Raw genomic sequence first — 57,671 nt, forward strand, 5'->3', positions numbered from 1 at the left:
TTTCCGTGATTATTTTTTTGAATTTGTGGCTATATTAACAGAACGTAGCTTTTTCAGTTTGGATATTATCGTAGGTTGGCGCTGAAAGACGACCAAAAGAAGGGCCATTAAGGCAGCCCAATAAGTTTTTCCGGTTTTGGATTGCGCAGACCTATGCCAACTTACTTTGCTTCAATAATCTCGCCTTATTTAACTTCAGCTACACTTTATAGCATATTAGTATAAACAACAGGTTGATTAAACAAATGATACATCATAATATTCGTTTATTCTAAATTATCTAAAACTAATATAATGGATTTCATAATGAATAAGACTGTATTAAACTTATTGATCAAAAACAAAAAAAAATTAGGATTAATAGCAATTGCTATATCAATTTTGACGTGGTTTTTAGAATTTTATGGCGTGGTTTATGTCTGTCCATATTGTCGAACACAAAGAACAATAATAGGTCTACTAGGCTTATCTCTTTTACTGCCCAACACCAGAAACTGGCTAAACTTGTATGTAGCAACGACTTTAGCAATATTTGGTTTTTTCGTGGCTTCATACCAGCATTTTGAAGGTTGGAAAAAGATAATGTCTGGTAAATTTATATGGGGTGAACAATGGTACCTAAATTCTTGGTTACTTTCTGGTTTTGCCCTTTTTATCATATCCGGCCTACTGTTACTTATTTGGACATCAGTCAAAACAATAGATACAAACAGTAAGTTGAGTCAATAAATTAAATAACCATAACCCAAAGGCCATGTCTTATCGCTTCATGGTGTTTGGGGCTGTATTAATCAAAACCACAGGAGGTGAATGCAAACTTGTTGAGCAATATTGAGTTTATTCTTTTGCCTTTAAGTTTTCCTGCTTCATTTACAAATGATTCGCGCTTCTTTTGGTACAATGCCCTTCCCTTGTGATTTTTCAGATTTATGTTGTTTTCAAAACTCAATATTCAGTCAAGTTCTAACGGCCAATCTGGTCAAAATATGGCATGGCAGCATGTGGCGGGTTTGGCCTTGCCGTTGGCTTTGGCTGAATTACACCAGCAGTATGAGGGTTTGTTGTTGGTTTTGACCGATTCAGTGCACCACAGTCGGGTTTTAGAAGAAGAAATTGCTTTGTGTAGTCCCAAAGACAAGCAAAGCAAAGGTGCACATGTGTTGCACTTTCCAAGTTGGGATACTTTGCCTTACGATGTTTTTTCACCTAATCCTGAAATCGTTTCAGAGCGGATGCAGTTTTTGCATCAGTTGAGCACCATGAAACAGAAAGCGGTTTTGGTGATGCCAGTGCAGAATCTGATGCAGCGTTTGCCTAACAAGGATTTCATCAATGGCCGCAGTTTGAGCATCAAGTTGAATGACCAGTTTGACTTACATCGCTGGCGTGGATTATTTGAAAAAAACGGTTATGTGCATGTCAATGAAGTGCGCGAGGCCGGTGAGTTTGTCGTTCGTGGTGGTGTGCTGGATTTATACCCGATGGGTGCGCATGAAGCGTATCGCATTGAGTTATTCGACGATGAGATTGAAAGCATTCGAGTGTTTGATACCGACACCCAATTGACCATCAAGACGGTTAAAGCCGTCGAAGTCCTGCCGGCCAATGAGTTTCCTTTCGATGACAACGCCCGAGAATTGTTTTTGAGTCGTTTTCGTGAGCAATTCGAAGTAGATACGCGCAAATCAACGATATACCAAGATGTTCGTAAGCAGATTAAGTTTTCTGGCATCGAACAGTACTTGCCGTTTTTCCACAAAGAGTTGAGCGATTTGTTCGATTACTTGCCTGAACAGACGCACTTTGTCCACTGCCATGCCACCGAAGCGATTTTGCACACTTGGGAAAAGCAGATTGAAGCGCGGTATGAAGACCGAAAGCATGATGTGCAACGACCGATTCTCAAACCAACACAGATTTACCAAACAGCTGACCACATATTCAATGCGCTTTCGGCTTTTGAAAGTACTTCCATAAATCAAGCCAAAGCCGATCAAGCCAAAGATAAAATCAATGCCCTAGACTTTCACAGTCAGTTACCTAAACAGTTCAATCCCGAATTAAAACAAAAGTTAAGTGAGTTCTGTGATGACTTCAAAGACCGATTGCTTATTTGCGCTGATTCATTGGGGCGACAAGATTACATTTTAGAAAAACTGAAGTCTGCCGATAAAAAATTCGAAATTTTCAAAAGCATCGCTGATTTTATAAAAAGTGACGCCCAGCGCGGCATCACCATCGCGCCCATTGAAGTCGGCGTTCACTTAAAAGAACAACAAATTTCGATTCTTGATGAAGGCTGTTTGTTCGGCAAGCGCGTTAATCGCAGACAGAAAGTCAAAAAGTACAATGCCAGCCCAGGCGATGTGATTTCAAACTTGACTGACCTGCATTTGGACTCGCCTATTGTCCATATTGACCATGGTGTCGGCCGTTACCGAGGCTTGAAACTGATGGATTACGACGGTGAAGCCGAATACCTGGAAGTCGAATACATGGGCGGTGACAAATTATTCGTGCCCGTTTCATCTTTGCACTTGGTGACCCGATATTCAGGGGCCAATGAAGAAAATGCGCCGTGGCACAAACTCGGCTCAGAAGCGTGGTCAAAAGCCAAAGAAAAAGCGGCCAAGAAAGTCAAAGACGTGGCCGCTGAGCTGCTGTCTTTATATGCCATGCGCGAAGCCGCGGGTGGTCATGGTCTGAAATTGAACCAAGACGACTATTTACAGTTCTGCCAAGGATTTCCATTTGAAGAAACCGAAGACCAGTTGAATGCCATTGATGCCGTTATCAAAGACATGAAAGCGCCGACCCACATGGACCGCGTGGTGTGTGGCGACGTGGGCTTTGGTAAAACAGAAATTGCTTTGCGGGCGGCATTTGCAGCGGCCAATGACGGCTTACAGGTGGTGCTTTTGGTTCCAACCACACTTTTGGCTCAACAGCATTACGACAATTTTGTCGATAGATTCGCACCGTTTCCGATTAAGGTCGCTTTGTTGTCGCGCTTTGTATCTGGTGCTGACACTAAAGAAACCCTGCGCCAATGTGAATCAGGTGGTGTAGACATCGTCATAGGCACCCATAAATTGATTCAAAAGGGCATCAAATTCAAATCATTGGGTTTGGTTATCATTGATGAAGAACACCGTTTTGGCGTCAAGCAAAAAGACAAGCTGAAACAACTCAAAGCCGATGTCGATTTCTTGACATTAACAGCAACCCCCATTCCAAGAACGCTGAATGGCGCATTATCAGGTTTGCGTGATTTATCTATCATTGCGACACCGCCGAAAGCCCGTTTAACGGTCAAAACTCAGGTGGTCGAGTGGAACAACAGCGTTATCAATGAAGCCTGTACACGCGAGATTCAACGCGGTGGCCAAGTGTATTTCCTACACAACGAAGTGCAAACCATTGAGCAGATGGCCGAAAGCATTCAAAAGATCAACCCATCAGCACGCGTGCGGGTGGCACATGGTCAGATGCATGAGAAAGAACTGCAAGATGTGATGGTAGATTTCCACAAACAACGCTTTAATATCTTGGTCTGCACGACCATCATTGAGTCAGGCATCGACATCCCTTCGGCCAACACCATCATCATCAATCGCGCCGACAAACTGGGTTTGGCACAATTACATCAATTGCGAGGTCGGGTCGGTCGATCTCATCACAAAGCCTTTGCTTACATGATCATTCCAAGCTGGAAAGCAGTCAGCAAAGACGCCAAAAAACGACTGGAAGCCATTGAATCTCTTGAAGATTTAGGCTCTGGATTCACCCTCGCCACGCATGACATGGAAATCCGCGGTTCAGGTGAATTATTGGGTGAAGAACAAAGCGGGCAAATTCAAAGCGTCGGCTTCAGTCTCTATTGTGAAATGTTAGAACGCGCTGTGGACGCCTTGAAAAATGGCGAAGAAATTGATATTTTGAGTGAAGATGCCACACACATAGACATTGAACTGAATATCCCTGCCCTGTTACCAGAATCGTATATTTTCGATGTGTACACACGTTTGACCTTATATAAGCGCATGAACAATGCCAAAACACGTGAAGCCTTGGATGAAATTAAAGTCGAATTGATTGACCGTTTTGGGCAATTGCCAGAGGCGGCACAAAACTTACTACATGTATTAAATATCAAATTAAAAGCCAAACAACTCAACATCGCATCATTGGTTATGAATGAAGAGTTTGCCGACCTCAAGTTCAAAACGTTCAGCCCAACTTTTTATGCGCAGTTAATTAAACTGATTCAGTCTAACCCCGGCACATACAAACCCTTGCCAAATGATGGTTTAAGGTTGCTGGGTGAATTCGATTTAGCCGAACAAAGGATTGATGCCATCCACCAATTATTTGATATACTGCAATCATGAAAAAAATGATGTATTTATTACTGGCCATTCAAACAGGTCATGCAGCCAATTACTTACCCTTGTCTTCTGGCATCCAACTATATGATGTTGAAGTGCTGGTGTTCGCACGCTTACTGTCACAACCTGAAAGCAATCAAGTGAGCAACAGAGCTGAAGTTGACTTAACCTCACTCAATGCCATGGAAGCGGCAGATGATGACATGGCATGGTTGATTGAATCAGAAAAACCTGATCAAGAAGGAGACCAATGGCAAGTACCCATTGAGGGTGAAAAGACCAGTGATGCGAAAGCCCTCGCCTGGTTTTCCTTCAATGATTTACCTTCGGACAATGCCGTTTTCAATAAAATTGACAAACACCCCAGTATGCGCGCCTTGTTTTACCAAAAATGGCGTCAACCTGCCACGCCTTATAGAAACCCAGGTTTTGTCAAAATATCAAATTGGTCAGAAGACATTCCAGTAGATCAACCCTTGGATGCACCAGAAGAAGAATCTATAAGAAACAACACATTAGCAGGATTCGCAAACGAAAATGAACCCGAAGATACTTTTTTAGTACCGATAAAACCTGATTATACGATCAGGGGTAAGGTGGCTTTTTCTAAACAAAGGTTTCAACACGGACATGTAGATATTAACCTTTACAGAGAAAGTCTGGATGGTGAAACCATCATTTACCGAACAGAGCAAAGTACCCAAATTGAATTGGGATCATGGCAATATTTTGACCACCCTCAATTTGGCGTTATGATGAAAGTCACTTTAGTTACTGATTTTAGCAACAAACCCTAAAAACCAAAGATGGATAAACAACCAATTAAAATCATTGCTGTTTTTTTATGCTTTTATTTAATCAGCGCATGCCAGATAAAAAATAAAACCACACATCAATCAAAACCGAATCAAATTTGGCAACTCGAAACAACACAAAGTCAACTCAGTTTCATCAGCACCAAAAATAACAACATTGCTGAGTCTCACACCATTAAATTTCTTAATGGACAGATTAACAGCGAACTGAAAATGAAATTGAATTTAGACTTGAATCAGCTGGAAACACAAATTCCTATTCGCAATCAAAGGATGAAAGACCTGCTTTTTGAAACAGCTCGATTTCCAACTGCTCAAATACTAGCCCAAATTCCAAAAACGGTTCCATTCGGCACACCTGTAACCATAGATTTTGAGCTTAATTTACACGGTGTGGTGAACCAGCTTCAGGCAAGAGTTCTGGTGCAAATTAACGCCAAAGACCACTCAATGTCAGTGATAAGCTATAACCCCATCCAAATCAATGCCAAAGCATTTAACTTGGATGAAGGTATTAACCAACTGACACAAGTCGCCAAACTAAAGGCCATCAGTTATGAGGTTCCTGTTGACTTCAAACTGGTATTCAATAAAATCGAACCAACCAATCAATAACTGACCACCGGCACCACAGTACATCAGGCGGCGGTCAAATCAGGAGAATAAAATGGGGATATTATCAGGCAAAAAAGCCTTAATCGTTGGCGTTGCAAGCAACCGTTCCATTGCTTGGAGTATTGCTGAGTTTATGCACCAACAAGGGGCTGAATTGGCCTTTACTTACTTGGATGACAAACTCAAAAAACGCGTTGATAAAATTGCAGCACAAACGGGCTCTGAAATTGTTTTGCCATTGGATGTTGCCTCAGACCAACAAATTGAAGACGTTTTCAAAGAATTAGGCAAAGAATGGGACGGCTTAGATACCATCGTTCATTCAGTCGGCTTTGCTCCGCGTGAATTATTGCAAGGCAATTACTTAGAAAACTTAACCCGAGGCGGTTATCAAACGGCCATGGATGTCAGTTCATATAGTTTTGCTGCATTGGGTAAAGCTGGCCGTGACATGATGCAAGGGCGCGACGCCTCTTTATTGACCTTGTCATACCTTGGAGCTGTGCGTGCCATGAATAATTATAACGTCATGGGTGTTGCCAAAGCTGCACTGGAAGCCAATGTGCGATACATGGCGCATGCTTTAGGTTCTGATGGCATCAGGGTCAACGGCATTTCAGCAGGCCCAATCAAAACATTGGCTGCCTCAGGTATTGGAAACTTTAAATCCATGCTTGATCACGTCGAAAAAGCCGCTCCTTTAAAACGCAGTGTCACACAGATGGATGTCGCCAAAGCAGCTGCGTTCTTATGTTCAGACTGGGCATCTGGCATTACGGGTGAAATCACTTATGTTGATGCAGGATACAACATCATGGCCATGACTGAAATTGGCGATTAATCAAAAGCAAAAAATGTCACTTTTTATAAGCCATTGAATCTTCAATGGCTTTTTTATGTCTTATTACTGACAAATTCCACTCTAAACTTGAAGTTTAGCTTCAAATCACTAAAACTGTGGTCAACAATAACAAAGCAATTTCATCAAATTAGGGTAGAGATTGTTTAAAAATAGCTTTGACTTTTTGTCAAAGGGGGAAAGAAAATTGAAGGTCCAATTGTCAGCCTTGTTGTGCAGTGTCTTTATGTTTTTATTGAACATAAATGTTTATGCCAATTCTGAGACTGAAAAAACAAATCTGATTTATTGCGTTGACCCTGATTGGTTCCCATTTGAATCAATCAAAGATGGTAAACACATTGGCATATCTTCTGACTACGTCAAATTTGTCGCCATGGATGCAGGACTTGAGCTCACATTCCTTCCTACTGAAACCTGGCAATCCACATTAGATCACCTGATGGCAGGAACATGTCACATCACGCCGATGCTGAATAAAAATGAAGCACGGAGTGAATTTTTGGACTTTTCTGACACCTACTTTAATTCTCCTAATGTTTTGGTTTCGCAAAAGAACCAACCTTTTTTAAAAGATTTTGATCAAATCGATGACCAAGTGGTTGCTTTGAGCGAGGGCTTCAGAATCAATGATTATATCAAGCAAAAGTATCCAGAAGTGAAAACCAGAATATATGCTTCTGTTTTGGAAGGCTTGATGTCTGTTGCAGATGGTGAAACTGATATTTTTGTTGGCTCAATGCTTTCAACCAATAACTATATACAACAGCATGGTTTGCATCAATTGCGCATTGCTGGATGGGGTGGACCAGAAGACAACCTGAGGTTTGGTGTAATCAAAAGCCAATCTGATTTACTGCCCCTGATTAACTTTTCTCTTTCTCAAATTGATGATGCACATAAACTGGCCATTTATCACAAGTGGAATAACATCACAGTGATAGACAACACCAATTATGGTCTGATAAAAAAAATGGTGATGTATGGTGCCATTGCTGCTGTTTTTTTGCTCAGCTACCTGTGGATGATGAAACGTTATAACCGACAGTTGCAACAACAAAACGTCGAACTCAATCGCTTAAAAAGCGAACTGACAAAGTCTAATCAAAAGTTCAAAAAACTCTCTACACACGACTTATTGACTGGACTTTACAACCGCTACTATTTCGATATGGCATTGGCAGAAGAGTCCTCACGATATGATAATGACAACCCCATTGCACTGACTGTCATTGACATTGATTACTTTAAAAGAATCAATGACCAATACGGCCACTCAACAGGTGATGTGGTACTGAAACTGTTTGCTCAACTGTTAAAAGATTTAGTCAATGATATGGACGTATTGGCTCGATGGGGCGGAGAAGAGTTTGTTATTTTCAGCAACAACACCTCTTTGCAACAAGCGCATGACAAATGTTTTGAAATACAAAAACAACTTAAATTGACCACCTTCCCAGGTATAGAACACATCACAGCCAGTTATGGCATCGCTTCACTAAAACAAAATGAAACCATGTCTGCCTGTTTTCAAAGGGCTGACCAAGCATTGTACAAAGCCAAAGATGAAGGCCGAGACAGAATATGTATTGCTGATGCGGCTGAAATTGTCAGCTCTTCAGCCTAGCAACATCATTTACTGATGCTGTGCCAACTGGCTTCAATCACTTCTTTAATATTTTCTTCAGTTAAATTGATTTGTTGCATTAATTGCAACCGAGCCAAAACTGATGATGTTTCAAGACTTAAGACACTCAGCACTTCATTATCTAAATCCTTAAAAACTTTTTGCGACTTCCCTGCTTCAAAAAAACGCGTCAAAGGCTCGAATAATTGCATGATTTTTTCACTTTGGACGGCTTTTTGTTTTGGTGGCAAATGATCAAATTGGTCTTTACACAATACGGCCGTTGGATGATCTAAGCAGTAATTCCAAAACTGCAGCCAAAAATGTTGGTATTGAGCAAACAACGTGGCTTTGTCATCGTATGATGCAAAAGTATAACTCGCAATGTCAGTTAATATTTGCAAATGCAATTGTAAAATCAAATCTTCTTTATTTTCAAAATGATTGTAAATTGAACCCGCAGCAACACCCGCCGTATCGGCTAATTGCTTCATTGAAAAACCATGAAAACCGTGCTTAGAGAGCAACTCTTGAGTGGCCGCTAAAATGAGATCCCTTTTACTTGACATATTTTTGTTTTAATTAAAAGCGGCTACATTATCTAAATTATTGGAAAACTTCAATGATTGCATCAAAAACGATGCAAATATGATAAAATACTGCCTCCATTTTCCAACCAAACTACATCCTCAAAAGCCGTGTATCCATTCATGGATTCGGTAATCAGCGGGAGTTAAATACTTTGGGTAAATCAGGATCCATAAAGCTTTAGGTAAATGGCTTTTAACTACACAGTGAATTATACAGACTACGAGGCAACTATTACATGTCAGATTTCTTAACAAATTACCACCAGCATGTCGCAGAACGTGCAGAACAAGGCATTGTGCCTTTGGCTTTGGACGCCGAACAGACAGCACAATTAATTGAACTATTAAAAAACCCAGCTGATAACAACACTGAAGAATTGATGTCGTTGTTTACCACTCGTATCCCTGCTGGCGTAGATGATGCCACTTATGTCAAAGCATCTTTTCTTTCGGCCATCGTAGCTGGAGATGAATCTTCGCCTTTGATTTCTCAAATTGAAGCCATCAAAATCTTGGGCACCATGCAAGGCGGCTACAATATTGAGCCCTTGGTTAAAGCACTAGAAAATGATGAATTGGCAGCCACAGCTGTTGAAGCTTTATCTCACACTTTATTGATGTTTGACAGTTTTTACGATATTGAAGAAATGGCCAAAGCCGGAAACAACCACGCACAAAAAGTCATGCAATCATGGGCTGATGCAGAATGGTTTACAAGCAAAGATACGTTGGCAGAAAAAATCACTTTAACCGTTTTTAAAGTTACTGGCGAAACCAACACCGATGATTTATCACCTGCACAAGATGCTTGGTCACGCCCTGACATCCCTTTGCATGCCAAAGCGATGTTGAAAAATGCCCGTGAAGGTATCGTACCTGATGAAGAAGGTGTGATTGGCCCAATGAAATTAATAGACGAATTAGAATCTCGTGGCTTTCCTTTGGCCTATGTGGGCGACGTGGTCGGTACTGGGTCTTCACGTAAGTCAGCCATCAACTCTGTGTTATGGCACATGGGTGATGACATTCCTTTCATTCCAAACAAACGCGCTGGCGGTTTTGTTTTGGGTGGTAAAATTGCTCCAATTTTCTTCAACACAGCTGAAGATTCGGGCGCATTACCAATCGAGGTTGATGTTAACAACCTGAACATGGGTGATGTGATCGACGTATATCCATATGAAGGCAAAATCACCAAGCATGACAGTGATGAAATTTTGGCTGAATTTGAGTTAAAAACTGATGTATTGTTAGATGAAGTTCGTGCCGGTGGCCGCATTCCATTGATCATTGGTCGTGGTTTAACACAACGTGCCAGACAGTCTTTGGGCTTACCGCAAAGCGACATATTCCGCACACCACAAGATGTGGCCAGCAGTGACAAAGGCTATACTTTGGCCCAAAAAATGGTCGGCAAAGCCTGTGGCGTAGAAGGTGTTCGTCCAGATCAATACTGCGAACCAAAAATGACCACAGTAGGTTCACAAGACACCACTGGCCCAATGACACGTGATGAACTGAAAGATTTGGCTTGTTTAGGGTTTTCAGCAGACCTGGTGATGCAGTCATTCTGTCACACTGCAGCCTACCCTAAGCCTGTGGATGTTAAAACACATCACACCCTGCCTGACTTTATTCAAAACCGAGCTGGCGTTTCATTGCGCCCTGGTGACGGCATCATTCACTCTTGGTTGAACAGAATGTTGTTGCCTGATACGGTTGGAACCGGTGGTGATTCTCACACCCGTTTCCCATTAGGAATTTCATTCCCAGCCGGTTCTGGCTTGGTGGCCTTTGGTGCGGCAACTGGCGTCATGCCTTTAGATATGCCTGAATCTGTTTTGGTTCGATTTAAAGGCGAAATGAAACCAGGCATCACTTTACGTGATTTGGTTCATGCCATTCCTTACTATGCCATTCAAGAAGGCTTGTTAACCGTAGAGAAAAAAGGCAAGAAAAACATATTTTCTGGTCGTATTTTAGAAATTGAAGGCTTGGGTGACTTGAAAGTTGAACAAGCTTTTGAACTGTCTGATGCATCAGCTGAACGTTCTGCAGCCGCTTGTACTATCAAGCTGAATGAAGAACCTATCATTGAATACTTGAATTCAAACATCGTGCTACTGAAGTGGATGATTGCTGAAGGTTACGGCGACAGACGCACCATAGAGCGACGCATTGTAGCAATGGAAGAATGGTTAGAGAACCCTCAATTGATGGAAGCTGATAAAGACGCAGAATATGCAGCTGTCATAGAAATTGATTTGGCTGACATCAATGAGCCGATTTTGTGTGCACCAAATGATCCAGACGATGCCAGATTATTGTCTGAAGTACAAGGCGACAAAATTGATGAAGTGTTCATTGGCTCTTGTATGACCAACATTGGTCACTTCCGTGCCGCTGGTAAATTGTTAGATAAATTCACCGACACCCTACCAACACGATTGTGGATAGCACCACCGACCAAGATGGACGAAGCCTTGCTAACCGAAGAAGGCTATTACAGCATCTTTGGAAAGAGCGGTGCGCGTACTGAAATGCCGGGTTGTTCTTTGTGTATGGGTAACCAAGCACGTGTGGCACCGGGCTGTACCGTGGTTTCTACATCAACACGCAACTTCCCTAACCGCCTGGGTCAAGGTGCCAACGTTTACTTGGCATCAGCTGAACTCGCTGCGATTGCTTCATTGATGGGTAAATTACCAACCGTTGAAGAATACATGTCCTATGCATCTGTTTTAGAAGAAGGCGAAGCAGACACCTACCGTTACATGAATTTCGATCAATTAGACCGTTATTTAAAAGACGCGAAAACAGTGACCTTGGAATTAAAACAAGTGAGCTAATAGGGTGACAATCCTTAAAAGGCCGCACAACTGATGTTGTGCGGCCTTTTTTTATTAATAACTGGCTGAACTCCGCTTTTAAATCAAAGCATCAAATACACCTCCTGCTACCCTATAAATTTGTGTCTAAAAATGGCATAATATTAGGTCGTATTTTTACTAACTGTTCCTGACAGTGTTCAGACTTTTAGGAGCAAAAACAGAGGATGGTTCATGAGTAACACGTTAAACACTGCCATGAAATTGGCTTGCAATAACAAATCATACACGTATTTCAGCTTAAAAAAAATTGAAGAGCTATACGACATCAGTCGCCTGCCCTTCAGTTTAAAAATTCTTTTAGAAAACCTGTTACGAAATGAAAATGGTATAGATGTGACAGTTGAAGACATCGAAGCCTTGTGTAAATGGGACCCCAAAGCCAAACCAGCCACTGAAATCGCTTTCACCCCTTCTCGAGTGGTATTACAAGATTTTACCGGCGTACCTGCTGTTGTTGATTTGGCTGCCATGCGTGATGCGATGAAAGCGCTGGGCGGTGATGTTCAAAAAATCAATCCACTGTCACCAGCAGAACTGGTGATAGACCATTCCATTCAAGTAGATAAATACGGTACAGCAGATGCGGCTGTAATGAACACTCAAATAGAATTTCAACGCAACATGGAGCGTTACGGTTTTTTAAAATGGGGCCAAACGGCATTTGATTCCTTCAGTGTGGTGCCACCAGGCAATGGTATTGTCCATCAAGTCAATTTAGAGTATTTGGCTAGGGTGATATTTGGGGCTGAACAAAATGGAGAATTGATGGCCTATCCTGACACCGTGGTGGGTACGGATTCACACACCACCATGATCAATGGCATTGGCGTTTTGGGCTGGGGTGTTGGTGGTATTGAAGCAGAAGCTGCCATGCTTGGACAAGCCATTTCCATGTTGATACCTCAGGTGGTTGGCTTTAAATTGACAGGCAACTTACAAGAAGGTGTCACCGCTACAGATTTGGTATTAACCGTTGTAGACATGCTGCGTGAACACGGCGTGGTAGGTAAATTTGTAGAATTTTTTGGTTCTGGTTTACAACACTTACCTTTGGCAGATCGAGCCACCATTGCCAATATGGCACCTGAATACGGGGCCACTTGTGGCATATTCCCTGTTGACAAAGAGTCACTGCGTTACCTTTCTTTGACTGGCCGCTCTGATGAACAAGTCAACTTGGTTGAGCAATATGCCAAAGCACAAGGCATGTTCCATGACGAAAACAGCATTGAAGCAGAATACACCGCTGTCTTAGAGTTAGACATGAGTACAGTGGTACCTAGCATATCAGGGCCTAAACGCCCACAAGATCGCATTGTATTGACTGAATCTAAAGAAAAATTTCAGTCGCTGTTCAAAGAATTTGAAAACGGTCGTGCGAAAAAATCTATACCTGTTGCGGCTGAACGTGGCAATTATGAATTCACAGATGGTGACATTGCCGTTGCGGCCATCACATCTTGCACCAACACATCCAATCCCGCAGTCATGTTAGGCGCTGGCTTGCTGGCCAGGAATGCCGCAGCCAAAGGTTTAAAAGTCAAACCCTGGGTTAAGACCTCTTTAGCCCCTGGCTCTCGTGTGGTTTCACATTATTTAAATGGCGCTGGTGTGATGGATGATTTGGAGTCTCTTGGCTTTAATGTGGTTGGCTTTGGTTGTACCACCTGTATTGGAAACTCAGGCCCGTTAGATCCCGCTTTATCCTCTGCAATCAATGACAATGACTTGATTGCCACTTCAGTATTATCAGGTAACAGAAACTTTGAAGGTCGCATTCATGCTGACATTCAAATGAATTTCCTGGCCTCACCACCTTTGGTTGTGGCATATGCCATTGCAGGCACCATGGATTTTGATTTACAAAATGATTCACTGGGTGATGACCAAAACGGCAATCCTATTTATTTGAAAGACATCTGGCCCAGCAACCACGAAATAGCTGACACCATACAAAAACACGTGTCAAAAAGCAGTTTTTCTGAAGGCTATGAAGGCATCTTTGAAGGAGATGAAAACTGGGAAAAAGTAAAAACCACACAATCGGAGCTGTTTGATTGGCAAGCTGACTCCACATATATCAAAAACCCGCCATACTTTGAAGGCATGACCTTAGATGTGGGAACCATTGATAACATTTCAGGCGCTCGCGTTTTGGCCAAATTAGGTGATTCGGTGACGACTGACCACATTTCTCCAGCAGGTGCCATCGCAGAAGATTCGCCAGCCGGGCATTACCTGAAAGCGAATGGTGTTGAGAAAGTGAATTTCAACTCATATGGCTCAAGACGCGGAAACCACGAAGTCATGATGCGTGGCACCTTTGCCAACATCAGATTACGAAACCAACTGGCTCCAGGCACCGAAGGTGGTTGGACCCGTCATCAACCTTCTGATGAAGAAATGAGTATCTTCGATGCCTCAATGAAGTACCAAGCTGAAGGCACGCCTTTGGTTATCATAGGCGGCACTGAATATGGTACCGGCTCATCACGTGACTGGGCAGCTAAAGGCACTAATTTATTGGGTGTTAAAGCAGTCATCGTACAAAGCTACGAGCGCATACACAGGTCTAACTTGGTTGGCATGGGTGTCATCCCGTTGCAATTCAAACCAGGCGAAAGTGCCGATACATTTGAACTGACAGGTCATGAAGTCTATGACATCAGCGGCTTGAAAAATGGCGAAAGTAAAGTGGCTCAAGTTAATGCTACCAGACCAGATGGCAGCGTTGTGACTTTTGAAGTCGATGTTAGAATCGACACGCCTAAAGAAGTTGAATACTGTCGTCATGGTGGTATTTTGCACTATGTACTGAGAAACCTGGCTTCATAATACAGTACTGATCAATGCTTAGAAAAGCAGGCTTCGGCCTGCTTTTCTAATTTTAATCCGTCAATAATTCAAACCCATCTTCAAATATCAAATCATTACCCAATTGAGGGAAAGCAGATGTACAATCTGATTGAGACTGCGGCGGATTGGCAGCAAATCGTATGAACTCAAAATCTCCTCTGCTGCCACTCCCCACGCCATTGTTATCCCAAGTATGAGACATTATTCCTAGCTGAATGGTTTCAGACATACCATCATGATTGAAATACATGGGATTGGCCTGACCATCACCAGGGGCAATGATTTCAGGCGTTACATTGTTGTTATTACGCCAAGTGGTGGTACTGACACCATCGACATCATGATTGTTATAAAACGTTTCTTGCCGCCAGTCTTGAATCGCATCAGCCCAATAATAAAAGTAAAAATCACCTCCAATTCGACAAGCCAATAAATATTCTTCCATATGGACTTGCTCTGTCAGAAACAAATTAGAAACTGAATTCACCGTCTTTTTCATCTCTCGAGCAAAAGTGACTCCATTTTGTCCTTGTCCTCCCATGTTGTACATCACCCAGTTTTCATCTTGATTGTGGGTTCCAGAAGCATTTCTGATCACAAAACCAGCCGCGTTAAAACCAACATCCGGCGGCAGGTCTACGTCATCACCCGCAGAAACCCTTAAATTAAGCACCACTGAAAAATTCCCTGTCACTTCTTGATAAATGAGTGGTCCATAGTCATCTTGAAACCAACCATTGTGATGTATCACGTCTGGAACGACAGTCAACAACCCACCACCGATTTGCATCTCACTTGCGCGTTCATCCATTTGACCTGCACCCAATACTTGCCATGCACTGGTGTTGTTGTTCAACAAATCTATTGATTGATTGAACTCATCATCAAACGGAATGGCGCTTCCAAGTTGAAGCATTTGCCCCTTAGCAAAAACTTGACCACTGCTTATTAAACTCAAAAAACATACTGCCAATTTAATACACATAATTTCACCTCACCCACTATCCTACAGATAAATTTGATTAACACATGTTCAGACTACTGTCTTTGGCCTCAACCGTGAAGGACTTGGCAGTTTTTATTTGGTATTTATAATTATCATCATTATGAAAAACACAATCCGTCTATTTTTGTCATTTCATAGCCATACACAGTAAACTTCAATGATGACATTTCATCTTTTTTGGTACAATTCAGTGCATCAACAATAAAGACAAAAATATATCTTACCCATGAACATTCGATTGATAATAATTTTTACCTTCAGTAGTTGCTTAACCCCTGCTTATGCCATTAAAGAACAGCCACTGATTGATCAAATAACCACATGCTCAGCCATAAAAGAGGAACAAAGTAGGTTGGCATGCTATGACGCCATAGCAACAACCAAAACAACCAAGCCTCTGGCCTCAAAAGAACAAACCCCCACCAGCACTCACACCATCACCAAACAGTCATTCCCACATTTAATCGCTGACTTGAATGAAACCAATTTACAGTTCAGTTATGGCCAGTTGGATTTCTTAGGCCATGATTTCAACTCGGTATTGCTGGGTGTTGGAAAAAACCAGTCGGTTAAAACTTGGCAATTCAAGTCCAGCAATCCCATAACATTCAGTGTGTTCGGCCAGATTCGGTCTCAATTTGATGTCAGCCAAATAGACACCAGGAATAACAGGGGCGGTGCCTTAATTAACACAGATTTTTCGGTCGGTGGAGCACTGGTTCAAAACTTAGCAGATTGGTCATGGCGTTTTTCATACACCCACAGGAGCACACATTTAGGAGATGAATTCCTCATAGACAACCCAGAGTATATCGAAGACAGATTGAACTTATCCTATGAAACCGTCAAATGGACCGCATCACGTTCAATCAACAGCTGGGACGTATATGCCGGCTTAGGTTTGATAACCCGTTCAGAACCCGGTAATTTAGGCAAACACATGTGGCAAGCAGGGGCTCAATACCTTGGCCAAACCCCATGGTTGAACGCTCCATACTTACGACCCGTGGTAGGCTTGGATTTAAAGTCATGGGAAGCAGCTGACTGGGTAATTAATGCCACATTCAGAGCAGGTATAGAAATCCAAGAGTTAACTGACTTACCTTTTCAAATTTTGTTTGAATACCAAGATGGGCACTCGCCCTACGGACAGTTTTACACCGAAGATTTGAGTTTTATGGGACTGACCTTTTTACAGAACTGGTAAAAAGGTCAATAATTTTAAATTGATCAACCCATGATGACGTGGTTGAGGTCATAAAAACCCTTGCTTTTGCCTTTAATCCACAGAGCTGCTTGCAAGGCACCTTGGGCAAACACGTCAGGGTCATGCGCAGAATGTTCTAATGTGATGGTTTCACTGTTCAATTCACAGGTGACTTCGTGTATACCAGGAATTTCACCTTTACGTACGGCCTCAATTTTAACGTCACCTAATTGAAACTGAGACTCAGAAAATTTTTGCATTTTTCCAGAAGAGTCAACCGCTTGAGCCAAGCTGATGGCCGTACCAGAAGGCGCGTCCTTCTTATGTATATGATGCGTTTCTTTGATGGAAAAATCAGCATCTGGATTAAATTGCTTGATGATTTGGAGCATGTTTTTCAATACTTGGACGTTGATTGAAAAGTTACTCGTCCACATCACAGGAATGAATTTAGATGCATGGGCCAATCGGTCATATTGCGCTTGTACCAATCCAGTGGTTCCACTGACCAAAGCCGTTTCACTCATCACACAAAAATCAACCAGCTCGTCGAAGCCTGCTGATTGACTGAAATCAATCATCACATCTGCTGCTGTGCCATCGGTGTTGTAACTGGCCAAAACATTCATCGCTGGCAAGCCAGCCAATTCACCCAAATCTTTACCCAGTGATGGACTGTTTTCAGAAACCAATCCCGCCAACAGCTCACAATCATCTGACGCAGCAATCAATCGAATCAAACATTTTCCCAAACGGCCAGAGGCACCAGCCACAATGATTTTCAATTTATCCGTCATGCCATCAACCGGTCATTTTATCTAAAAATGATTTCACATTATCAAACCAACCTTTTTTGCGTGGGTTGTTTTTGTCACCCGACGCTTTGATGGTTTTGTCTAATTGCTCTATTAAATCTTTTTGCTCACCAGACAAACTCACTGGCGTCTCAACATTGACTTTACAGTGCAAGTCTCCAGTACTGTGCGAACGAATTGATTTCACACCCTTGCCTCGTAAACGGAACTGTTTACCAGACTGTGTTTCTGCCGGCACTTTTAACTTAACTTCACCTGTCAAAGTCGGCACGATGATTTCACCACCTAGACAGGCTGTAGCAAAGTCTATCGGCATCTCACAGAATAAATGATCACCTTCTCTGACAAAAATCTTATGTGGAATCACATGGATATCCACATACAAGTCACCGGCTGGACCGCCTTGTGGACCTGCTTCACCTTTTCCAGACAATCTGATGCGATCGCCTTGATCTACACCTGCTGGAATTTTAACGTTCAACTTAGTTTTTTCTTGCTTGCGACCTTGCCCGTGACAAGAACCACAAGGGTTTGAAATGGTTTGGCCTTGACCCTTACAATCAGGACATGCCTGTTGAACAGAAAACATGCCTTGCTGCATGCGAACCTGACCCACACCACCACAAGTAGAGCACGTCGAAGTCTTTCCGTCTTTTGATCCCGTACCATGACATGGATCACAAGAAACCATTGTCGGGATATTGATTTCTTTAGAAACGCCATTGATGGCTTCTTCTAATTCAACGGTCATTTCAATTTGAACGTCGCGACCACGTTGTGGACCTTGACGCCCACGACCCCGACCGCCGCCGCCAAAAATATCACTGAAGATGTCACCAAACATGTCACCGACGTCACCGTGGAAACCGCCGCCGCCAAAACCACCGGGACCTTGTCCACCGCCTTGACCAGATACCGCATCAAAGCCATATTGATCGTATGCTTGGCGTTTTTGTTCGTCCTTTAAGATTTCATAAGCCATTTGGGCTTCTTTGAATTTATCTTGCGCACTCGGATCATCGGCATTCCTGTCAGGATGAAGTTTCATCGCTGTGCGTTTGAATGCTTTTTTGATTTCTGCCGCTGTGGCTGATTTTTCAATGCCCAGAATCTTGTATAAATCTTTTTGTGCCATGATTTTTAATCGAGTCTTTATATTCTAAAAAACCGCCTGAAACTTATTTGCTCCAGGCGGTGTATTACATAACCAGTAATTAAGGTGAGTCACTCACCCACTGATTTATTTTTTGTCGTCGTTTACTTCTTCAAATTCAGCATCAACAACATCATCATTACCACCAGCCGCTTCTTCACCCGCTGCGGCATCACCTGCTGCTTGTTCTGCTTGAGCCGCTTGAGCCACTTTTTGCATCACAGGTTGAATCGCTTCTTGTAACTTGTTACTGGCGGCTTCAATGGCTGCTTTGTCATTACCTTTAGTGGCTTCATTTACAGCTTCCACACCTGCTTCAATCGCTGCTTTCTCACCGTCTTCGATGATTTCTTTGTGCTCTTCCAACATTTGCTTCGCAGAGTGTGTCATCGCATCGGCACCGTTACGTGCTTGTGCCAACTCTTGGAACTCTTTGTCTTTTTCAGCGTTCAACTCAGCATCTTTAATCATGTTTTCAATTTCTTCGTCTGATAATCCAGAACCCGACTTGATTTCAATGCGTTGCTCTTTGCCGGTCGCTTTGTCTTTCGCTGATACATGAATGATACCATTGGCATCTATATCAAAAGACACTTCAATCTGTGGCATGCCACGAGGTGCTGCTGTAATGCCTTCCAAGTTGAATTGACCCAAAGATTTGTTCGCTTGTGCCACTTCACGCTCACCTTGTAATACATGAACCGTTACAGCAGATTGATTGTCTTCAGCCGTTGAGAACACTTGAGATGCCTTGGTAGGGATCGTTGTGTTTTTCTCAATCAACTTAGTCATCACGCCACCCAAGGTTTCAATACCTAATGACAATGGTGTCACGTCTAACAACAGAACGTCTTTCACATCACCAGACAATACACCACCTTGAACCGCTGCACCCATGGCAACTGCTTCATCAGGGTTCACATCTTTACGCGGTTTTTTACCAAAAGTCGCTTCTACAATGGTTTGTACCGCTGGCATACGTGTTTGACCACCAACCAAAATAACGTCAGAAATTTCATTCAATGAAACACCTGCGTCTTTAATCGCTGTCTCACATGGTGCCACAGTGCGTTTAACCAAATCTTCTACCAAAGACTCTAATTTAGAACGTGTGATTTTCACATTCATGTGTTTAGGGCCTGATGCATCAGCCGTGATGTACGGCAAGTTAACTTCCGTTTGATCCAAAGATGACAATTCGATTTTTGCTTTTTCAGCCGCTTCTTTCAAACGCTGCAAAGCCAATGGATCATTTTTCAAATCAACGCCTTGGTCTTTTTTGAATTCAGAAACCAAGTAATCCATCACGCGGTTATCGAAATCTTCACCACCCAAGAATGTGTCACCATTGGTCGCCAACACTTCGAATTGTTGCTCACCATCGATGTCAGCAATCTCAATGATTGAGATATCGAATGTACCACCACCTAAGTCATAAACAGCGATGGTTCTGTCACCACCTTTTTTGTCCATGCCGTAAGCCAAAGCCGCAGCTGTAGGCTCATTGATGATGCGTTTCACTTCTAAACCGGCAATTTTACCTGCATCTTTGGTCGCTTGACGTTGAGAGTCATTGAAGTAAGCAGGGACTGTAATGACCGCTTGTGTCACTTCAGTACCCAAATAATCTTCAGCCGTTGCTTTCATTTTTTCTAAAATTCGTGCTGACACTTCTTGTGGCGCCATTTTCTTACCGCGAACTTCAACCCAAGCATCACCGTTGTCTGCACCTACAATTTTGTAAGGCACGATGTCTTTGTCTTTTTTCACCACGTCTTCGGTCACTTTACGACCGATCAAACGTTTGATCGCGAATAATGTATTTTCTGGGTTGGTCACTGCTTGTCTTTTTGCAGATTGACCGACCATGGTTTTACCGTCTTCGGTAAATGCCACAATTGAAGGTGTTGTGCGATCGCCTTCAGCGTTCTCAATCACCTTGATGTCGTTACCTTCCATGATGGCAACACATGAATTGGTTGTTCCTAAATCGATACCTATAACTTTTGACATTATAAAATCCTCTTAAATAATAAATTTTTTGATTGACTGGTATTTATGGTCGCTTGCTTATTTTTTCAAGCCAGAAACCTGCGCTCATTGATATTATTGAGCCACAACTACCATCGCTGCGCGAATCACTCGATCGTTCAGCAAATAACCTTTTTGAAATACATTAACCACCGTATTTTTTTCATGATCTGGCGAGGCTATCATGCTCATCGCTTCATGTTTTTCAGGGTCAAAGGCTTCGCCCACTGGATTGATGATGCTGATGCCGTTGTCCTCTAATACTTTAGAAAAAATCTTGTGTGTGTTTTCTGTACCTTGAACCATGGCTTCTGTCGTCACTTCGCAGCTGTCGTCTTCAATCACTTCCAAGGCTTTATCAAAACTGTCCATCACCGGAATCAAAGCTTTGATGATTTTATCGTTTGAAAACTTGCGCGTGTTATCAATGTCACGTTGCATGCGACGCTGTAAATTTTGCGCTTCAGCAGCAATCAGTAATTTTTCTTCTTCTTTGGCTGCTAACTGGGCTTTTAAGTCATCAATGGTTTGTTGCATTTGTTCCAATGCGTCAACCGATGTCTCACTCAGCTCTTCAACCACTTCATCAGATTCAACTTCTGTGCCTTCATCTGTGCTTTCAGCGGCATTGATATTTACCACTTCTTCTATGTTTTCATCGTTGATTTTATTTTCTTCACTCATGATTACATGTACAACAAATTAATAATGGCTCAGATATGGTGATAGCCAGTGACATTTCAAGTTAGCAAAGCTAAAATTAAACGCGTTTTTTACAATTGAAACCACAAACGGATGCTTGAAAGCCTGTACATCAAAAATTTTGTCCTCATTGACCAACTCGAATTGGATTTTCATCAACAAATGTCTGTCTTCACTGGTGAAACCGGTGCGGGGAAGTCAATACTCTTAGGTGCACTGTCTTTGTCACTGGGTTCACGTGGTGATGCTCAAGTGGTTGGCCCTTTTGCTGGTGATTGTGAAATCATTGCCACATTCAATACAAGTAACAATCAAGCCGCGCAAAATTGGCTCAATCAAAATGATTGGCACAATGAAGACAACGAATTAATATTACGCCGACAAATCAACGGACAAGGGCGCAGTAAACTATGGATCAATGGCCGCCCTACGCCCGCCAGTCAAGTGCGAGAACTGGGGCAAACCTTGGTTCAAATTCATGGGCAACACGATCAAATAAAGTTACTCAACAGCAACAACCAAAAACGCATTGTTGATATTCATGGTCAGCACAATGCGTTGTTATCAGCCACCGCCACTGTCGCCAACGAAGTCAAGTCGATTGAACAACAGCGAAAAGAACTGGTAGCAGCAGGCTCAATGAGCCAAGAGCAATTGCAATTGATCCAATACCAATTCGATGAATTAGAGCAATTGGCGCTCAATCAAGGTGAATATGAATCATTACACCAGCAACTGAGTGTCGCCACACACGCACAAGACTTGATTGGCACCACAGAACAGGCTTTATTGGACTTACAAGATGGCGAACACAATGCGCAGCAACTGTTGAGTCACACGCAGCTTCAATTGAACCAAGCCCAAGGCATGGACTTTAAAGACATTGAACAAATGTTAGAAGAAGCCGCCATTAACATTACTGAAGCATACAATGAACTCAAAGTCCGCCAAGAAAGCATAGAAAACGATCCCGAACAACTAAATCAAATCGAAAGCAGACTGGATGCCATCGCACAGGTTTCTCGCAAACAAAAAATCATGCCAGAACTGTTGTTTGATCACCACCAACAGTTAAAAGAAACCTTAGAACGACACGCACACCTGTCTGAAAATCAGGTGAAGTTGGATCAAGCCTTTGAAAAAGCTTTGGCCAATTACCGATCTCAGGCTAAAAAACTGTCACAAGCCCGCCAAAAAACAGCTCAAGTTTTGGCCAAACAAATCAGCCAAGTGATTCAAGACCTCGGTTTACCTGACGCCCAATTACGCATCGACATCGAACATGACATTGATAAACTGCCACAAAAAGACGGCAATGACCAAGTGACGTTCATGATTGCCACCAATAAAGGCCAAAGTTATCAACCACTGAACAAAACGGCATCAGGTGGTGAGTTGTCTAGAATATCACTGGCTATAGAAGTATGTAGCCAGAAGAAAGACAACGCCCAATCCTTTGTTTTCGATGAAGTCGATACCGGCATCGGCGGTGCCACTGCAGAAAAAGTCGGTGCCATCATGCAGCAACTGAGCCAAAACAACCAAGTATTCGCGGTCACACATTTGGCCCAAGTCGCCGGTCACGCCCACGACCATTTGCTCATCAGCAAATCATCAAAAGGCGAACACACCACATCAAAGGTTGAACACCTTAACCAACAACAACGCATTGAAGAGTTGGCCCGAATGTCTGGCGGAGAAACCATTACCGAAACCACATTGGCTCAAGCGCGTGAGTTTTTGAAAGTTTGAATGGTTTCTTTATTTCTTGGATTCAAGTAATAAGTTTTAATAAAAGTTAATCTAATCTCAATGTTAGAAACTTCCAAGCCAACAGCACCATCAAAAAGGCAATAACAATCAGTTGCCATAATTGATTAAAAAACGGCACCGGAGTTGCGGGGCTCGACCCTTGGTATAAATTTGCACCTATAAAACGACCATTTGCCACACTGCCTAAAGTATATCCAGACTGATAAATTAATTCACTTTCATTATTTTCAACATGAATTCTTTGAATTGTTAACTCAGAACTTAAACTGCAAAGGCCAGTTAAGCAGACAATTTCAGGGCCACTGACTGTTAAAAAGTCATCTTGACTAATTCTACCTACTGAACCAGATAACCGTACAGGGTCTTCATTAACTGCAGTTGGAATAGCTTCCCCAATACCTGAATTTTTATTTATGATGTAATTGCTATTTAAACCCATCACTAGCAAGTCAGTATCTTGTTCAACGGGTGAATGATAAACCGATTCATTGGGATAAGAAAACACCCAGTTTTGACTGGCATCTGAAAGTTTTCTCGAAACAAAATCACCCTGATCGTAATCACGGTAATAAAAGTTTTCACCCTCGTTATCAATCAGCCAAACTGACATTGGATTTTGAATCGTGGTTTCGTATTTTAGTGACAAATCAGCTGTCTTAAAAGTAGATATTTTTCTGTGATTAGTGGTGTAATTGAAAGCGTTCAATGTCATATATTCTGAATTTTTACTGACAACCACAGCTTGTATTGAGTATCCTGGAAGGCGAATGACTTCAGTCATTTGATTGTTCGTCAAATCTAATTGGTTAATGGCATTGATACCAGTCCCAACACCTAAAATCATATAAAACAGTTTGCTGTTATCGGAGCTTAAAAATATTTTATCTATGGATGATAGGATACTAGGGTCCTGCCATTCCTGTACCACTGTTAACGTTTCCGTGTCTATACGAATAATTTTATTACCTTCAATTGAAGTATAAAGATTTTTTTCAGAGTTATCTAAAAAAATAGGAGCACTGTAATAATCAATTTGACCTATTTGAATGGTTTTAATGATTTGACCTGAGTCTAAATCCAACACACTGATTGAATTACTGCTGGGGTATGGAAAATCTGCCTCTATGATTGGTAAATAAGCCACTTTTGCATTCAAATTACATTGAATTAAAACTAACAGCAACCCTAAAATAAATTTTTTCATCATTTCATCCTACAGCAAAATTGATTCGGTTAAAAGTGTACTATTGTTTGTAAACCACACCTTTTTTCATCACAAAACCCACAGATTCAAGTGCTTTGATGTTTTTCAATGCATCTTCACTTGCAGCAATGATGTCTGCACGCATGCCCACTTTAATTTGACCTCGGTCTTTAAGACCTAATAAGTCAGCGGTATTGATGGTCGCTGATCGAATGGCTTCTGCCGCACTCATGCCGCGATTCATCATGGCCGATAATTCCAATGCATTTTGACCATGTGGTATCAATGGAGCATCGGTTCCAAGGGCGATGGGCACACCTTGGTCTATGGCTTTGGAAAGGTTCTCTTGTGCCAAGGGCAAAACATACTTCGCTTTGGCTGCCATTTTAGGGTCAATTTTGTCCATGCTGCCGGACATGCTGTCTATTAAGCCAGTCGTCGGCACCAGATAAACGCCATGCTTTTTCATCAGTCTCATGCCTTCTTTGTCTAACAATGATCCGTGTTCAATGGATGCCACACCGGCATGAATAGCCGCTATAATACCTGCTGTACCATGGGCATGTGCCGCGACTTTGATGTGATGACGAGCCGCTTCATCAACAATCGCCTTCATTTCTTCGTTGCTTAACTGTTGCGCGCCGACTGAGTCTTCTAAGGACAAAACACCCGCCGTGGCGTGAATTTTAATCACTTTGGCACCATTCTTAATTTGATACCGCACGGCTTTAATGGCTTCATCGACACCACTGACAATGCCATTGATTGGGCTTTGTACTATTAGGTTTTCAGATAAGCCCAAAGTCAAATCACCATGACCGCCGAGTATGGTTATCATGTGCCCTGCCGGAATCACATCAGGACCTACCACCCAACCTTTATCAATCGCTTCAGCCAATGCCACATCTATCAATTCATCGGTGATGTGGACTGTGCCAATGTTACGAACAGTGGTAAAACCGGCCATCAATGTTTTTTCTGCATTCTTGGCCGCACGCAAAGCACCACCAGCGGCACCTTCTTTGGTAATGATGTCATCAAAACCACCATTGAAGTCCAAGTCCAAATGGGTGTGCATGTCCATCAAACCAGGAACCAAATACTGTCCAGATAAATCAATGACCTCAACACCTTCGGGCATCACATCAGGATTAATGGCTTCAATCATGCCATCTTTAATTACAATATGAGCAGGTGACTGCCATTGACCAGATTCAACATCAAGGTAAGCTTTGGCCTTGATTAATGACCCTGTGGCATGGACATTTAATGCAAGTGACAATACCCAAATTATAAATACAATTTTTTTATTCATACGATTTCCCCTTTTTTAAAGACATTTTTATTTATTCGAATCAAAAGATGTAAACAAATATTTTGTCAAATAAATGATATAAACCATTAAGTAAAGTATTGGCATTTTTAAATACTTCAAATATCGCAGCTGTCGCCAATTTCTTTACGCATAGTTTTTAAATAATCATTGAGTGCTTTTTTACTTTTGTTCTTTTCCTCAATCATTTTCTCAGCTGAAACCAGATCATCTGTTGAATTGACTAAACAGTCACAATCTACAGTAACTTTTTTCTCTCTTGTTTTACACCTTTTTTCAAGCTTTGATAAAAATTTATTTTTGTATTTTGATGCTTCATTCACACTGGAGTTTACATTGCATGAAGATAAAAACAGCAACACAGCAGAAATAAAAAATCCAATTATTATTCGATTGTTCATATTCATACGATTTTTTAAAGCACTTATATTAAATGAATTTCCTTAGCTGAATCAATTTAATTATTTTTGCTACAATACCAACAATTAAAATTGACCAGGGACAACAATGAAAAAAACCACTTTAATTTTGGCCATGAGTTTGGCTTTGAGTGCTTGTCAACAAGATGACAAAACAACCGAGGAAACAACTGAAGTCCAGACAAACCAAACCACTTCAGTACCCGTTCAAGAGCAAGCAGTCAAAGTTGATTTTGATGCTTTGTACCAAAAAAGTACCGCCACATTATTTTCGGCACGACCAGTTTCTGCCAGCATGTATGGTTTAAATGAAGCAGAAGCCGGTGGTGCTTATAGCCACCGTTTGGATGATTATTCGCCTGAGGCAGAGGCCAAATTGCGCCAAGGCATGCGCGAATTGAAAAGCAAAATGACAGCCAGTGACGAACAATCTGGTCAAGCCGAAGAAAATCGCCAAGTGATGATGGACATCAACCAATATTTCGCCGGTGACGAGGCTTTTGATATTGGCTACATTGATGTTTGGATGGGCTTGTCGGCCTTTGTTATCAACCAAATCAATGGCCCTTTGATTGACGTACCGAATACACTCGCCAACAACCACGTCATCAATTCATCTGAGGATGCCGCTGACTACCTCAAACGCTTAACGGCTATGGGGACATTTGTAGACCACGTGATTGCCAAATCGCAACATGACATAGCACAAGGTTGGTTAGCACCCAAAGTCATCATTGAAAAAACCATTGCAGGCTTAGAAAGCTTTATTGCCCCCAAACCTGTTGACCATCCTTTGATGAAACATTTAACCGATTCAATCAAAGACATTGAAGGCATGACTCAAGCTGAAACCGACAAAATCACACAAGCGACTTTGAATGCTGTTTCAAATGTGGTTTATCCTGCTTACCAAAAAGTCATTACCCAACAAACCGCCCTACTCGATCAAGCACCTACCACAGCGGGTATTTGGGCACAGCCCAACGGGGAAGCGTTTTATCGCAGTGCTGTAAAAGTGTTGGGAGACACCGACTTATCACCACAAGAAGTTCATGATGTGGGCTTGTCTGAAGTGGAACGCATTTTGGCTGAGATGGACGCCATTTTTCAAAGTGAAGGCATGACCGAAGGTACTGTTGGTGAACGCATGACGGCATTGAATGACGACCCTCGCTTTTTATACGAAGATTCAGATGCCGGTCGGGCGCAATTATTGGCCGATTTGAATGGGCACATTGCTGAAATCAATCAGCGAATGCCTGAACAATTTGGCACAGCCCCTCCTTACGAAGTAGAGGTGCGCAAATTTCCTAAATCTCGCGAAGCCAGTGCACCTGGTGGCATGTATAACTCACCGAGCCTTGACGGCTCTCAACCCGGCATTTACTGGATTAACTTGCGCGACATCAAGGCCAATCCTAAATTTGACCTAAAAACCTTAACTTACCATGAAGCCAATCCCGGACATCACTGGCAAGTGGCTTTGAACTTGGCTCAGGACTCTTTACCCATGTTGCGTCGCATCGCACCATACAATGCCTTTGTTGAAGGCTGGGCTTTATACTCTGAGTTGGTCGCTTTTGAAATGGGCATGTATGAAAATGACCCATTTGGTAATTTAGGCCGTTTGAAAGCCGAACTGTTCCGTGCCGTGCGTTTGGTAGTGGACACAGGGTTACATTATAAAAAATGGACACGTGAAGAAGCCATTAAGTACATGGCCGAAACAACAGGAACTGTTGAATCAGATGTGGTCGCTGAAATCGAGCGCTACATGATTTGGCCGGGGCAAGCTTTGGGCTATAAAATGGGCATGATCAACATGGTTAAGTTACGCCAAAAAGCCAAAGATGCCTTGGGCGAACAATTCGACATCAAAGCATTCCATGACTTGATCTTACTCGGCGGTGCAGTACCCATGTCTGTATTAGATAAAAAAGTAGATGCTTGGATACAGTCTCAACAAAGCAAGTAAACCCACAATAAGCCCCATGAAAACAGATTTCTTGGGGCTTTTTTATAAATAAGGCGAAAACAGCCAGAAAAAACCATCCCTCAACTTTTGCCACAAGGGGCGTTTTAGGATGTCACCTATGGTGACTAATTCAGATTGATGCTTTAATTCATGGGTCAATCGGCTCATCTCTTCACAAAAGGGTTGATCAAACACTTCGACCATCAGTTCAAAGTTCAGTCGCAAAGACCTGGGGTCAATGTTGGCAGACCCCACCATCACATAGCAATCATCAACAACCACCAGTTTACTGTGTTCAAAAGGTGCAGGTTTTCGATAGATTTTCACACCCCAATTAATCAATTCACCCATCATGTGTTGCGTTGCCCAATCTACATACCACAGGTTGCTCTTTGCAGGTAACAACACTTCCACAGTGACGCCTTTTTGTACAGCAGAAAGCATCACCGCTATCATGCCTTTTGATGGTATGAAATAGGGAGTCATCAAAATAACATGTTCTTTTGCTGCCGATATCACCGCATTTAAGGTTAAACTCAGCTTATCTAAATCACCATCAGGGCCATCGGCAATTAAACGACAGTAGCCTTGTGCCTCAATTTCTGCAGGACTGCGTTCTAACATTTTACTGAATTCACCTGTGGCCAATTGCCAATCACGCCAAAACAATTCACTTAACTGTTCAACCACACCACCTGTAAAACTGAAATGTAAATCTGCGGCACCATTTTTAACAGCCGATACACAGTGCTTGTGAGTGATATTGATTCCCCCAGTAAAAGCTACACGCTGATCTACCACCAAAATTTTGCGGTGGTTTCTTAAATTGATACTGATTTGCGGAGGAAACCACCGAGGTGGCAAAAACGCAGCACAACGGATTCCACTTCTTTTCAATGTTTTGAGCATACTTGGAACAGAATATCGTGCGCCAATGCCATCTATCAGCACATACAGTGACACGCCACGCTCATGAGCAGCTTTTAAAGCGCCATTAAAAGCTTGACCAGTGGCATCATTACCAAAAATATAAGTCGATAACAGCACTTGGTGCTTGGCTTCATTGATGGCTTTTAACATCGCCGGAAATGCTTGCTCCCCATTTCTTAAGCATTGCCATTGGTTGTTATTTGTTAACAATCCCGGTGTAATGGTCTCTGCAATGGTCATCAGATACTTTGCTTTATGTTTTTTCTTTAATGCAACACTTGATAAGTCCACCTGTGCTTCTTTTAGCAACATCTCTTTTGATAATTGCTTGGCCTTGCTTTTAATTCGGTTGATGCCAAATAACAAATAAGCCACCGAACCAGCAATAGGGAGGACCAAGCATGCCACCACCCAACCCAAAGCCGAGCGTGAATCACGTTTGTGCAACAAAGCATGACCCGCACTGAATAATCCCAATACAACATAAGCAATGAAAAACACCAGCCAAAAAGTGCTGCTCTGTGCAGCTAAATAAAAATTGTATTTAAAATCATTCATGTGTAAACACGTTCAGTTAGCAGATAAACCAGCAGCACCCCCAAAACAATAAAGCTTACGATATTGACTTTCATCAAGGGATTATAACTTATTAAACGATAAACTGAATGAACAGTCACACAATACAGGTACACACATGAAAACAATGAAGGCGGCTATATTTACCCAACCAGGTACAATCATTTTAGATGAAAAGCCTATTCCCAAGGTTGGCCCTGGAGATGCTTTAATTAAAGTCACCATGACCACGATTTGCGGCACTGATGTTCATATTTTAAAAGGTGAATACCCAGTAAAACCCGGGTTAACCATTGGACATGAACCTGTTGGTAAAATTGTGGAATTGGGCGAGGCCGTTTCTGGCTATGAAGTCGGTCAACGTGTGATTGCGGGTGCCATCACACCTTGTGGCCAGTGTTTTAGCTGCCTTGACGGGCACCACTCACAATGTGGTGGCGAAGCCATGGGTGGTTGGCGTTTTGGCAACACCATTGATGGCTGTCAAGCTGAATACCTGCTGGTACCTAATGCACAAGCCAATTTGTCGCTGATTCCAGATGACCTTTCAGATGAACAAGTTTTGATGTGTCCGGACATCATGAGCACGGGATTCGGTGGTGCTGAATCGGCTAATATCAAGATTGGTGACACCGTAGCTGTCTTTGCACAAGGCCCCATAGGCCTGTGCGCTACAGCAGGTGCCAGCTTACGTGGCGCCACCAAAATCATTGTTGTCGATGGCATCAATGAACGTTTGGCTGTTTCTAAAAAATTAGGCGCACACCATACCATCAACTTCAATGACGAAGACCCAGTCAAAGCCATCATGAGATTGACTCAAGGACGTGGTGTCGATGTGGCAATAGAAGCGTTAGGAACACAACTAACCTTTGAAAGCTGTTTAAATGTTTTAAAACCTGCAGGCACCCTATCCAGCCTTGGGGTGTATTCTGGGAAATTAACCATGCCGCTGGAGTCGATTGCTGCAGGTTTAGGTGACCACAAAATCATCACCACATTGTGCCCAGGTGGTAAAGAGCGCATGAGGCGATTGATGTCCGTCATCGCTTCTGGGCGTATAGATCTCAAACCTATGGTTACTCACAGGTTCAAATTAGATGACATCGAAGCCGCTTATGACCTTTTTGCCAACCAACGTGATGGTGTGATGAAAATTGCCATAACACCTTAAATTCCACTCAATTTAAACCCAGTCTGATTGTTCGATTTATTTTTCCGAATATGGCAACAAGGACAATGAATTGGACGGTCAGGCCAATCTACTGGATAATATACACATATTTTAATTCACAGGAAATCATCATGAGTATTAATACAGGTATTGATAAAAATTCACTTTCAAAAACAGTACAGGGCTTGAGCGAACTGCTTGCAGATAGTTACACATTATATTTAAAAACACACAATTATCATTGGAATGTAACCGGCCCTCAGTTTACTTCTTTGCATCAAATGTTCGAAGAACATTACACCGAATTAGCCACTGCAGTAGACGTGATTGCTGAACGAATCCGTGCCTTAGGTGCATTTGCTCCAGGTTCATATTCGGCCTTTGCAAATCTGACAGCCATCGAAGAAGCTGGTGAGCAATTGGATGCCACCGGCATGGTAAAAGATTTGTTGGATGGCCATGAAACCCTTGTGCGTCGTGCACGCACAGTGCTTCAAAGTGAAGCCTTGGAAGCCGACGATGTCAGTGGCGATTTACTAACCCAGCGCTTGGACGTGCATGAAAAAACAGCGTGGATGTTGCGCGCTTTATTGGGCTGATAGTAACCCAATATGACCCACTGCCACACCTTGTCTATTCACAAGGTGTGGTCATAAAATATCGCTTTGCTTTGACTGGCTAAAATAACTCCTGATTAAGCCAAAAAACGTCACAAACCACACTACCAAAGCCACCCATAACATACCATGTGAAAAATAAGACAGTGGCTTAAATTCAGCAGTTAATGCCAAATTATGAGTCGCTACCGTGTACATACCTAAAGGGAACACGATACTCCATTGCATCGGATCATAGACCATCGGCAATTTATGATAAACGTGCTTCCACAAACCAAAAATAACCAGCAAGGGTATCCACCAAGTGGCCCATGTCCATAACATGATGGACATCATTTTAACCACCGGACGCAAATCTATTAAAGACGGAAATATGGGATCATTTAACAGCAGATTTGTCCCTGCATTGGCACTGATGGCTGCCGCTCCCATAATCACCCACATCAACGGCGAGTAATCGCTCAGCTGCATGTCCATAAAGAAAATGCGGTAACAGAATAGCGTAACGAATATGGCATAGAAAATCATACCCAATGCCCAAAGCATGTGAATTTCCACCATCATATAACCAGCAAACTCACCCAGTTCAGTGGCAATTTTTGAACCCAGTATCACCAAAGATTGCGTACCAACAATTAAAATCAACCAACCACCATGTACCACATTCACATTACGGTCTGGATGGGCAAAACTCAAAGCGGCAAAGCTGAAATACATCAACACCGACCAAAACAAAAAAGCCAACACCCAACTGGCTAAGGCCAAACTGTGATGTCCTGAATCAAACAACAGAACGCCACACAAGTTAGTCGCTGCGACGAATGAAAAAAAGATGAAGGTGGTCTTGGGATTGAGTAAGTTTTCCAACACCTCTTTGGGAAAAACCAATAACCGCCATGTATACAGCAGCAATAAAATACACCAAGAACTTAAGGTCATGCCATAAAAGGCTTTGGCAACATCCTCGACATGCCACATATCCAGCCCGATGGTAATGATGCCGGTTGCCATGGTTAAAGCAAAATACCCGGGATAAAGGTTTTTCAACCAATGTAATTTATCTCTGGTCATATTTATCTTTCAACGCTGCAAGTCCGCTGAAAAAACAACCTGTTAACCACAATAGCGCACCAGGAGCTACATAAAGAAACCAAGTGTGCTTTTGATCTGAGAGTAATGTCATCAGCGCGACAAAAAACAAAATTCCAACCAACCAAAACAACACTTTACCTACCAAATTTAATGATTTACCCGCATCATTCGTATCAACTTGACCCATCACAACAACCCTTTAAAACCCGTATTGGCCAACGCCTGATACAAAACAATCGCTGCGGTGTTCGACAAATTTAAACTGCGGCTGTCTTTTTGCATAGGTACTCTGATGTTCTTGGTTTGTTCAGAATCCAATACTTCTGGCGGTAAACCCCGTGTTTCAGGGCCCAACAATAAACAATCACCGGCCTGATACGTCATTTCATGGTGATAAGCTGTTGCCTTTGTCGTCACTGCATAGATGTGAGTAAAGTCTGTGTTTTCGATGAAAGCCGCATAATTATCATGCTGATGCACATTGGCCCATTCATGGTAATCCAAGCCAGCCCGACGCAATGCTTTCACTTCCATATCGAAGCCCAAAGGGTGAATCAAGTGCAGTTGTGAACCCGTATTGGCACACAGTCTGATGATGTTTCCGGTATTGGGTGGAATTTCTGGTTCAAACAAAGCGATGTGGAACATATGATGTTAGTTTTGGCTAAAGTAGCATTCTAAATTGAAATGGTAAACAAGCAAACAGAAAATCAGCATCATTTTTACCTTAAATTTTATATAATGATGCCACACAGTAAACGCACAGACAGGTATGAAACCAGCAAGCCCAAAATCGTTCAATAAGAAAACATTTAAGGACAGTGCATTCTGGCCCTACATGCAACTGATGCGTTTGGATCGACCCATTGGCACCCTGTTGTTACTGTGGCCTACTTGGTGGGCTTTGTGGGCGGCTTCAGATGGTCATCCTGAATGGTCTCACTGGCTTATTTTCACTGCTGGCGTTTTTTTAATGCGTGCCGCGGGTTGTGTGATTAACGACATATCTGACCGCAAGTTTGATGGACATGTAACACGCACTGCCGCTCGCCCTTTGGCACAAAACTTGATTCCAGTAAAACATGCATGGCTGTTGTTCATTGGTTTGTTATTCCTAGCAGCCTGTTTGCTGTTATTTCTTCAGCCTTTGACCATTTATTTGGCTCTGGCTGCGGCTTTCTTTGCTGTTACTTATCCACTGATGAAAAGATTAACTTATTTGCCCCAAGTGTATTTAGGCATCGCCTTTTCATTTTCGATTCCCATGGCGTTTGCAGAAATTACGGGCAGCGTGCCCAAAGTGGCTTGGTTACTTTTTGTCGCTAACATTGTCTGGACCACAGCCTATGACACAATCTATGCCATGATAGACCGCAAAGATGATCTGCGAATTGGTATTAAATCTACGGCCATTTTGTTTGGCGATTTGGACAGACACATCGTCGGCATTTTACAGTTAATGACTGTGGCCGCCTTATTCCTCGCTGGTCAACAATTAGAACTCACAGCACCCTATTTCCTTTCTTTACTGGTCGTCGTGTGGTTGTTCGTCTATCAGCAGTTTCAAATCATGGGGCGAGACGAAAACAAATGCTTCAAAGCCTTCTTGCACAACAACTGGGTTGGTATGACTGTGTTTTTAGGGTTTTTTACTCATTACCTATTGAAATAATTTCAAACGTTCATAAATAGTGTTTAACGATTGATTGCCTTCGGGGATTGATTGAAACCGATCGACACTCAATGGTGAGTGAGGTCATTTAAATCGACTCGGCATTTGCGGGTCATAACAACTTTCTTGCTAATAAAACTGGAGAAACACATGAACTTTGATTTAACACCATTATTTCGTACATCTGTGGGCTTTGACCGCATGGCACAACTTTTGGACCAAGCCAATCGCATTGACCAAACCCCAAGCTATCCGCCATATAACATCGAAAGCATCGATGAAAACAACTACCGCATTACTTTGGCTTTAGCAGGATTTGGTGACAACGATTTGGCCATCACTTCTGAGCAAAACACATTGACCGTGAAAGGCAAAAAAGAAGCTGAGGTACAAGGTAAATTCATACACAGGGGCATTGCTAACCGTTCATTTGAGCGCCGGTTTCAATTGGCCGACCACGTCAAAGTGAAAGCCGCCAACATGGACAATGGTTTGCTACACATTGAACTGGAACGCGAAATCCCAGAAGCGATGAAACCCAGAACGATAGCGATTAATTCCAACAAAAACGCCATCGACCAAAAACCCCATGTTGTGAAAGACAACGCGGTGAAAGACAACGTGGCCTGAATTGACTGCCACAATTAATTAGTAAAAAGCCCGCTTTTGCGGGCTTTTTTGTGGGTATAATTTGTTTCGTCCTAAAATAAGTTGCAACTAGCCTATTTAGATTGCTCGTTAAAAGTTTGGGCACATTTTTGGCAAATACATGCCTTATTTCTTTGTTCAATTGAAACCTGTTTAATCAACTCATTAGGAAAAGTCATGATTTTGCTCTTACACCAACAGTTATCAAAATCTTGGGAATTGATTGCTTCTGCACAGTGATTGTTTTCACCACACAGAGGACAACGCTGATGATCAATCTTTATGTTAATTTTCAATGACTTCACCTTCAATCATATGCATGTATCCTTAGGACTGGTTATTTGGCGCATTTGTTCAGTCTTTAACAAAATAACAAAAGCCCAAGCATGAAATCACGATTGGGCTTTTTTCTATATCTTAATGGTTGAAATTCAGTTCATTATTTAGTCGCAGACACCAAATGACTGAGTGAATTAATCGCCACCATGATGGTTGGATAGTCTGCGTTTTTCTCAGATTTGATGCTCATCATCATGTCTTTGACCTTCTTCACTTTGTCATTGTGCTCTTGAGACCATTTACTGATGATTTCTTCACTGCTGAGCTTTTTGTTGTCATAACTTTTCAGCAATGAAGCTGTCAGTTGCGCATGGTGGTTACTTAAATCATCACGCAAACCACCACGGGCATAGACATGCCATTGATTATCTACCACCAATTTTTCAACCATGGTTTGTAACCAAAGTAGGTTCAAAAACTTGCCTAATGGGAAATAAACATCTGCGGCTTTTTTAACGGCTATGTTTTGTTTATTGGCCACACTGACCACATCCAAAGCAGCACTTAAATAAGGCAAGGCAGCGATAGCCTCCGACAGTGTTTTCTCAAAACCTTTACGCTGTAATGCTTTTTCAACACGAGTTTTAGCCGCTGCGTCAACATCGTTAATGTAATCTGTGAAATTATTTTTGAATTGATTAACGCCTTTTTGCAGTGCAGTCACTTGTTTTTCAATGTCTATTTGATGCCCTACATTGTTAAGTACCCAACGAATGGACTGTCTGACAAAATGCCAAATAGCTACAAATGCTTCAACCTGTTGATCTGCATCGACTTTTAAATCATGGGATTCAATGCCTGCCCACAATTTGTTTAGCCCAAACAATTCAACAACCACATAGAAAGCCTTACAAATGGCACCCACATCAGCACCGGTGTCTTCGTTCATGCGTTGAACAAAAGTAGCGCCCATGCGATCAACAACTTGAGATGTCAGAATGGTACCAATGATTTCGTTTTTCAAACGATGATTGTCCAAATATTTGGCATCAATGGTTTGTAATTTTTTAGGGAAATAATTCACCATTAATCGACGCAACCAATCATCATTGAGTGCTCCAGATTGAATCACCTGTGCATATAAATCCAGTTTGGCGTATGACAATAACACACACAATTCTGGGCGTGACATGCCTTCACCATTCAGCCTTCTTCGTTCTAATTCAGCATCTGTAGGTAAAAATTCAATTTCTCGGTCTAACAAACCTTTGGCCTCTAACAAACGAATCAAATGAGCTTTGGCACCAATTCGTTCGGCACTTAAATGTTCCATAAAAGCCAAGGTTTGGGTTTGCTTGTAATTGTTCTTCAACACCAAATCACTGACATTATCGGTCATTGAGGCCAACAATTCATTACGTGATTGAATGTCGTACAAACCATCTTCCATCATCGCTTTAAGCAGTATTTTAATGTTCACTTCATGATCAGAACAGTCAACGCCAGCGGAATTGTCTATGAAATCCGTATTTACTCGACCACCACTTTCAGCAAATTCAATGCGGCCTTTCTGGGTCATACCCAAGTTACCACCTTCGCCGAAAACTTTACATTTCAGTTGTTTACCATTAACTCTCAAAGCGTTGTTGGCACTGTCACCCGCATCTCCATCACTTTCATCACTGGATTTCACGTAAGTGCCGATGCCACCGTTCCAAATCAAGTCCACTTCTGACAACATCAAACGTTTAATCAATTCTTGCGGTGCCAGTTCATCATCCTTAATTTTTAACCACGTTTTCACCTCTGTTGAAATCGGAATGGATTTATCAAAACGAGAATAGATACCACCACCTTTAGAGATCAAACTGGCGTCATAATCTTCCCAAGATGAGCGCGGCAATGCGAACAATCGATTGCGTTCTTTCCAGCTTTTGGCTGAATCTGGATTAGGGTCTAGAAATATGTGCATGTGATTGAATGCGGCTTTTAGACAAATGTGTTTTGACAGCAACATACCGTTACCGAACACATCACCCATCATGTCACCAATACCGACCACTGAAAAATCTTCAGATTGTGAATCAATACCCATTTCTCGGAAGTGGCGTTTGACTGATTCCCAGGCACCTTTGGCAGTGATGCCCATGCCTTTGTGGTCATAACCTGCTGAACCTCCTGAAGCAAATGCGTCACCCAACCAGAACCCCCTAGATTCAGAAATGCCGTTGGCAATGTCTGAAAATGTTGCCGTGCCTTTATCGGCAGCGACAACCAAATATGGGTCATCTTCATCATGCCTGACCACATCCAATGGAGGTATGATTTTTTCAGCTTCGATGTTATCCGTGATATCCAACATGCTACCAATAAAGGTTTTATAACAACTGATGACTTCTGCCATCACTTCATCCCGGCTGCCTTTGGGCATTTGTTTAACCACAAAACCACCTTTTGAACCCACTGGTACAATGATGGAATTTTTTACATTTTGTGCTTTCATTAAGCCCAAAACTTCTGTTCTGAAATCTTCGTACCTGTCAGACCATCGCAAGCCACCGCGGGCGACTTTGCCCATACGTAAGTGCACTGCTTCCACTTTAGGGGAGTAGACAAAAATCTCTCTGAATGGCACCGGTTTTGGTAAAAATGATATCGCTGATGAGTTGATTTTAAAGCTCACCGCCGGACGGTAATTCCCCGCCTCGTCAGATTGGTAATAATTGGTTCTCAATGTGGCTTGAATCACTTCAACCACTTGGCGAATGATGCGGTCTTCATCTTGAGACTTAACTGACTCTAACAAAGAGCCAATCACTTTGACGATTTTATCTGAAAACCCAGGTCGAGTGAATTTGCGGCTGCGCGTGTATTTATCCACACAATCTTGCTGGTATTGATTCAACTCAATGTCTAAGTGCTGTAATTGCGTTTTGTATTTTTCTTGTACCACATCTAAGTAATGTCGCAATCCTTTACCTTCATTATCATCTAAACCAGGCTGAAAACGCACACCAAACAGTTCAACCAACCAACGTGTGATATGAGGCTGATTAACCAAAGCTTGCATGATGTAGTCTTTGCTGTATGGAATACCCGTTTGCATCAGGTATTTCACCATCGCACGCAAGAAAAACACTTGCCTCCAAGTCAAGCCACCTAAAATAACCAACTGGTTCAATATATCTGAGTCCATTTCTCCTTTGACCACTTTTTCAAAAGTGTCATGAAAACGCTCTTTCACTAATTCCAGTTCTAATGACTGACCTGTGGCCAGTTTTAAATCGAAATCTTGAACCCAAATGGTTTTACCGTCTGAACATGTCAGCTCATAAGGTCTTTCACTGACCACATGCAATCCCAAATTTTCTAAATCTGGTAATACTTCACTTAAAGGGATGGTGTTATTGAACCTAAAAACTTTGAACCTGAATTCGCCTTGCCTTTGAACATTGGGCTCATATAGGCTCATTTGAATGTCATCATCATGCTTCAATTTGGCCGCATGCTCTACATCATATGAGGCAACCCATGGACTGACCTCTTCTGTATAAACAATCGGAAATGCGCCACTGAACTGCTGTTGATATGCCAATGCAGTACTGGCATCAAACCGTTCGTTCAATATGGCCATCAATTGATCATCCCAAGTTTTGACAGCTTCTATTACTTCAGCCTGAATGGCTTCCAGGACTGACTCAGAATACTGTTCAATATCACGAATCACCACATACAATCGTGCATAGTGTGAGTCGTCAATAGCAACTGAAAACTCAACTTCTTCACCACCTACTTGCGACACCAGAATTTGTTGAATTTTTTTGCGGTTCCTTGTGTTGAATAAATCACGCGGAACAAAAACCATGAAAGAACAATATCGGTTGAATTTATCCAAACGTGCAATGACTTGAGTGGTCACTTTTTCTTGTATGACCAGCGCTTGATAGGTCAAATCAAACAGTTCTTTGCTGTTACTTTGATAGACTTCATCACGAGGCAATGTGCCTAAAATGTGACTGACCATTTTTCCACTGTGAGACTGTGGCTCAAAACCGAACTTCTTACTGACTTGTTTGACCTTACGTTTGATGTATGGAATTTCAGATGGACTGATGCTCAATGCAGTTGAAGTGAACAAACCAATAAATCGATGCTCTGCAACAACCTCACCTTGTTCATTGGTTTCCAATAAGCCAATATAATCCAAATTACCATTGCGGTGAATATCTGAAATGACATTAACTTTTGTTATAAGTAACAAGTCTGACTGCTTCTTCACTTGATATTGTGACAAAGGAATCAAACTCACTTCATAGGCATTTGTTTTCAATGCACTGTTCAACAATCCCAAGCCAGTTTGATCACATGGCACCAACTGGTCATTTTTGACTTCGTATTTTCTGTACCCGAGAAAAGTAAAATTATTATCAACTAACCAATTTAAATAACGACGCTGAGAAGCGGCTACTGGTGCATCGTTCAAATCGCCCAATGCAACCGAAGCTTCTTCCATGCAAGCAAGCATCGCTTTCCAGTCTGAAACCACTAGGTGGATTTTTTTCATCAGCTTCGTCAAGTGTGTTTTAACTGAGTCATGTTGTGTTTCAGCTAAGCGGCCAACTTCAAAATAAATCACTGATTTAACATCGGCTTTTTTATTCGCCGTTTTCTTTTTAATCACCCTTCCTGACTGCTCTTGCTCAATATGAATGATCGGGTGAGATAACAATTTAATTTCCAACCCAAGCTCTGAACAAGCCAAAGATGCTGAATCAACCAAAAATGGTATGTTCTGGTTGACCATTTGGATGACCGTTGTTGTGGCATCATTCTCTGGATTGACAACTTCAATAATGGGAAATGTCAAATCACTATTTGACATGCTGTTAATCAAGCGATCGACTGCTGTAGCCCAGTAGACATCGTCATGGCGTTCCACCTCCTCCAAAGACATGTGTGCTAACAGCTGCTGTGTCAACTGTTTGGCACTGTCAATGTAAGGAGATTGGCTATTTTCTATGAATTGGCTGACGGCCTTGATGTGTTTTTTATGTTCACTCGTCAATAATGATTGCATGAAATTCTCTGATAATTTTGATAATTGTCCCAGGGTGCATCCTCATTGACACACACCATATCTGCTTGCAATTTTACCCGCTCTAATAGGCGAAATATAGTGCTAAATCCATTTCATTTACCCTTAATGCTTGGCATTGATATAAATCAAAAAAGGCCACCTGTGATAGGTGGCCTTTATAAAAGATTTTTTTAACTTAATTAACCCTCTTTTTCAGGCATGGACAGATCTTTGTGGTGTCTATAAATCTGATACTCCCAAGATTCTATCCCACTTCTGAATTGTTCAAACAACTTGTCTGCTTTTTTCTCAGACTTCAGGTGTTTTTTAACCACCTTATATACAGTTTCTTCAGGAGATTCCATGGCAGCATAATTTTCATACGGTGTAACTAACTGCATCACGCCTTCGCCACCTTCTGGATAGGACCATGACCAGCTTTTAGGCCAATTATTTTCTTTCAGAATTTTGGTAACTTCCTCTATGGCTTTACCTGTTTTTCTCCACCCGCCTACTTTCATTTTATACGTAGAAACGCCAACATAGTTGGCTTTTGCATCATCCTTCCATGAACTGTTCTTAGTATCTAATTGTGAAAAGTTATGGTTGTATTGTGCAACATGAGGATGAACCGTTTCAAAATAATGCTTTCTGGATTCGCTTTTCATATACCACGTATCATAAGCATCAAACTCAGCCCAAGTGGTACAGCATGATCGAACAATATAACGGCTTATGTTACTTCCCGTAACAGGTGTAAAAACCTGCCAACTTCTTGGATCGTTGTCCTCTACCCTGAATTTCATGTGCTCAATCAGCGCTTTTTCAAATTCAGCCGAATGACCCGCTTTAGGCGTCATTTGCCAGCTGTCTGATAGAATAGTCGGCTCTTTCTTTTCATCTTCAGCCACACACAGTGAAGGTAAAACCAACAAGATAATTAATAATTTACTAAGCTTTTTCATATATCCCCCACGGAATTGAATTAATTAAGTGCGGGTTGACTTAATTAATATAAAAGATAAACCCATGTTTTGTCCATAAAATGACTGTTTTATTGACCTTTTCTGTTCGTTTTCGCTTCAAGTTATTAACACTTATAACTTTTTACACTTAATATTCTGTTATTAATAGCTTGAATTTCTTCGTTCAATACTTAAAATTCAATATATCTCTTAATCAAGATGAAAAGATATAATGAATTTAAACCAATTATTCAAAACCCTTTCTGATGAATCTCGAATTCGTCTGATTTTGTTGCTCAACCAACAAGAGTTGTCAGTTGCTGAACTTTCAGAAATCACACACTTAGCCCAGCCAAGAGTATCTACTCATTTATCCCATTTACGAAAAAACAAACTGGTTATTGTTCGTAAACAAGGTGTCAGTGCTTATTACCGGTTCAATGCTGATTTACTGAATGCGGAATATGGTGATTTTTTGAATATGATAAAAAACCATTATCAAGACAACCCTTTGATTGAAGAGGACAACCAAAGACTCAATGAAGTGATGAACGCCCATGCGCAATCTAATAAATGGGTTGATGCCGTTGCCGGCGACATGGAACGACATTATTCGCCAGGTCGAACATGGGAAGCCACTACACGTGTTGTTGCCAAATTAGCGAAACTTGGCGCTGTTTTGGATATTGGTTCGGGTGATGGTGTTTTGGCGGAGTTGATGTCTCAACAATGTGAGCATTACACTTGTGCCGATAATAATGCCAAGGCCATTGAAGCTGCAAGAAACAGACTCCATTCAGCACAAAATGTATCATTCACCACTTGTGATATGCACCATCTGCCTTTTGAAAACAACCAATTTGATTGTGTGATGTTGCTGCATGTTTTGACCTATTCCAAAGAACCAGAGCTGGCGATAAAAGAAGCACTTCGGGTTTTAAAGCCAGGTGGCAAACTTTTGATATCAACCCTTTTCAAACACAAGCACCAAGAAGTAAAAGAAGTGTATGGTCATGTCAACTTAGGATTTGAAACCCAAGAACTGGTGCACTTATGCGAAGCTGCTGGCGGTCAATATTGCACTGCTTCTATTACATCTCAAGAACAAAAAACGCCTAACTTTAAAATCATTACTGCCTCGGCCAGCAAATAATATGAATACCAGAAAACAGATCGTAAAAGAATTAAAACACCGCGTATTACTTCTAGATTCGGCTATGGGCACCATGATTCAAGGCCACAAATTGGATGAGTCAGCATTTCGAGGTGACTTGTTAATAGATCATCCTATGCCTTTGAAGGGCAATAATGACATTTTGTCATTGACCCAACCCAAAATCATACAAGACATTCATGAAGCCAACCTCGCTGCCGGTTCAGATTTCTTAGAAACCAATACATTCAATGCCACTTCGATTGCACAAGCTGACTATGGCACAGAATATTTAAATTACGAAATCAATAAACAATCAGCTCAATTGGCCAAAGCCGCTTGTAAAAAATTCAGCAGCAATGACAAACCCCGTTGGGTGATTGGTGTTTTAGGACCTACCAACCGCACAGCATCTATTTCTCCTGACATTAATAGACCTGAGTTTCGAAACGTCAGCTTTGATGAGTTGGTTGCCGCCTACAGTGAATCTATTCGCGGCTTAATTGATGGCGGATCTGATGTGCTGATGGTTGAAACCATTTTTGACACATTGAATGCCAAAGCCGCTTTATTTGCACTTCAAACAGAACTAGAATCACAGCAAAAAGACATCCCCATCATGATTTCTGGCACCATTGTAGATGCCAGTGGCCGCACCTTATCTGGACAAACTTTAGCGGCTTTTTATCATTCTGTTCGTCATGTTAAACCTTTGTCCATTGGCCTCAACTGTGCATTGGGTGCTGATGATTTAATCCCTTATATCAAAGAGTTATCAGATATTTGTGAATGTTATGTAAGCATTCACCCCAATGCCGGATTACCTAATGAATTGGGCGAATATGACCACACACCTGAGCTCATGGCTGATATTTTAAATGACATGCTCAACAAAGGTCATATCAATATATTGGGCGGTTGTTGCGGTACCAAGCCAGCGCATATAGCTGCCATGGCCGCAGTGGCCAGCAAGCACCCACCCAGAAAGCCCACTGTCGCTAAACCTTTGACCCGTTTGGCCGGTTTAGAGGCTTTGACACTGACTCCAGAATTGAATTTCATCAATGTCGGTGAACGAACCAATGTCACTGGATCTTTAAAATTCAAGCGGCTCATCAAAGAGGACAAGTTACAAGAAGCTTTGGAAGTTGCACAAGAACAGGTCGACAATGGTGCACAAATCATTGACATCAATATGGACGAAGGCCTGATTGATTCGAAAGAAATGATGGTAACCTTTTTAAACTTGATAGGCTCAGAGCCAAATATTGGGCGTGTTCCGATCATGCTGGATTCTTCCAAATGGGAGGTCCTTGAGGCGGGATTGCAACACATTCAAGGCAAAGGCATCGTTAACTCAATCAGTTTAAAAGAAGGTGAAGCAACTTTCATTAAACAAGCCAAACTGTGCCAAAAATATGGTGCAGCAGTGATTGTAATGGCTTTCGATGAAACAGGACAGGCCGACAGTTATCAGCGAAAAATTGAAATTTGTAAACGTGCTTATGATGTTTTAACCCAAACAGTAGGCTTTGCACCTGAGGACATCATTTTTGACCCCAATATTTTTGCCATTGGAACGGGTATTGCTGAACACAACAGCTATGGAAAAGATTTTATCGAAGCCACCCGTTGGATCAGAGAAAATTTACCACATGCGCACATATCAGGCGGTGTTTCTAACATATCCTTTTCTTTCCGTGGTAATAACCCGTTAAGAGAAGCCATACATTCTGTTTTTCTTTTTCATGCCATCCAAGCAGGCTTGGATATGGGGATCGTTAATGCAGGTCAATTGACCGTCTATGATGACATTCCATTGGATTTGCGTAACAAGATTGAAGACCTGCTCTTTGACCGTGATGACAATGCCACAGAAGACCTGATGGTGATGGCGCAGGATTTGCAGAGCAGCGCCAAAGATGAAGGCGATAAATTGGCATGGCGTGAACTTCCAATTGCTGAGCGTATCAGTCATGCATTGGTACATGGTTTGATCGAATTTATTGAAGTAGATGCCGAAGAAGCCATGCATGACTTGGGTGAGCCCCTAGATGTTATTGAAGGGCCTTTGATGGATGGAATGAATGTGGTTGGCGATTTATTTGGTGCAGGCAAGATGTTTTTGCCACAAGTGGTTAAATCTGCACGTGTGATGAAAAAAGCCGTGGCCTGGTTAACCCCACACATTGAAGCCAAAAAAGGAAAAAGAAAAGCCAACGGTAAAATCGTTATGGCTACAGTGAAAGGCGATGTTCATGACATTGGCAAAAATATTGTCGGTGTGGTTTTGGGTTGTAATAACTACGAAATCATTGATTTAGGAGTTATGGTTCCTGCAGAGACCATTCTTAAAACTGCCAATGAAGAACAAGCTGACATCATTGGGTTGTCAGGCTTAATCACACCATCTTTAGATGAAATGTGTGATGTGGCCGCTTTGATGCAACAAAGAGACATGCAGTTGCCTTTGTTGATTGGTGGTGCAACCACTTCCCGTACCCACACCGCTTTGAAAATAGAACCCGAATATGCTAATGACACTGTCTGGGTTAAAGATGCCTCACGTGCAGTAGGTGTTGTTCAACAGTTACTTTCTGATAAAGACAAACAGGCATTTGGCGATAAAGTAAAAGCTGATTATCATGAAATCAGAGAACGAAGAAAAAACCGTGTATCCAATAAAGGGCTTATCAGCATGTCTGATGCACGGGACAATAAAGCCCAATTAGATTGGTCAATCACACCACCACAACCAAACTTCACTGGTATAAAAGTCATTGATGACACACCATTGAGTGTGCTTGCAGAATATATTGATTGGACACCTTTCTTTCAAACTTGGGAGTTACATGGGCGTTTCCCGGCCATCTTGACTGATGAAGTGGTTGGAGCAAGTGCCAGTGAGCTTTATAAGGATGCCCAAGCCATGTTGAAACAAATCATTGATGAAGAATGGTTGCAATGCAAAGCTGTGATTGGTATTTTTCCAGCCTATTCAAAAGGCGATGATGTGATCATTGAACACAATCAACAGTCACATCGACTGATGAACCTGCGCCAGCAAGCAAAAAAACCCAAAGCCAACCTGTGTTTGAGCGATTTTATAGCGCCTCAATGTGAAGCATATAAGGATCACATTGGTGCTTTTGCTGTGACATCTGGTTTGGGCATTGAAACTCATGTTGAAGCATTTGAAGCCAAACACGATGATTACAACAGCATCCTACTAAAAGCATTAGCCGACCGTTTAGCTGAAGCACATGCTGAATACATGCACCAACAGATGCGTACCCAATATTGGGGCTATTCACCTCAAGAAACTTTTAATAATGACGACATGATAGCTGAAAAATACCAGGGGATCAGACCCGCCCCTGGCTATCCAGCTTGTCCTGATCACAGTCAGAAAGAAACCTTGTTTGAGTTATTGGATGTGACCAGGCACACTGGGATTGAATTGACGTCAGGTTTGACGATGTACCCAGCAGCGTCTGTCAGTGGCTTTTACTACGCACACCCTGAATCTCAGTATTTTGTTGTTGGTAAATTAACCGAAGAACAAGTCAAAGACTATGCTGAACGTAAAGGCGTGACATTAAAGCAAGCCGAAAAAACTTTGCAAAATAATTTAGCGTACTGAGCATTCATGTCATTATGTTATCGTATATAATGGCATATTTAATAGTTCTTTTATCATGCCTTGTTACGAAATTGATGGTGTAAAACCGGTGATTCATCCTAGCAGCTATGTTCACCCAACAGCTGTCATAATTGGATTGGTTACCATTGGAAAAAATTGTTACATCGGACCACATGCCAGCATACGTGGTGACTACGGCCAAATCATTTTTGAAGATGGCGTCAATTTTCAAGACGGTTGTATTGCCCATGCCTTTCCTGGAGGTCATACTACAGTGAGAGAAAATGGCCACATCAGTCATGGTGCAGTCTTACACGGTTGTGAAATTGGCGCCAATTGCATGATTGGCATTCAAACTGTCATTATGGACAATGCCATAATTGGACCCGAATGCATGATCGCAGCACTCAGTTATATCAAACCAAAATTTGAAGCACCCGCTCGATCTGTTATTGCAGGTTCGCCTGCTGAAATCAAGCGATCGGTTACTGATAAAGAAATGCATTGGAAAACCAAAGGAACTGCTGTCTACCATGATTTAACCCAAAGATCATTGTCAACTATGATTGAATGTGATCCTTTGTCAGAAAAAACAAATCAAAAAATTGACCTCAATATTCCTCAATTTAAACCATTGAAATAACTACATTTCAAAAGTAGCATAAATAGGCAAATGGTCACTGGCCACTTTGGCGATTTGCTTTTGGTATTTTTTTGCATTCAAGCATTTTAAGCTGCCCCTATAATATATTCTATCTAACCCGCCTCTTGGAGAAAATGAAGGGTATGTTTTGATAGCCACTTCTCCTCGTTTAGTTTGGTGATCTGTCGCGCATTTAAATTCTCTGCCTTCAACAAAAAGTATACGCAACAATGAACGCCAATCGTTGAAATCACCTGCAACCAAGCAATCATCTTTAAAATTCAATTTTTTAAATGGCTGGCTATTTAATAAAACGGCACACTGTTTGCGTCTTTCTTTTGCAGATAAACCCAAGTGCCAATTAAATACATGTAAGGGTTTGGATACATCAGTAGGGCATGATATTTCTGTGTATAAACAACCCCTGGCTTTTTTATTGTCTATCGTTAAGTCTATATTTTGTGATTTTCTAATAGGATATCTGCTGAATGTGGCATTGCCATAATGACCTTTGGGTAAGTTGACATTCAAACCCAAGTCATAATAAGGGTAGTCAGTGGCTTCAGATAATACTTTTGCCATATCCATAAACTGAGATCTAGGCACACCACTGTCTACTTCTTGTAATAAAACAATATCTGCATCAATGTCTTTTAATATTTTAATGATTCTTTTTGGTTGATAGCGTCTATCGAGTCCAATCGCACGGTGAATGTTATATGTTAATACTTTAAATTGCATGCTGTCCCCATTATGGAGTAATTATTGTACCGTATGTAACAAGTTGACAGTGTTATATATTCTTAAATTTAAGGCAAAAAAAAGCCCCAACGTATGTTGAGGCTTTTTTAGTATAAGATCCTGGCGATGTCCTACTCTCACATGGGAACTCCCACACTACCATCGGCGATGCTACATTTCACTTCTGAGTTCGAGATGGGTTCAGGTGGTTCTATAGCTCTATTTTCACCAGAAAACTGGTCGCTTATGACTGCTAAGGTCATAAGACTGATGTTTGGAATATGAATCTAAATCTTTGATTGAATTAATGGGTCTAAAGTTTGATGTATATAAGTCATCGTTATCTCNTAAAAGAGACTTTAATCCTTATAAACTTGTCATACTTCCCAAATTCCTTGGGTGTTATATGATCAAGCCTCACGGGCAATTAGTACTGGTTAGCTTCATACATTACTGCACTTCCACACCCAGCCTATCAACCTTGTAGTCTTCAAGGGCCCTTTAGGGAGCTTAAAGCTCCAGTGAGATCTCATCTTGGAAGAAGCTTCCCGCTTAGATGCTTTCAGCGGTTATCTCGTCCGAACATAGCTACCGGGCAATGCCACTGGCGTGACAACCCGAACACCAGAGGTTCGTCCACTCCGGTCCTCTCGTACTAGGAGCAGNTTTCCTCAAATCTCAAACGCCCACGGCAGATAGGGACCGAACTGTCTCACGACGTTCTGAACCCAGCTCGCGTACCTCTTTAAATGGCGAACAGCCATACCCTTGGGACCGGCTTCAGCCCCAGGATGAGATGAGCCGACATCGAGGTGCCAAACACCGCCGTCGATATGAACTCTTGGGCGGTATCAGCCTGTTATCCCCGGAGTACCTTTTATCCGTTGAGCGATGGCCCTTCCATACAGAACCACCGGATCACTAAGACCTACTTTCGTACCTGCTCGACTTGTCAGTCTCGCAGTCAAGCGCGCTTTTGCCTTTACACTAACCGTACGATGTCCGACCGTACTTAGCGCACCTTCGTGCTCCTCCGTTACTCTTTAGGAGGAGACCGCCCCAGTCAAACTACCCACCACACAATGTCCCCGATCAGGATAACTGATCTAGGTTAGAACTCCAATTACACAAGGGTGGTATTTCAAGGACGACTCCATGCATGCTGGCGCACACACTTCAAAGTCTCCCACCTATCCTACACATATCTAATCAAAGTCCACTGTGAAGCTATAGTAAAGGTTCACGGGGTCTTTCCGTCTAGCCGCGGGTAAACTGCATCTTAACAGCTATTTCAATTTCACTGAGTCTCGGGTGGAGACAGTGTGGCCGTCGTTACGCCATTCGTGCAGGTCGGAACTTACCCGACAAGGAATTTCGCTACCTTAGGACCGTTATAGTTACGGCCGCCGTTTACCGGGGCTTCGATCAAGAGCTTCGCACAAGTGCTAACCCCATCAATTAACCTTCCGGCACCGGGCAGGCGTCACACCATATACGTCCACTTTCGTGTTTGCATAGTGCTGTGTTTTTGATAAACAGTCGCAGCCACCTGGTCTCTGCGGCCTCCATTAGCTCTGAACCTATGGAGGCGTACCTTCTCCCGAAGTTACGGTACCATTTTGCCTAGTTCCTTCACCCGAGTTCTCTCAAGCGCCTTAGAATTCTCATCTTGTCTACCTGTGTTGGTTTACAGTACGGTTCTCATATACCTATGCTTAGAAGGTTTTCCTGGAAGCAGGGCATCAATCACTTCGTTCATAAATGAACTCCTCATCACGTTTCAGCATTGTAAACCCGGATTTACCAAAGTTTACTGCCTTTACGCTTGAACCGGGATAACCATCACCCGGATGACCTAGCCTTCTCCGTCACTCCATCGCAGTATATAAAAGTACAGGAATATTAACCTGTTTCCCATCGACTACGCATTTCTGCCTCGCCTTAGGGGCCGACTCACCCTGTGCCGATTAACGTTGCACGAGGAAACCTTGGACTTTCGGCGAGGGGGTTTTTCACCCCCTTTATCGTTACTCATGTCAGCATTCGCACTTCTGATACCTCCAGCAAGCTTCTCAACTCACCTTCACCGGCTTACAGAACGCTCCCCTACCATGCTAATAAATTAGCATCCGTAGCTTCGGTACACCACTTAGCCCCGGTAAATCTTCCGCGCAGACCGACTCGACCAGTGAGCTATTACGCTTTCTTTAAAGGATGGCTGCTTCTAAGCCAACCTCCTGGCTGTCTGGGCCTTTCCACTTCGTTTCCCACTGAGTGGTGATTTTGGGACCTTAGCTGACGGTCTGGGTTGTTGCCCTCTTGACTATGGACGTTAGCACCCATAGTCTGTCTCCCATGATTGCACTTTGCGGTATTCGGAGTTTGCCATGGGACGGTAGGTCGGTGTGACCCCCTAGCCATAACAGTGCTCTACCCCCGCAAGTGATACATGAGGCACTACCTAAATAGTTTTCGGGGAGAACCAGCTATCTCCGAGCTTGTTTAGCCTTTCACTCCAATCCACAACTCATCCCCGCATTTTTCAACATACGTGGGTTCGGTCCTCCAGTCGGTTTTACCCGACCTTCAACCTGGTCATGGATAGATCGCTCGGTTTCGGGTCTAATCCCAGCAACTATGCGCCCTATTAAGACTCGGTTTCCCTTCGCCTACACTACTCGCTTAAGCTTGCTACTGAAATTAAGTCGCTGACCCATTATACAAAAGGTACGCCATCACACCCCNAAGGATGCTTTGACTGCTTGTACGTATGTGGTTTCAGGGTCTATTTCACTCCCCTCACAGGGGTTCTTTTCGCCTTTCCCTCACGGTACTGGTTCACTATCGGTCAGTTGGGAGTATTTAGCCTTAGATGATGGTCCACCTATATTCAGACAGGGTTTCTCGTGCCCCGCCCTACTCACATTCATCTCATAATCTCTTTCGCATACAGGACTCTCACCTTCTTTGGTTGGCCTTCCCATGCCATTCTGCTAAAAACTATGAGACTTTTGGGCTAGTCCGCGTTCGCTCGTCGCTACTTGCGGAATCTCGGTTGATTTCTTTTCCTCCGGGTACTTAGATATTTCAGTTCTCCGGGTTCGCTTCACATAGCCTTACAGCTACATGATAACCTTTAAAGGTTGGGTTTCCCCATTCGGAAATCTGTGGGTTATACGCTTTCGTGTCAGCTAACCACAGCTTATCGCAGACTTACACGTCCTTCATCGCCTCCAACTGCCAAGGCATCCACCACATACGCTTATTCACTTGATCATATAACCCCAAAAAATCTGAAGTTACAGTCACGAGTTCATATGGATTGATATTGGAACAGTGCTAACTGTTCCGCTGGTCTCTATTTACATTAAATAACGATTCTTTATATACACTATAAAAATTCTTTAAGACGCCATTGACTCAAATCAAAAATTGATTTGTAGAAATAATCACTCATCATGATTACTTCTGACTCATATTCCAAATTGTTAATTTACTAAGTATGCCGCTCCGTGCGGTCAAAGGCAGTTCGCCTTCTAATAAAAATCCTTATATAACAATCGATTGCTAAGCAATCCTTCGTTATATAAAAACCCTTAAAGTCCAAACAATCTCTTTAAGCAATTTTGTTTTAAACTAGGCAAAATCAAATGAAGTGTGCGAACAGCACATGAATTTGACTTTAACGACGTTTAAAGCAAAATTTGGTGGGTCTGGGAGGATTTGAACCTCCGACCTCACCCTTATCAGGGGTGCGCTCTAACCAACTGAGCTACAGACCCGCTTGCTTGCCCTTTTTACGTTTCTCTGCGTTACACTTGTTCATCGCTCTGTCACATACTGACGTATGCTCCATCGCTCTTCACAGCGTGTGCCTTGATAAACACAAAAATGACTTTGCAACCACTTTAATAAGTGATCACAACAATCGGTATAAAACTGGTGGAGCTATGCGGGATCGAACCGCAGACCTCTTGAATGCAAATCAAGTGCTCTCCCAGCTGAGCTATAGCCCCATAAGGTTTTGCTTGTCATACTTTTGCTTATAAGATAACTTTTGTTGGACACTCGGGCAAAGAGCCTGAGAGTATACTTTTAGGAGGTGATCCAGCCACTGGTTCCCCAACGGCTACCTTGTTACGACTTCACCCCAGTCATGAATCACTCCGTGGTGACCGTCTTCCCGAAGGTTAGACTAGCCACTTCTGGAGCAACCCACTCCCATGGTGTGACGGGCGGTGTGTACAAGGCCCGGGAACGTATTCACCGCGACGTTGCTGATTCGCGATTACTAGCGATTCCGACTTCACGCAGTCGAGTTGCAGACTGCGATCCGGACTAAGATGTACTTTCTGGGATTAGCTCCACCTCGCGGCTTGGCAACCCTCTGTATACACCATTGTAGCACGTGTGTAGCCCATCCCGTAAGGGCCATGATGACTTGACGTCGTCCCCACCTTCCTCCGGCTTATCACCGGCAGTCTCTATAGAGTTCCCACCATTACGTGCTGGCAACTATAGATAGGGGTTGCGCTCGTTGCGGGACTTAACCCAACATCTCACGACACGAGCTGACGACAGCCGTGCAGCACCTGTCACTCAGTTCCCGAAGGCACGGGTCCACTACAGACCGTTCTGAGGATGTCAAGGGATGGTAAGGTTCTTCGCGTTGCATCGAATTAAACCACATGCTCCACCGCTTGTGCGGGCCCCCGTCAATTCCTTTGAGTTTCAGCCTTGCGGCCGTACTCCCCAGGCGGAGAACTTAACGCGTTAGCTTCGCTACCAATGCGTCTATAGCACTGACAGCCAGTCCTCATCGTTTAGGGCGTGGACTACCAGGGTATCTAATCCTGTTCGCTCCCCACGCTTTCGTACCTCAGCGTCAGTATAGTGCCAGTTAGTCGCCTTCGCCACTGATGTTCCTCCAGACCTCTACGCATTTCACCGCTACGCCTGGAATTCCACTAACCTCTCACTTACTCTAGCCATACAGTTTCAAATGCAGTTCCCAGGTTAAGCCCGGGGATTTCACATCTGACTTATAAAGCCGCCTACGTACCCTTTACGCCCAGTAATTCCGATTAACGCTCGGACCCTCCGTATTACCGCGGCTGCTGGCACGGAGTTAGCCGGTCCTTATTCTTGTAGTACCGTCAATATCATATGCTATTAACATACAATCCTTCTTCCTACATAAAAGTGCTTTACAACCCTANGGCCTTCTTCACACACGCGGTATTGCTGGATCAGGCTTGCGCCCATTGTCCAATATTCCCCACTGCTGCCTCCCGTAGGAGTCTGGGCCGTGTCTCAGTCCCAATGTGGCTGATCATCCTCTCAAACCAGCTATAGATCGCAGTCTTGGTAGGCCTTTACCCCACCAACAAACTAATCTAACGCGGGCTCATCTAGTAGCAAGTGCTTTCAAGAAGAGGCACCTTTTCGTCCGTAGACCACATTCGGTATTAATCCGGATTTCTCCGGGCTATCCCCAACTACTAGGTAGATTCCCACGCGTTACTCACCCGTCCGCCACTCGTCAGCAAGAAAGCAAGCTTTCCTCTGTTACCGTTCGACTTGCATGTGTTAGGCATACCGCCAGCGTTCAATCTGAGCCAGGATCAAACTCTTCAATTAAATTGGCGATGCAAACACAAGTGCTTACACCTTATTCATTGTGAGAATCAATTAAGATTCTCGGTTTGACCTCTAACTATATATTATCAAAAAAATTACGTGAATTTTTAAAGTTATGNGTCAGCAAGAAAGCAAGCTCTCCTCTGTTACCGTTCGACTTGCATGTGTTAGGCATACCGCCAGCGTTCAATCTGAGCCAGGATCAAACTCTTCAATTAAATTGGCGATGCAAACACAAGTGCTTACACCTTATTCATTGTGAGACTCAATTAAGAATCTCGGTTTGACCTCTAACTATATATTATCAAAAAAATTACGTGAATTTTTAAAGTTATGGTCACTTGTCGTTGTACTCATTCAAGCACCCTTTCCAAGTGTCCACAAAAGTTATCTTATTAGTTTTTAAATTACTTTTTAAACCCGCTGGCATTTCGCTCAGCAGGGGGCGATATTATCGCCGTTTTGATTTCGTTTGCAAGCTTTATTTTCAATCTTTTTCAAAACCATATCAAACCGCTTTCAAAATCTTTTCCCTTCATCTCGAAGGGCTGCGTATTATCGCTTTATTTTCACCTTATGCAAGCGGTTTTTTCATCTTTTTGAAATTTAATTCAAAGCCAATCAAAAAACCTTTTAAACAGTCACTTTTCGTAACCACTGCCTGACAAGGTGTGCGAATTATAGACCCAAAAACTTTCTTGTAAACCCTTTTGTGACACTTTTATGAAATTAGTGAACTTTACCTGTTTTTTGGAGAGGAGCTTTTACGAAGAATAATTGAAAAAGCCTGAGATGTAACACCTCAGACTTTTAACCTTACTTTTTATTTAAACTAAACATAATAGTTTAAATAAAGCCCATTACCTTATGGTCCACATAATGCAGGAGGTGGATTAGGAGAGTAATTTAACAAGCAATAGTCTATTCCCTCAAATTCAACATCTACACTGGGCTCCCCACCTGCAGCCGCAAAAGTACATGTACCAGAGAAAGATTCGTTATAGCCATTTAAACCTGCCAATATTAATGCATTGGAAATTCCATTGTCATTAGTTGTAGTAGGAGCAGAGGCCACTTGAAGGATACCTCCTGAAGAGTCACACTCAGCAACCAATGCTGCTCCTCCTATACCAATACCATCACCACCAAACAGGAACAATTCAATGTTGATATTTCCGCTTGCAGTTACAGAACTTGGGCTTGCAGTAAGGTAACCTGCACCAGGATTAGCCACTCTAACACAAATATCAGTATCTTCATCAACACATGTCAAACTTCCCGACCCAAATACAAAACCAGAGTCATCACTTTGCGTGATAAAGCCTGCGACTCTTGCTATACCTGTTGCACAACCATCAGAGCCTGTACGGTTGTTCATTACACCAGAACCCGATTGACCATCAATTGAACCAGACCCTTCACCTGAGAATGCCCAAGATATTGTTCTACCCTGTAAAGGATGACCTGCAGCATCATAAGTACATGCTGTTACATAAGCATCTTGGTTTGCTGGGATTAATGATGGGTATGCAATTAACTCAGCACGCAAATCTGTTCCACCTACAGACCCTAAGCCTGGGTAAACAACAGTTTCTACATCAGTCACGGTTCTGGTTACACCATTGATGGTTTCACCTATACCTTTTGCATATATTGCAGATAGCTTACCTAATTTAGATACCGGAAAATTCATATATGTAGTTGCAACACCGTTATCACCTAATGTTGCTGAGGCTTCGATATTACCGTCTAACGCACGACCAACTGCATATGGAAAGATATCCATGTCATTGATAATGGAGCCAGTTAAATCATTTCTGTTGAATCTTTCGCTGATTGTCAATCTTGTTTGTGAATTAACTGTTTGGACAGTAGAAGAACTTTCTAGATCTTCATTACCGTGAATGTCTTCACCCCAAACTAACAATGTATCACCAGCTTGAACACCGTTAGCATCATCAAAAAACCTAGCAGACTGAGAAGTAAATTGATTACCTCCTTCTTGTGGGTCGCCATCTATACCAGATATTGCAAAAACACCATGACCATCTTGAGGGAAACCATCTAATGGACTGTCAATCAATCCAAATTGAATCGTTTGAGGCAATGCTGGGTTACCACCTTTATCAGTACCTATAACACTTACACCCATTGTATATGTACCGTCAAGTTGACCTGACCCTGCAGCTAAATTCAAGTCAGTCACACCGTTAACGAAGAAGTTTTGTAAGTCAGGAATTGTGATGTCTAAACCAAACAAAATACCGTCACTGATTACAAAATTATTAGTGGCCGTTATTGGATCTTGTAATCCATTATCTACATTGTTATCTGCTCTGTCCGTGGTTACTGTCATAACAACAGTATTTGGATTGTTACCACTGTGTAATGCCAAAGAACCAACACCATTAGCTGATGACAATTTAACAGAAGTACCCTGCATTGGAAGACCTTGGGCATTTGTGGTTGAAACAAATTCACCGCTATTAGGCCCGTCTGTAGTGATATCAACCAGAATATTATTTGCGTTGTTTGGGTTTGCTACTGGAAGACCATCTGCATCAGATACAAAAACTTGAACAGATTGAGATTGACTGCCTCCTGAACCGTTTATATAACTGTGACCGCTGCTGTCTACTGCAATACTCGCAGGACCGTTCCCACTAGAGGATTGAACTGTGATATCAACTGTTTGGCTAATGGTATCACCTGTAAATTGATCTAAAGCATTGACAGTTATAGTAGCGGTACCAGGCTGAAATGCCCAAATAAAGATTGTACCTCGACCTGCAACCATATCAACAGGACCACTACCCAACAATACGAATATTTCATTAGTTTCAGTTAATGGGTCGTCATCAGGCTCAGTTTCTGGATCGTCTAAAGTTGAAAATACTGCTACATTGGTATTGCTAACGGCAACACCAACAGTGGAACCTTCATTACCGTCTGAAAGAGGGTTAACATAATTACCTAAAGGGTCTCTGAAAGATATAGTGGCTTCAGTCATATATACCGTTTCGAATGCCTCTCTGGGACTTAAGCCAAATACATTGGCAGGCAATGTGGTAGCTTGAGGCTCAATTGTTAAGCGGTCAAAAACTTCGGGGCCTTGAGTCACATTATAATTTAAATTATTAAAGGAAGTTCTACCAGTCTGAGGGTCTACAGCTGAAGCAGTTAAAGTAACAGAACCAGTCAAAGAGCCTGAGTGAATAAAGAAAGTACCATTACCACCTGCAGATTCATTAAAAATTGTACCAAACATGGTTGTAAATTCATTGATGTCAGTTGTTTCTGGGTCATCTAAAGTAGAAATTGGAGCCACTTGTACATTAGAGGTAGTTAAATGAATTTCTGTACCATCTGGGATGGGAGTACCATTATCAAATGTCACCCTTACTGTTACCTGTGTATAAAACGGTGAATCAAGTGTAACAGGAAAGTCATTTGTATTTGCTGGTAGCGTTTGTGCAACTGGCGTTAATGTAATCTTTAAGTTTTTACCAGCCGGACCAGTACTTGCACCGCCAGAATCACTACTTCCACCACCACATGCTGACAAAACCAGCCCGAAGATTCCGCAAAGAATTATTTGTTTTGTATATTTAAACATAGAATTGACCTTTTCTTTTATTTATAAACTTTCTTTAATTATTGTTGGGGTTACAAAAATCAATAACTCAGCCTTATTATCTTGAACTGCCTTGTTTCTGAATAAATTGCCTAGCCCAGGTATATCACCTAAAACTGGAACTTTTGAGCGTGTCGTTCTTCTTACTTGCTCATAAATCCCACCTAAAACCACTGTTTGTCCATTTTCGACTAACACCCTAGTTTGAACTGATCTGGTGTCAATTGATGGAACACTACCTCCGAGAGATGTAGAAATTTCTTCACCAATCGCATCTTGATCAACTTTTAAAGTTAAATCTACACGATCATCTGGGGTAATCAATGGCGTTACAGTCAACGCCAATACAGCATCTTTAAATGAAATACTAGTTGCTCCACTAGAAGTAGCTTGTTCATAAGGAATTTGTACACCTTGCTTTATAACTGCTTCTGTTTGATTTGCAGTAATAACCCTTGGTGATGATACCACTTCACCACGGTCTTCTGTCTCTAAGGCTGATAATTCAAGATCTAATAAAAAATCCGCAGCTAAAATACTAGCAGCCCATCGACCGGCAGAAGAGGCAGCAGTAGGCAAATTAATGTTTAATCGTTCACCTAGTGGAGCTCCAGCAATAGGATTGCTTAATTCAGAATAATCAGGTTGGACAGTCGGTACTCCTGAACCACTTGCTGATGTATAACGATTTATTAAGGCTGCATTATTCAACCTATCTACAGCAGCAGCACTCCCACCCGTGCTTATAATGTTTCCGTAACGGTCTTCATGAGACCCGTTTATTCCAAAACGAACACCAAGTTCATCTCCAAATTTTTCTGTTGCAACAACAATTCTTGATTCTATTTGTACTTGTTGAACCGAGCGGTCTAAAGAATCTACCAATTGTTGAACGACTTTTAACCTATCAGGGACATCGCTTACTAAC

The 57,671-nt window shown here is 42.3% G+C and carries 37 protein-coding genes, 2 tRNA genes and 3 rRNA genes (1 of these 42 running past the window's edge); 18 read left to right on the forward strand and 24 right to left on the reverse strand.

Annotation, left to right across the window (positions count from 1 at the left end; genetic code table 11):
- Positions 1–306 precede the first annotated feature (306 nt).
- From FET73_RS01065 to FET73_RS01090, 6 genes are all read left to right on the forward strand, one after another.
- The gene (locus tag FET73_RS01065; RefSeq protein WP_154222064.1) at positions 307–729 is read left to right on the forward strand and encodes a hypothetical protein; all 423 of its coding nucleotides are present in this window, start codon (positions 307–309) and stop codon (positions 727–729) included.
- Between the two features lie 200 nt (positions 730–929).
- The gene (gene mfd / locus FET73_RS01070) at positions 930–4,391 is read left to right on the forward strand and encodes a transcription-repair coupling factor (RefSeq protein WP_154222065.1); all 3,462 of its coding nucleotides are present in this window, start codon (positions 930–932) and stop codon (positions 4,389–4,391) included.
- Positions 4,388–5,185, forward strand: a complete 798-nt coding sequence (locus tag FET73_RS01075; RefSeq protein WP_154222066.1) for a CsiV family protein — start codon at positions 4,388–4,390, stop codon at positions 5,183–5,185. Before mfd ends, FET73_RS01075 begins: the two co-directional genes overlap by 4 nt.
- Positions 5,186–5,194: 9 nt before the next feature.
- A complete protein-coding gene (locus FET73_RS01080; protein ID WP_154222067.1) occupies positions 5,195–5,818 on the forward strand; it encodes a YceI family protein in 624 nt (207 codons plus the stop codon).
- 52 nt (positions 5,819–5,870) lie between these two features.
- Positions 5,871–6,659 carry an enoyl-ACP reductase FabI gene (locus FET73_RS01085; RefSeq protein ID WP_154222068.1) on the forward strand — a complete coding sequence of 263 codons (789 nt, stop codon included), beginning with the start codon at positions 5,871–5,873 and terminating at the stop codon, positions 6,657–6,659.
- Between the two features lie 244 nt (positions 6,660–6,903).
- Complete coding sequence (locus FET73_RS01090; RefSeq protein ID WP_154222069.1) at positions 6,904–8,304, forward strand: diguanylate cyclase domain-containing protein; 1,401 nt, start codon at positions 6,904–6,906, stop codon at positions 8,302–8,304.
- 5 nt (positions 8,305–8,309) lie between these two features.
- On the opposite strand, the gene FET73_RS01095 is transcribed toward FET73_RS01090, so the two are convergent.
- Entirely contained in the window at positions 8,310–8,873 is a 564-nt protein-coding gene (locus tag FET73_RS01095) for a TetR/AcrR family transcriptional regulator (RefSeq protein WP_154222070.1), read from the reverse strand.
- A 257-nt stretch (positions 8,874–9,130) separates the two neighbouring features.
- Between FET73_RS01095 and acnB the strand changes: the two genes are divergently transcribed.
- Entirely contained in the window at positions 9,131–11,743 is a 2,613-nt protein-coding gene (gene acnB, locus FET73_RS01100; RefSeq protein WP_154222071.1) for a bifunctional aconitate hydratase 2/2-methylisocitrate dehydratase, read from the forward strand.
- A 213-nt stretch (positions 11,744–11,956) separates the two neighbouring features.
- Entirely contained in the window at positions 11,957–14,620 is a 2,664-nt protein-coding gene (acnA, locus tag FET73_RS01105) for an aconitate hydratase AcnA (protein ID WP_154222072.1), read from the forward strand.
- A 52-nt stretch (positions 14,621–14,672) separates the two neighbouring features.
- Here the strand turns inward: acnA and FET73_RS01110 are convergent, their stop codons facing one another.
- On the reverse strand, positions 14,673–15,599 hold the full coding sequence (locus FET73_RS01110) for a hypothetical protein (RefSeq protein WP_154222073.1): 927 nt from the start codon (positions 15,597–15,599) through the stop codon (positions 14,673–14,675).
- Between the two features lie 274 nt (positions 15,600–15,873).
- Between FET73_RS01110 and FET73_RS01115 the strand changes: the two genes are divergently transcribed.
- On the forward strand, positions 15,874–16,854 hold the full coding sequence (locus FET73_RS01115) for a DUF1207 domain-containing protein (protein ID WP_154222074.1): 981 nt from the start codon (positions 15,874–15,876) through the stop codon (positions 16,852–16,854).
- A 23-nt stretch (positions 16,855–16,877) separates the two neighbouring features.
- On the opposite strand, the gene dapB is transcribed toward FET73_RS01115, so the two are convergent.
- From dapB to grpE, 4 genes are all read right to left on the reverse strand, one after another.
- Positions 16,878–17,651 carry a 4-hydroxy-tetrahydrodipicolinate reductase gene (gene dapB / locus FET73_RS01120; protein WP_154222075.1) on the reverse strand — a complete coding sequence of 258 codons (774 nt, stop codon included), beginning with the start codon at positions 17,649–17,651 and terminating at the stop codon, positions 16,878–16,880.
- Between the two features lie 4 nt (positions 17,652–17,655).
- The gene (dnaJ, locus tag FET73_RS01125) at positions 17,656–18,804 is read right to left on the reverse strand and encodes a molecular chaperone DnaJ (RefSeq protein WP_154222076.1); all 1,149 of its coding nucleotides are present in this window, start codon (positions 18,802–18,804) and stop codon (positions 17,656–17,658) included.
- Between the two features lie 105 nt (positions 18,805–18,909).
- Positions 18,910–20,835 (reverse strand): molecular chaperone DnaK, encoded by a 1,926-nt coding sequence (dnaK, locus tag FET73_RS01130; RefSeq protein WP_154222077.1) that lies wholly within the window; start codon positions 20,833–20,835, stop codon positions 18,910–18,912.
- Positions 20,836–20,928: 93 nt separating this feature from the next.
- Positions 20,929–21,537, reverse strand: coding sequence for a nucleotide exchange factor GrpE (gene grpE / locus FET73_RS01135; protein WP_154222078.1), 609 nt, complete (start codon positions 21,535–21,537; stop codon positions 20,929–20,931).
- Positions 21,538–21,648: 111 nt separating this feature from the next.
- Here grpE and recN point away from each other — a divergent pair, with 111 nt between their 5' ends.
- Positions 21,649–23,307 carry a DNA repair protein RecN gene (gene recN / locus FET73_RS01140; protein ID WP_154222079.1) on the forward strand — a complete coding sequence of 553 codons (1,659 nt, stop codon included), beginning with the start codon at positions 21,649–21,651 and terminating at the stop codon, positions 23,305–23,307.
- A 46-nt stretch (positions 23,308–23,353) separates the two neighbouring features.
- On the opposite strand, the gene FET73_RS01145 is transcribed toward recN, so the two are convergent.
- The 3 genes from FET73_RS01145 to FET73_RS01155 all read right to left on the reverse strand — a co-directional run bounded on the left by FET73_RS01145 (position 23,354) and on the right by FET73_RS01155 (position 26,266).
- On the reverse strand, positions 23,354–24,532 hold the full coding sequence (locus FET73_RS01145) for a YncE family protein (protein WP_154222080.1): 1,179 nt from the start codon (positions 24,530–24,532) through the stop codon (positions 23,354–23,356).
- A 40-nt stretch (positions 24,533–24,572) separates the two neighbouring features.
- Positions 24,573–25,847 carry a metal-dependent hydrolase family protein gene (locus FET73_RS01150; RefSeq protein WP_154222081.1) on the reverse strand — a complete coding sequence of 425 codons (1,275 nt, stop codon included), beginning with the start codon at positions 25,845–25,847 and terminating at the stop codon, positions 24,573–24,575.
- Between the two features lie 116 nt (positions 25,848–25,963).
- Positions 25,964–26,266, reverse strand: a complete 303-nt coding sequence (locus FET73_RS01155; RefSeq protein ID WP_154222082.1) for a hypothetical protein — start codon at positions 26,264–26,266, stop codon at positions 25,964–25,966.
- A 106-nt stretch (positions 26,267–26,372) separates the two neighbouring features.
- On the opposite strand from FET73_RS01155, the gene FET73_RS01160 reads away from it, so the two are divergent.
- Positions 26,373–28,259, forward strand: coding sequence for a DUF885 domain-containing protein (locus FET73_RS01160; RefSeq protein WP_154222083.1), 1,887 nt, complete (start codon positions 26,373–26,375; stop codon positions 28,257–28,259).
- Between the two features lie 42 nt (positions 28,260–28,301).
- On the opposite strand, the gene cls is transcribed toward FET73_RS01160, so the two are convergent.
- On the reverse strand, positions 28,302–29,747 hold the full coding sequence (gene cls / locus FET73_RS01165; RefSeq protein WP_154222084.1) for a cardiolipin synthase: 1,446 nt from the start codon (positions 29,745–29,747) through the stop codon (positions 28,302–28,304).
- Between the two features lie 136 nt (positions 29,748–29,883).
- Between cls and FET73_RS01170 the strand changes: the two genes are divergently transcribed.
- Both FET73_RS01170 and FET73_RS01175 read left to right on the forward strand, forming a co-directional pair.
- Positions 29,884–30,939 (forward strand): NAD(P)-dependent alcohol dehydrogenase, encoded by a 1,056-nt coding sequence (locus FET73_RS01170; RefSeq protein WP_154222085.1) that lies wholly within the window; start codon positions 29,884–29,886, stop codon positions 30,937–30,939.
- Between the two features lie 131 nt (positions 30,940–31,070).
- Positions 31,071–31,538: a Dps family protein gene (locus FET73_RS01175; RefSeq protein WP_154222086.1), complete on the forward strand. Its 468-nt coding sequence runs from the start codon at positions 31,071–31,073 to the stop codon at positions 31,536–31,538.
- A 51-nt stretch (positions 31,539–31,589) separates the two neighbouring features.
- Here FET73_RS01175 and FET73_RS01180 read toward each other — a convergent pair whose 3' ends face one another.
- From FET73_RS01180 to FET73_RS01190, 3 genes are read right to left on the reverse strand one after another with little or no spacing between them, the layout of a single operon-like run.
- A complete protein-coding gene (locus FET73_RS01180; RefSeq protein WP_154222087.1) occupies positions 31,590–32,627 on the reverse strand; it encodes a tellurite resistance/C4-dicarboxylate transporter family protein in 1,038 nt (345 codons plus the stop codon).
- The gene (locus FET73_RS01185; RefSeq protein ID WP_154222088.1) at positions 32,614–32,835 is read right to left on the reverse strand and encodes a hypothetical protein; all 222 of its coding nucleotides are present in this window, start codon (positions 32,833–32,835) and stop codon (positions 32,614–32,616) included. Before FET73_RS01185 ends, FET73_RS01180 begins: the two co-directional genes overlap by 14 nt.
- Entirely contained in the window at positions 32,835–33,296 is a 462-nt protein-coding gene (locus FET73_RS01190) for a tRNA (cytidine(34)-2'-O)-methyltransferase (RefSeq protein ID WP_154222089.1), read from the reverse strand. The genes FET73_RS01185 and FET73_RS01190 overlap by 1 nt, the downstream gene beginning before the upstream one ends.
- A gap of 124 nt (positions 33,297–33,420) precedes the next feature.
- On the opposite strand from FET73_RS01190, the gene ubiA reads away from it, so the two are divergent.
- Positions 33,421–34,320: a 4-hydroxybenzoate octaprenyltransferase gene (gene ubiA / locus FET73_RS01195; protein WP_154222090.1), complete on the forward strand. Its 900-nt coding sequence runs from the start codon at positions 33,421–33,423 to the stop codon at positions 34,318–34,320.
- A 150-nt stretch (positions 34,321–34,470) separates the two neighbouring features.
- Entirely contained in the window at positions 34,471–34,950 is a 480-nt protein-coding gene (locus tag FET73_RS01200) for an Hsp20 family protein (RefSeq protein WP_154222091.1), read from the forward strand.
- A 92-nt stretch (positions 34,951–35,042) separates the two neighbouring features.
- On the opposite strand, the gene FET73_RS15550 is transcribed toward FET73_RS01200, so the two are convergent.
- From FET73_RS15550 to FET73_RS01215, 3 genes are all read right to left on the reverse strand, one after another.
- A complete protein-coding gene (locus tag FET73_RS15550; protein ID WP_425481514.1) occupies positions 35,043–35,273 on the reverse strand; it encodes a cysteine-rich CWC family protein in 231 nt (76 codons plus the stop codon).
- Positions 35,274–35,407: 134 nt separating this feature from the next.
- Positions 35,408–40,324, reverse strand: a complete 4,917-nt coding sequence (locus tag FET73_RS01210) for an NAD-glutamate dehydrogenase (protein WP_154222093.1) — start codon at positions 40,322–40,324, stop codon at positions 35,408–35,410.
- A 200-nt stretch (positions 40,325–40,524) separates the two neighbouring features.
- The gene (locus tag FET73_RS01215) at positions 40,525–41,289 is read right to left on the reverse strand and encodes a hypothetical protein (protein ID WP_154222094.1); all 765 of its coding nucleotides are present in this window, start codon (positions 41,287–41,289) and stop codon (positions 40,525–40,527) included.
- A gap of 232 nt (positions 41,290–41,521) precedes the next feature.
- On the opposite strand from FET73_RS01215, the gene FET73_RS01220 reads away from it, so the two are divergent.
- Genes FET73_RS01220 through FET73_RS01230 form a run of 3 tightly spaced genes read left to right on the forward strand, consistent with a single transcriptional unit; the run spans position 41,522 to position 46,728 of the window.
- Entirely contained in the window at positions 41,522–42,442 is a 921-nt protein-coding gene (locus FET73_RS01220; RefSeq protein WP_154222095.1) for an ArsR/SmtB family transcription factor, read from the forward strand.
- 1 nt (position 42,443) lies between these two features.
- Complete coding sequence (gene metH, locus FET73_RS01225) at positions 42,444–46,085, forward strand: methionine synthase (RefSeq protein WP_154222096.1); 3,642 nt, start codon at positions 42,444–42,446, stop codon at positions 46,083–46,085.
- 55 nt (positions 46,086–46,140) lie between these two features.
- Positions 46,141–46,728, forward strand: coding sequence for a transferase hexapeptide repeat family protein (locus FET73_RS01230; protein WP_154222097.1), 588 nt, complete (start codon positions 46,141–46,143; stop codon positions 46,726–46,728).
- Here the strand turns inward: FET73_RS01230 and FET73_RS01235 are convergent, their stop codons facing one another.
- The 8 genes from FET73_RS01235 to FET73_RS01270 all read right to left on the reverse strand — a co-directional run.
- On the reverse strand, positions 46,729–47,469 hold the full coding sequence (locus tag FET73_RS01235; RefSeq protein WP_154222098.1) for an endonuclease/exonuclease/phosphatase family protein: 741 nt from the start codon (positions 47,467–47,469) through the stop codon (positions 46,729–46,731).
- Between the two features lie 118 nt (positions 47,470–47,587).
- Positions 47,588–47,702: ribosomal RNA gene (rrf, locus tag FET73_RS01240) — 5S ribosomal RNA — on the reverse strand.
- Between the two features lie 173 nt (positions 47,703–47,875).
- Positions 47,876–50,745, reverse strand: a 23S ribosomal RNA gene (locus FET73_RS01245).
- 429 nt (positions 50,746–51,174) lie between these two features.
- Positions 51,175–51,251 (reverse strand) — tRNA-Ile (locus FET73_RS01250).
- Between the two features lie 158 nt (positions 51,252–51,409).
- A tRNA-Ala gene (locus FET73_RS01255) sits at positions 51,410–51,485 on the reverse strand.
- 79 nt (positions 51,486–51,564) lie between these two features.
- Positions 51,565–53,109, reverse strand: a 16S ribosomal RNA gene (locus FET73_RS01260).
- Together the 16S, 23S and 5S rRNA genes with 2 tRNA genes alongside form the textbook arrangement of a ribosomal RNA operon.
- Before the next feature lie 865 nt (positions 53,110–53,974).
- Entirely contained in the window at positions 53,975–56,725 is a 2,751-nt protein-coding gene (locus tag FET73_RS01265) for a hypothetical protein (RefSeq protein WP_154222099.1), read from the reverse strand.
- A 21-nt stretch (positions 56,726–56,746) separates the two neighbouring features.
- Positions 56,747–57,671 carry the 3' portion of a type IV pilus secretin PilQ gene (locus FET73_RS01270; RefSeq protein WP_154222100.1) on the reverse strand. 1,256 nt of this gene lie beyond the right edge of the window, so only the last 925 of its 2,181 coding nucleotides appear in the window; its start codon lies off the right edge, out of view; it ends in the stop codon at positions 56,747–56,749.

The sequence above is a fragment of the Marinicella rhabdoformis genome, assembly GCF_009671245.1.
GTDB lineage: Bacteria > Pseudomonadota > Gammaproteobacteria > Xanthomonadales > Marinicellaceae > Marinicella > Marinicella rhabdoformis.

Coding starts and splice junctions, on each gene's coding strand:
- FET73_RS01065 (WP_154222064.1), top strand. CDS start 307: ATGAATAAGACTGTATTAAACTTATTGATCAAAAACAAAAAAAAATTA.
- mfd (WP_154222065.1), top strand. CDS start 930: ATGTTGTTTTCAAAACTCAATATTCAGTCAAGTTCTAACGGCCAATCT.
- FET73_RS01075 (WP_154222066.1), top strand. CDS start 4,388: ATGAAAAAAATGATGTATTTATTACTGGCCATTCAAACAGGTCATGCA.
- FET73_RS01080 (WP_154222067.1), top strand. CDS start 5,195: ATGGATAAACAACCAATTAAAATCATTGCTGTTTTTTTATGCTTTTAT.
- FET73_RS01085 (WP_154222068.1), top strand. CDS start 5,871: ATGGGGATATTATCAGGCAAAAAAGCCTTAATCGTTGGCGTTGCAAGC.
- FET73_RS01090 (WP_154222069.1), top strand. CDS start 6,904: ATGTTTTTATTGAACATAAATGTTTATGCCAATTCTGAGACTGAAAAA.
- FET73_RS01095 (WP_154222070.1), bottom strand. CDS start 8,873: ATGTCAAGTAAAAGGGATCTCATTTTAGCGGCCACTCAAGAGTTGCTC.
- acnB (WP_154222071.1), top strand. CDS start 9,131: ATGTCAGATTTCTTAACAAATTACCACCAGCATGTCGCAGAACGTGCA.
- acnA (WP_154222072.1), top strand. CDS start 11,957: ATGAGTAACACGTTAAACACTGCCATGAAATTGGCTTGCAATAACAAA.
- FET73_RS01115 (WP_154222074.1), top strand. CDS start 15,874: ATGAACATTCGATTGATAATAATTTTTACCTTCAGTAGTTGCTTAACC.
- dapB (WP_154222075.1), bottom strand. CDS start 17,651: ATGACGGATAAATTGAAAATCATTGTGGCTGGTGCCTCTGGCCGTTTG.
- dnaJ (WP_154222076.1), bottom strand. CDS start 18,804: ATGGCACAAAAAGATTTATACAAGATTCTGGGCATTGAAAAATCAGCC.
- dnaK (WP_154222077.1), bottom strand. CDS start 20,835: ATGTCAAAAGTTATAGGTATCGATTTAGGAACAACCAATTCATGTGTT.
- grpE (WP_154222078.1), bottom strand. CDS start 21,537: ATGAGTGAAGAAAATAAAATCAACGATGAAAACATAGAAGAAGTGGTA.
- recN (WP_154222079.1), top strand. CDS start 21,649: ATGCTTGAAAGCCTGTACATCAAAAATTTTGTCCTCATTGACCAACTC.
- FET73_RS01145 (WP_154222080.1), bottom strand. CDS start 24,532: ATGAAAAAATTTATTTTAGGGTTGCTGTTAGTTTTAATTCAATGTAAT.
- FET73_RS01150 (WP_154222081.1), bottom strand. CDS start 25,847: ATGAATAAAAAAATTGTATTTATAATTTGGGTATTGTCACTTGCATTA.
- FET73_RS01155 (WP_154222082.1), bottom strand. CDS start 26,266: ATGAACAATCGAATAATAATTGGATTTTTTATTTCTGCTGTGTTGCTG.
- FET73_RS01160 (WP_154222083.1), top strand. CDS start 26,373: ATGAAAAAAACCACTTTAATTTTGGCCATGAGTTTGGCTTTGAGTGCT.
- cls (WP_154222084.1), bottom strand. CDS start 29,747: ATGAATGATTTTAAATACAATTTTTATTTAGCTGCACAGAGCAGCACT.
- FET73_RS01170 (WP_154222085.1), top strand. CDS start 29,884: ATGAAAACAATGAAGGCGGCTATATTTACCCAACCAGGTACAATCATT.
- FET73_RS01175 (WP_154222086.1), top strand. CDS start 31,071: ATGAGTATTAATACAGGTATTGATAAAAATTCACTTTCAAAAACAGTA.
- FET73_RS01180 (WP_154222087.1), bottom strand. CDS start 32,627: ATGACCAGAGATAAATTACATTGGTTGAAAAACCTTTATCCCGGGTAT.
- FET73_RS01185 (WP_154222088.1), bottom strand. CDS start 32,835: ATGGGTCAAGTTGATACGAATGATGCGGGTAAATCATTAAATTTGGTA.
- FET73_RS01190 (WP_154222089.1), bottom strand. CDS start 33,296: ATGTTCCACATCGCTTTGTTTGAACCAGAAATTCCACCCAATACCGGA.
- ubiA (WP_154222090.1), top strand. CDS start 33,421: ATGAAACCAGCAAGCCCAAAATCGTTCAATAAGAAAACATTTAAGGAC.
- FET73_RS01200 (WP_154222091.1), top strand. CDS start 34,471: ATGAACTTTGATTTAACACCATTATTTCGTACATCTGTGGGCTTTGAC.
- FET73_RS01210 (WP_154222093.1), bottom strand. CDS start 40,324: ATGCAATCATTATTGACGAGTGAACATAAAAAACACATCAAGGCCGTC.
- FET73_RS01215 (WP_154222094.1), bottom strand. CDS start 41,289: ATGAAAAAGCTTAGTAAATTATTAATTATCTTGTTGGTTTTACCTTCA.
- FET73_RS01220 (WP_154222095.1), top strand. CDS start 41,522: ATGAATTTAAACCAATTATTCAAAACCCTTTCTGATGAATCTCGAATT.
- metH (WP_154222096.1), top strand. CDS start 42,444: ATGAATACCAGAAAACAGATCGTAAAAGAATTAAAACACCGCGTATTA.
- FET73_RS01230 (WP_154222097.1), top strand. CDS start 46,141: ATGCCTTGTTACGAAATTGATGGTGTAAAACCGGTGATTCATCCTAGC.
- FET73_RS01235 (WP_154222098.1), bottom strand. CDS start 47,469: ATGCAATTTAAAGTATTAACATATAACATTCACCGTGCGATTGGACTC.
- FET73_RS01265 (WP_154222099.1), bottom strand. CDS start 56,725: ATGTTTAAATATACAAAACAAATAATTCTTTGCGGAATCTTCGGGCTG.